Annotated in this window: 56 protein-coding genes (2 of these 56 cut by a window edge); 23 read left to right on the forward strand and 33 right to left on the reverse strand. The window is 62.7% G+C overall.

Annotation, left to right across the window (positions count from 1 at the left end):
* Positions 1-186 carry the 5' end (the start) of a hypothetical protein gene (locus KPG71_RS00280; protein ID WP_216335899.1) on the reverse strand. It extends 315 nt beyond the left edge of the window, so only the first 186 of its 501 coding nucleotides appear in the window; its start codon is at positions 184-186; the stop codon falls past the left edge of the window.
* Between the two features lie 198 nt (positions 187-384).
* Here KPG71_RS00280 and tkt point away from each other — a divergent pair, with 198 nt between their 5' ends.
* The gene (gene tkt / locus KPG71_RS00285; protein ID WP_216335901.1) at positions 385-2,400 is read left to right on the forward strand and encodes a transketolase; all 2,016 of its coding nucleotides are present in this window, start codon (positions 385-387) and stop codon (positions 2,398-2,400) included.
* A gap of 324 nt (positions 2,401-2,724) precedes the next feature.
* On the opposite strand, the gene KPG71_RS00290 is transcribed toward tkt, so the two are convergent.
* From KPG71_RS00290 to KPG71_RS00300, 3 genes are all read right to left on the reverse strand, one after another.
* The gene (locus KPG71_RS00290; protein ID WP_216335903.1) at positions 2,725-3,471 is read right to left on the reverse strand and encodes a hypothetical protein; all 747 of its coding nucleotides are present in this window, start codon (positions 3,469-3,471) and stop codon (positions 2,725-2,727) included.
* 423 nt (positions 3,472-3,894) lie between these two features.
* Positions 3,895-5,157, reverse strand: a complete 1,263-nt coding sequence (locus KPG71_RS00295) for a SulP family inorganic anion transporter (RefSeq protein WP_216335904.1) — start codon at positions 5,155-5,157, stop codon at positions 3,895-3,897.
* Between the two features lie 61 nt (positions 5,158-5,218).
* On the reverse strand, positions 5,219-6,040 hold the full coding sequence (locus tag KPG71_RS00300) for a hypothetical protein (RefSeq protein WP_216335905.1): 822 nt from the start codon (positions 6,038-6,040) through the stop codon (positions 5,219-5,221).
* A gap of 93 nt (positions 6,041-6,133) precedes the next feature.
* Between KPG71_RS00300 and KPG71_RS00305 the strand changes: the two genes are divergently transcribed.
* The gene (locus tag KPG71_RS00305) at positions 6,134-6,619 is read left to right on the forward strand and encodes a flavodoxin family protein (RefSeq protein WP_216335906.1); all 486 of its coding nucleotides are present in this window, start codon (positions 6,134-6,136) and stop codon (positions 6,617-6,619) included.
* Here the strand turns inward: KPG71_RS00305 and KPG71_RS00310 are convergent.
* Positions 6,616-7,308 carry a helix-turn-helix domain-containing protein gene (locus KPG71_RS00310; protein ID WP_216335907.1) on the reverse strand — a complete coding sequence of 231 codons (693 nt, stop codon included), beginning with the start codon at positions 7,306-7,308 and terminating at the stop codon, positions 6,616-6,618. The genes KPG71_RS00305 and KPG71_RS00310 overlap by 4 nt on opposite strands.
* A 92-nt stretch (positions 7,309-7,400) precedes the next feature.
* On the opposite strand from KPG71_RS00310, the gene KPG71_RS00315 reads away from it, so the two are divergent.
* Positions 7,401-8,204 (forward strand): class I SAM-dependent methyltransferase, encoded by an 804-nt coding sequence (locus KPG71_RS00315; protein WP_216335908.1) that lies wholly within the window; start codon positions 7,401-7,403, stop codon positions 8,202-8,204.
* A 132-nt stretch (positions 8,205-8,336) separates the two neighbouring features.
* On the forward strand, positions 8,337-9,239 hold the full coding sequence (locus tag KPG71_RS00320) for an AEC family transporter (protein WP_216336678.1): 903 nt from the start codon (positions 8,337-8,339) through the stop codon (positions 9,237-9,239).
* 357 nt (positions 9,240-9,596) lie between these two features.
* Here KPG71_RS00320 and KPG71_RS00325 read toward each other — a convergent pair whose 3' ends face one another.
* A complete protein-coding gene (locus KPG71_RS00325) occupies positions 9,597-10,226 on the reverse strand; it encodes a LysE family translocator (protein WP_216335909.1) in 630 nt (209 codons plus the stop codon).
* Between the two features lie 407 nt (positions 10,227-10,633).
* Positions 10,634-11,593: a DUF808 domain-containing protein gene (locus KPG71_RS00330; protein ID WP_216335910.1), complete on the reverse strand. Its 960-nt coding sequence runs from the start codon at positions 11,591-11,593 to the stop codon at positions 10,634-10,636.
* A 186-nt stretch (positions 11,594-11,779) separates the two neighbouring features.
* Here KPG71_RS00330 and gap (KPG71_RS00335) point away from each other — a divergent pair, with 186 nt between their 5' ends.
* The 6 genes from gap (KPG71_RS00335) to gap (KPG71_RS00360) all read left to right on the forward strand — a co-directional run bounded on the left by gap (KPG71_RS00335) (position 11,780) and on the right by gap (KPG71_RS00360) (position 15,730).
* Positions 11,780-12,781: a type I glyceraldehyde-3-phosphate dehydrogenase gene (gene gap / locus KPG71_RS00335; RefSeq protein ID WP_216335911.1), complete on the forward strand. Its 1,002-nt coding sequence runs from the start codon at positions 11,780-11,782 to the stop codon at positions 12,779-12,781.
* Between the two features lie 214 nt (positions 12,782-12,995).
* Complete coding sequence (locus KPG71_RS00340) at positions 12,996-13,247, forward strand: PepSY domain-containing protein (protein ID WP_216335912.1); 252 nt, start codon at positions 12,996-12,998, stop codon at positions 13,245-13,247.
* Positions 13,248-13,296: 49 nt separating this feature from the next.
* Positions 13,297-13,836, forward strand: a complete 540-nt coding sequence (locus KPG71_RS00345; protein ID WP_216335913.1) for a cytochrome b/b6 domain-containing protein — start codon at positions 13,297-13,299, stop codon at positions 13,834-13,836.
* Complete coding sequence (locus KPG71_RS00350; RefSeq protein WP_216335914.1) at positions 13,833-14,366, forward strand: helix-turn-helix transcriptional regulator; 534 nt, start codon at positions 13,833-13,835, stop codon at positions 14,364-14,366. The genes KPG71_RS00345 and KPG71_RS00350 overlap by 4 nt, the downstream gene beginning before the upstream one ends.
* Before the next feature lie 35 nt (positions 14,367-14,401).
* A complete protein-coding gene (locus tag KPG71_RS00355) occupies positions 14,402-14,569 on the forward strand; it encodes a hypothetical protein (protein WP_216336726.1) in 168 nt (55 codons plus the stop codon).
* Between the two features lie 108 nt (positions 14,570-14,677).
* Complete coding sequence (gene gap, locus KPG71_RS00360) at positions 14,678-15,730, forward strand: type I glyceraldehyde-3-phosphate dehydrogenase (RefSeq protein ID WP_216335915.1); 1,053 nt, start codon at positions 14,678-14,680, stop codon at positions 15,728-15,730.
* A 42-nt stretch (positions 15,731-15,772) separates the two neighbouring features.
* Here gap (KPG71_RS00360) and coaD read toward each other — a convergent pair whose 3' ends face one another.
* The 3 genes from coaD to KPG71_RS00375 all read right to left on the reverse strand — a co-directional run bounded on the left by coaD (position 15,773) and on the right by KPG71_RS00375 (position 17,768).
* Complete coding sequence (coaD, locus tag KPG71_RS00365) at positions 15,773-16,264, reverse strand: pantetheine-phosphate adenylyltransferase (RefSeq protein WP_216335916.1); 492 nt, start codon at positions 16,262-16,264, stop codon at positions 15,773-15,775.
* Positions 16,265-16,376: 112 nt separating this feature from the next.
* The gene (locus KPG71_RS00370; protein ID WP_216335917.1) at positions 16,377-16,811 is read right to left on the reverse strand and encodes a CBS domain-containing protein; all 435 of its coding nucleotides are present in this window, start codon (positions 16,809-16,811) and stop codon (positions 16,377-16,379) included.
* A 60-nt stretch (positions 16,812-16,871) separates the two neighbouring features.
* The gene (locus KPG71_RS00375; RefSeq protein WP_216336679.1) at positions 16,872-17,768 is read right to left on the reverse strand and encodes a LysR family transcriptional regulator; all 897 of its coding nucleotides are present in this window, start codon (positions 17,766-17,768) and stop codon (positions 16,872-16,874) included.
* A gap of 106 nt (positions 17,769-17,874) precedes the next feature.
* Here KPG71_RS00375 and KPG71_RS00380 point away from each other — a divergent pair, with 106 nt between their 5' ends.
* Positions 17,875-19,374, forward strand: a complete 1,500-nt coding sequence (locus KPG71_RS00380) for a CoA-acylating methylmalonate-semialdehyde dehydrogenase (protein WP_216335918.1) — start codon at positions 17,875-17,877, stop codon at positions 19,372-19,374.
* A gap of 72 nt (positions 19,375-19,446) precedes the next feature.
* Here the strand turns inward: KPG71_RS00380 and KPG71_RS00385 are convergent, their stop codons facing one another.
* On the reverse strand, positions 19,447-20,157 hold the full coding sequence (locus KPG71_RS00385; protein WP_216335919.1) for a VPLPA-CTERM sorting domain-containing protein: 711 nt from the start codon (positions 20,155-20,157) through the stop codon (positions 19,447-19,449).
* 289 nt (positions 20,158-20,446) lie between these two features.
* Between KPG71_RS00385 and KPG71_RS00390 the strand changes: the two genes are divergently transcribed.
* The 6 genes from KPG71_RS00390 (at position 20,447) to KPG71_RS00415 (ending at position 25,608) form a co-directional block, all read left to right on the forward strand.
* The gene (locus tag KPG71_RS00390; RefSeq protein WP_216335920.1) at positions 20,447-21,580 is read left to right on the forward strand and encodes a carboxylate-amine ligase; all 1,134 of its coding nucleotides are present in this window, start codon (positions 20,447-20,449) and stop codon (positions 21,578-21,580) included.
* 194 nt (positions 21,581-21,774) lie between these two features.
* Positions 21,775-22,917: an acyl-CoA dehydrogenase family protein gene (locus KPG71_RS00395; RefSeq protein ID WP_216335921.1), complete on the forward strand. Its 1,143-nt coding sequence runs from the start codon at positions 21,775-21,777 to the stop codon at positions 22,915-22,917.
* Entirely contained in the window at positions 22,914-23,963 is a 1,050-nt protein-coding gene (locus KPG71_RS00400; RefSeq protein WP_216335923.1) for an enoyl-CoA hydratase/isomerase family protein, read from the forward strand. The genes KPG71_RS00395 and KPG71_RS00400 overlap by 4 nt, the downstream gene beginning before the upstream one ends.
* Before the next feature lie 3 nt (positions 23,964-23,966).
* Positions 23,967-24,839: a 3-hydroxyisobutyrate dehydrogenase gene (gene mmsB, locus KPG71_RS00405; protein ID WP_216335925.1), complete on the forward strand. Its 873-nt coding sequence runs from the start codon at positions 23,967-23,969 to the stop codon at positions 24,837-24,839.
* A gap of 72 nt (positions 24,840-24,911) precedes the next feature.
* Complete coding sequence (locus tag KPG71_RS00410) at positions 24,912-25,118, forward strand: DUF2892 domain-containing protein (RefSeq protein WP_216335927.1); 207 nt, start codon at positions 24,912-24,914, stop codon at positions 25,116-25,118.
* A gap of 166 nt (positions 25,119-25,284) precedes the next feature.
* Positions 25,285-25,608 carry an excinuclease ABC subunit A gene (locus KPG71_RS00415; RefSeq protein ID WP_253195991.1) on the forward strand — a complete coding sequence of 108 codons (324 nt, stop codon included), beginning with the start codon at positions 25,285-25,287 and terminating at the stop codon, positions 25,606-25,608.
* Between the two features lies 1 nt (position 25,609).
* Here KPG71_RS00415 and KPG71_RS00420 read toward each other — a convergent pair whose 3' ends face one another.
* The 8 genes from KPG71_RS00420 to KPG71_RS00455 all read right to left on the reverse strand — a co-directional run bounded on the left by KPG71_RS00420 (position 25,610) and on the right by KPG71_RS00455 (position 37,759).
* Positions 25,610-25,981 (reverse strand): hypothetical protein, encoded by a 372-nt coding sequence (locus KPG71_RS00420; RefSeq protein WP_216335929.1) that lies wholly within the window; start codon positions 25,979-25,981, stop codon positions 25,610-25,612.
* A gap of 62 nt (positions 25,982-26,043) precedes the next feature.
* Complete coding sequence (uvrA, locus tag KPG71_RS00425) at positions 26,044-28,926, reverse strand: excinuclease ABC subunit UvrA (protein WP_216335931.1); 2,883 nt, start codon at positions 28,924-28,926, stop codon at positions 26,044-26,046.
* Positions 28,927-29,024: 98 nt separating this feature from the next.
* Complete coding sequence (locus KPG71_RS00430; RefSeq protein ID WP_216335933.1) at positions 29,025-29,558, reverse strand: class I SAM-dependent methyltransferase; 534 nt, start codon at positions 29,556-29,558, stop codon at positions 29,025-29,027.
* A 150-nt stretch (positions 29,559-29,708) separates the two neighbouring features.
* On the reverse strand, positions 29,709-31,103 hold the full coding sequence (lpdA, locus tag KPG71_RS00435; RefSeq protein WP_216335935.1) for a dihydrolipoyl dehydrogenase: 1,395 nt from the start codon (positions 31,101-31,103) through the stop codon (positions 29,709-29,711).
* 223 nt (positions 31,104-31,326) lie between these two features.
* Positions 31,327-31,911 (reverse strand): DUF924 family protein, encoded by a 585-nt coding sequence (locus KPG71_RS00440; protein ID WP_216335937.1) that lies wholly within the window; start codon positions 31,909-31,911, stop codon positions 31,327-31,329.
* A 117-nt stretch (positions 31,912-32,028) separates the two neighbouring features.
* On the reverse strand, positions 32,029-33,297 hold the full coding sequence (locus KPG71_RS00445) for an MFS transporter (protein ID WP_216335939.1): 1,269 nt from the start codon (positions 33,295-33,297) through the stop codon (positions 32,029-32,031).
* A gap of 77 nt (positions 33,298-33,374) precedes the next feature.
* Complete coding sequence (gene queA, locus KPG71_RS00450; RefSeq protein ID WP_216335941.1) at positions 33,375-34,427, reverse strand: tRNA preQ1(34) S-adenosylmethionine ribosyltransferase-isomerase QueA; 1,053 nt, start codon at positions 34,425-34,427, stop codon at positions 33,375-33,377.
* Positions 34,424-37,759 carry an AsmA-like C-terminal region-containing protein gene (locus tag KPG71_RS00455; protein WP_216335943.1) on the reverse strand — a complete coding sequence of 1,112 codons (3,336 nt, stop codon included), beginning with the start codon at positions 37,757-37,759 and terminating at the stop codon, positions 34,424-34,426. Before KPG71_RS00455 ends, queA begins: the two co-directional genes overlap by 4 nt.
* Before the next feature lie 107 nt (positions 37,760-37,866).
* On the opposite strand from KPG71_RS00455, the gene KPG71_RS00460 reads away from it, so the two are divergent.
* The 6 genes from KPG71_RS00460 to KPG71_RS00485 all read left to right on the forward strand — a co-directional run bounded on the left by KPG71_RS00460 (position 37,867) and on the right by KPG71_RS00485 (position 43,910).
* The gene (locus KPG71_RS00460) at positions 37,867-38,328 is read left to right on the forward strand and encodes a peroxiredoxin (RefSeq protein WP_216335945.1); all 462 of its coding nucleotides are present in this window, start codon (positions 37,867-37,869) and stop codon (positions 38,326-38,328) included.
* Between the two features lie 20 nt (positions 38,329-38,348).
* On the forward strand, positions 38,349-39,152 hold the full coding sequence (locus tag KPG71_RS00465) for a ferritin-like domain-containing protein (protein ID WP_216336681.1): 804 nt from the start codon (positions 38,349-38,351) through the stop codon (positions 39,150-39,152).
* 194 nt (positions 39,153-39,346) lie between these two features.
* The gene (locus tag KPG71_RS00470) at positions 39,347-40,663 is read left to right on the forward strand and encodes a M23 family metallopeptidase (RefSeq protein WP_216335947.1); all 1,317 of its coding nucleotides are present in this window, start codon (positions 39,347-39,349) and stop codon (positions 40,661-40,663) included.
* Complete coding sequence (locus KPG71_RS00475) at positions 40,653-41,192, forward strand: polymer-forming cytoskeletal protein (RefSeq protein WP_216335948.1); 540 nt, start codon at positions 40,653-40,655, stop codon at positions 41,190-41,192. The genes KPG71_RS00470 and KPG71_RS00475 overlap by 11 nt, the downstream gene beginning before the upstream one ends.
* A 107-nt stretch (positions 41,193-41,299) precedes the next feature.
* Positions 41,300-42,259 carry a glycosyltransferase family 2 protein gene (locus KPG71_RS00480; protein ID WP_216335950.1) on the forward strand — a complete coding sequence of 320 codons (960 nt, stop codon included), beginning with the start codon at positions 41,300-41,302 and terminating at the stop codon, positions 42,257-42,259.
* A gap of 196 nt (positions 42,260-42,455) precedes the next feature.
* Entirely contained in the window at positions 42,456-43,910 is a 1,455-nt protein-coding gene (locus tag KPG71_RS00485; RefSeq protein WP_216335952.1) for a DEAD/DEAH box helicase, read from the forward strand.
* Between the two features lie 159 nt (positions 43,911-44,069).
* Here KPG71_RS00485 and KPG71_RS00490 read toward each other — a convergent pair whose 3' ends face one another.
* From KPG71_RS00490 to nuoG, 14 genes are all read right to left on the reverse strand, one after another.
* Entirely contained in the window at positions 44,070-45,740 is a 1,671-nt protein-coding gene (locus KPG71_RS00490) for a ribonuclease J (RefSeq protein WP_216335954.1), read from the reverse strand.
* Entirely contained in the window at positions 45,737-46,516 is a 780-nt protein-coding gene (locus KPG71_RS00495; RefSeq protein WP_216335956.1) for a type III pantothenate kinase, read from the reverse strand. Before KPG71_RS00495 ends, KPG71_RS00490 begins: the two co-directional genes overlap by 4 nt.
* A 10-nt stretch (positions 46,517-46,526) precedes the next feature.
* On the reverse strand, positions 46,527-47,276 hold the full coding sequence (locus KPG71_RS00500) for a biotin--[acetyl-CoA-carboxylase] ligase (RefSeq protein ID WP_216335958.1): 750 nt from the start codon (positions 47,274-47,276) through the stop codon (positions 46,527-46,529).
* A 110-nt stretch (positions 47,277-47,386) separates the two neighbouring features.
* Positions 47,387-48,820, reverse strand: coding sequence for an NADH-quinone oxidoreductase subunit NuoN (gene nuoN / locus KPG71_RS00505; RefSeq protein WP_216335960.1), 1,434 nt, complete (start codon positions 48,818-48,820; stop codon positions 47,387-47,389).
* Between the two features lie 15 nt (positions 48,821-48,835).
* Positions 48,836-50,383, reverse strand: coding sequence for an NADH-quinone oxidoreductase subunit M (locus KPG71_RS00510; protein ID WP_216335962.1), 1,548 nt, complete (start codon positions 50,381-50,383; stop codon positions 48,836-48,838).
* Positions 50,383-52,497 (reverse strand): NADH-quinone oxidoreductase subunit L, encoded by a 2,115-nt coding sequence (nuoL, locus tag KPG71_RS00515; RefSeq protein WP_216335964.1) that lies wholly within the window; start codon positions 52,495-52,497, stop codon positions 50,383-50,385. The genes KPG71_RS00510 and nuoL overlap by 1 nt, the downstream gene beginning before the upstream one ends.
* A 4-nt stretch (positions 52,498-52,501) precedes the next feature.
* Entirely contained in the window at positions 52,502-52,807 is a 306-nt protein-coding gene (nuoK, locus tag KPG71_RS00520; RefSeq protein WP_073032336.1) for an NADH-quinone oxidoreductase subunit NuoK, read from the reverse strand.
* A 132-nt stretch (positions 52,808-52,939) separates the two neighbouring features.
* Complete coding sequence (locus KPG71_RS00525) at positions 52,940-53,548, reverse strand: NADH-quinone oxidoreductase subunit J (protein WP_216335966.1); 609 nt, start codon at positions 53,546-53,548, stop codon at positions 52,940-52,942.
* The gene (locus KPG71_RS00530; RefSeq protein ID WP_216335968.1) at positions 53,545-53,958 is read right to left on the reverse strand and encodes a carboxymuconolactone decarboxylase family protein; all 414 of its coding nucleotides are present in this window, start codon (positions 53,956-53,958) and stop codon (positions 53,545-53,547) included. Before KPG71_RS00530 ends, KPG71_RS00525 begins: the two co-directional genes overlap by 4 nt.
* The gene (gene nuoI / locus KPG71_RS00535; RefSeq protein WP_073032342.1) at positions 53,955-54,449 is read right to left on the reverse strand and encodes an NADH-quinone oxidoreductase subunit NuoI; all 495 of its coding nucleotides are present in this window, start codon (positions 54,447-54,449) and stop codon (positions 53,955-53,957) included. Before nuoI ends, KPG71_RS00530 begins: the two co-directional genes overlap by 4 nt.
* 3 nt (positions 54,450-54,452) lie before the next feature.
* A complete protein-coding gene (locus tag KPG71_RS00540) occupies positions 54,453-55,220 on the reverse strand; it encodes a methyltransferase domain-containing protein (protein ID WP_216335970.1) in 768 nt (255 codons plus the stop codon).
* Between the two features lie 6 nt (positions 55,221-55,226).
* Positions 55,227-56,264 (reverse strand): NADH-quinone oxidoreductase subunit NuoH, encoded by a 1,038-nt coding sequence (gene nuoH, locus KPG71_RS00545; protein WP_216335972.1) that lies wholly within the window; start codon positions 56,262-56,264, stop codon positions 55,227-55,229.
* 7 nt (positions 56,265-56,271) lie between these two features.
* On the reverse strand, positions 56,272-56,676 hold the full coding sequence (locus tag KPG71_RS00550; RefSeq protein ID WP_216336682.1) for a hypothetical protein: 405 nt from the start codon (positions 56,674-56,676) through the stop codon (positions 56,272-56,274).
* On the reverse strand, positions 56,676-56,756 hold the 3' portion of the coding sequence (gene nuoG, locus KPG71_RS00555; RefSeq protein ID WP_216335974.1) for an NADH-quinone oxidoreductase subunit NuoG. The gene runs 1,941 nt beyond the window's last position; 81 of the gene's 2,022 nt are visible here — the last part of the coding sequence; its start codon lies beyond the right edge, outside the window; its stop codon occupies positions 56,676-56,678. Before nuoG ends, KPG71_RS00550 begins: the two co-directional genes overlap by 1 nt.

The raw sequence follows: 56,756 nt of genomic DNA on the forward strand, positions 1-56,756 counted from the left end.
CTGCTTTTCGTGCAGCTTTTTCAGGCGCTCTTCCAACTGGGCGCAGGCCAGCCGCTCATCCTCCAGCTGCTGCCGGAGCGTTTCCACCTCCTGCACATCGGCCCCGGCCTGGCGGTCTTCCAGGCCCTGCCCGATGCGGTCCAGCGCGACAATGATCCGGCGCTGCAATTCGTCGATCTGGCTCATCTTGGCGATTCCCCTGCTTGCCTCGGGTCGCGGCCCTGCGAATCGCATTCGGGCCGCTTTGCAGGCAAGTCTATCGAATGGCGATGGGAAATGCGCCCCCCTATGCCAATCCGCCCCATGACGGGCCGCAGCGCGCTTGATCTTTGACCCCGGCCTGATATTGAGCGCCTCAGACGCTGCCAATCAAAGGATGACCCCGTGGATATCGCCGCTCTGCGCTCTGCCAATCCCGATCACTGGAACAAAGCCACCGCAATCCGCGCGCTGACGCTCGATGCCGTCGCCGCCGCCAATTCCGGCCATTCCGGCATGCCCATGGGCATGGCCGATGTCGCCACCGTGCTGTTCGAAAAGCACCTGAAATTCGACGCCGCCAATCCCGACTGGCCCGATCGCGACAGGTTCATCCTGTCCGCCGGGCACGGCTCGATGCTGCTTTACTCGCTGCTGCACCTGACCGGCTATCAGGACATGACCCTCGAACAGATCAAGAACTTCCGCCAATGGGGCGCGATCACGGCGGGCCATCCCGAATACGGCCACGCCAAGGGCATCGAAACCACCACCGGTCCGCTCGGTCAGGGGATTTCCAATTCGGTCGGATTCGCCATGGCCGAGGAAATGTTGCGCGCCCGCTTTGGCCGCAAACTGGTCGATCACTACACCTATGTCATCGCCGGGGACGGCTGCCTGATGGAGGGCGTCAGCCAGGAGGCCATCGGCCTCGCCGGTCGCCACAGCCTCGGCAAGCTGATCGTCTTCTGGGACAACAACAACATCACCATCGACGGCAAGGTCGACCTGGCCGACCGCACCGATCAGGTGAAACGCTTCCGCGCGGCGGGCTGGCAGGTTCTGGAAATCGACGGCCACGACCCGGCCGCGATTGACGAGGCCATCACCGCCGCCAGGAAATCGCGCAAGCCCACCATGATCGCCTGCGCCACGCATATCGCCCTTGGCCACGCGGCGCAGGACACCTCCAAGGGTCACGGCGCGCTGACCGACGCGGGCCAACTGGCCGCCGCGAAAGAGGCCTATGGCTGGCCCTACGGCCCGTTCGAAGTGCCCGCCGAGGTGAAATCCGCATGGGAAGCCATCGGATCGCGCGGCGCACAGGATCGCAAGGCGTGGGAAACCCGCCTCTCCGAGGCCTCCGAACGGCGGCAAAAGGACTTCGCCCGCATCTTCGCCCGCGAGGTGCCGAAAAACCTGTCGGCCCGCATCAAGGCCCTGAAAAAGCAGATCGCCGAAGAACAGCCCAAGGTCGCCACCCGCAAATCCAGCGAAATGGTGCTCGAGGTCGTCAACCCGATCATGCCCGAAACCGTGGGCGGCTCGGCCGACCTGTCGGGGTCGAACAACACCCAGACCGGCGACATGACGGTGTTCGACGTGGACAACCGCAAGGGCCGTTACGTCCATTGGGGCATCCGCGAACATGGCATGGCGGCGGCCATGAACGGCATGGCCCTGCATGGCGGCATCCGCCCCTATGGCGGCACCTTCATGTGCTTCACCGACTACGCCCGCCCCTCGATGCGCCTCGCCGCGCTGATGCGCATTCCCACCGTGTTCGTCATGACCCATGACAGCATCGGCCTTGGCGAAGACGGCCCGACCCACCAGCCGGTCGAGCATCTGGCGATCAGCCGCGCAACGCCCAACACCTGGGTGTTCCGCCCCTGCGATACGGTCGAAACCGCCGAAGCCTGGGAGATCGCCCTGCGTTCCACCGAAACGCCGTCGGTCCTGTCGCTCACCCGTCAGGGCGTGGCGACCCTGCGCACCGAGCACAGGAACAAGAACCTGACCGAACAGGGCGCCTATGTTCTGGCCGATGCCGAGGGCAAGCGTCAGGCAATCCTGATGGCCACCGGCTCCGAGGTCGAAATCGCCATGAAGGCGCGCGACCTGCTGCAGGCCGAAGGCATCGGCACCCGCGTGGTCTCCATGCCCTGCATGGAACTCTTCGCCGATCAGGACGAGGCCTATCGCAAACGCATCCTGCCCGGCGGCCCGGTGCGCGTTGCGGTCGAAGCGGCGGTGCAGCAAGGCTGGGATCGCTGGCTCTGCGGCGAACGTGGCCGCGAGGCCAAAGCCGGTTTCGTCGGCATGGACAGCTTCGGCGCCTCCGCCCCCGCCGGCACGCTCTACGAAAAATTCGGCATCACGGCCGAGGCCGTCGCCGACAAGGTCAAATCCCTGCTCTGAGCACGGCGCACTGACAGATAGAAAGCCCGGATGGTGCCCCGTCCGGGCTTTTTCGTTCGGTCTGTGGCACGAGGACGTGCCGCTATGCCAGCAACGTCACCATTCATGCAAGCCGCGCATCGCCGGGCCGCGGGGTGTCGATCAGACGGTCATTCTTTGCAGTTTATGCCAGCCAAATCCGAAAGAGGCTTGGACGGTGCGCCGTCCTCGCCGTTTTCAATCCGGACAATGGTGCCGATGGCAGCTATGCGGACAAAGCTGCCGTTCCGCTCACAAAAGGCGATGACCGCTTGAGACAATGAACTACCATTCTTCCATGTGTAATTAGGCCCCTGTTTCGCCGTTCTGAGAACCTTTCTCTTTCGTCCTAGGGGGGGCCCTGCGAATGATTATCATATGATCATCGGTATCTTTTGTAGGATATTTGGTCATTGGTTCGCCAAAATTAGTCATCCGTAGATCGGAATCGAAATAGTAGGCCAAAAAAATCAATGCGGAAAATCCTGGCAGCACGATTGTTAGCAACGAATTCGGCCCGAAAACAATAGCTACCGTGATTGCGCCAATTGATGTCCACATTAAAAGAGTGAACCCTGCCATAAGTTCATTGAGCTTAGAGACGCTATAGGGCGCTTCAAATCTAGCGACAGGGTACGTCTTATACAGGGCGCCTGAGATTTGATCCTCTAGGAAATCAACATGGCGTTCCCAGTTGTTTTGCCAAAATTTGGCTCCGCGAAGTAGAAGAAGCCAAATAAAGGCCGTAAATGTTCCAAAGCACCAAATTCCAACGATAACTACTATTGCAACCCATTCGCGCTGGCACGATTCAGTTTTTTCAAAAACCAATCCGAGACAGGTATCAGTCACTTTGATTGTCGATAAAATGAGCGCCAAACCTGCCAGCGCGGCTCCCTGAAGGGTCCACAGGTATGCGCTTCTGCGCCAATACATCTCTATTTCGAATTTTCGGATGTCGTGGGCCTTGTCATATGCCTCACGCCACTTATCAGCATTAGTTTCATCGTTGTTGAGCCGTATACCGAGCGCTTCAAAATAGCTTTTCTGCAATATTCTTCTCCAGATGCATGAAGGCGATCTATCATTGGCGAACTGTAGCAGAGCCTGAAAAATTCAACGCTCAAGGTAGGCACTCGGCCTCAAGTCCGCGTTAGATAACCTGAACACCTTTGCCTTGACCGTCAACGAATTCTATTGAGGCTAAGCCAGTTGAGGAAGATGGGCCGGCGACAGTTTGCAATTGCCTAAAAATTTGCGAGCAAATGTTCAGAACAGAGAACAACCAGACTCAGAGAACAGCGCTTTCTGCGCATTTCAAACGTCCATGAATAGTGCTGCATTCAACATTTCGGACTCGAACCAGACACTCCCCTCGCGACCCATAAATGCCCGGCTCACCCCCCAAAGGAACCACCTGTGCCCACGAAGGACGACCTCTCTGGCACGGGCCTCGGCGACGATGGCCACACCCCCTCACCTGTCCGGCGTTTCCCATTCCGAGGCGGGCACGTCGCGCCGCCGCAGGCGCAGCGCCAGCCCCAGGGCCACGCCCACGCCGATCGCCACCGTCAGGTCGGCCACCACCGTCAGGACCAGCGTCAGCACCAGCAGGAACTGATCCGACCGCCGCTCCCTGAAATATCCCGGCCAGCGGTGCGGCTCGCTCATGTTCCATGCCGTCAGGATCAGCAGCGCCGCCAGCGCGGGCATCGCCATGAACCCTGCCAGCGGCGCGGCCACCAGCATCACCAACAGGATCACCGCCGCATGCACCAGCCCCGCCACCGGCGTCTTGCCCCCGGCGCGCACATTGGTGGCGGTCCGGGCAATCGCCCCCGTCGCGGGAAGCCCGCCGAACAGCGCCGATCCCAGATTGGCCGCCCCCTGCGCCAGCAACTCGGCATTGGGCCGATGCCGCCCGCCGATCATCCGGTCGGCCACCATCGCCGACAACAACGACTCGACCCCGGCCAGAAAGGCGATCACCACCGCCGAGGGCAACAGCTCCCCGAGCCGCGCAAGGCTCATGTCGGGCCATGCCGGGGCGGGCAGCCCCCGCGGCAGATCGCCGAACCGCGACTGGATCGTGTCCACCGGCCAGCCCACCAGCGCCACCACCCCCGAGGTCAGCGCCACCGCCACGATCAGGCCGGGAAAGCGCGGAAAGGCCCGGCGCAGCGCCACGATCAGCCCCATCGTCACCAGCCCGACCCCCAAGGCCGGGACGGTCAGCGTCTCGCGCGCCGCCCACAGCGCCGACAGCTTTTCGAAAAACTCCGCCGGAACCTCGTGCATCGACAGGCCCAGCATGTCCTTGACCTGGCTGGTGGCGATCACCACCGCGATCCCGATGGTGAACCCGTTGATCACCGGCTCGGGCACCAGCTGGATCAACCGCCCGGCGCGGAAGAAACCGGCGATCAGCAGGATCACCCCCGCCATCAACGTCGCCAGCACCAGCCCGTCATAGCCGTGATCGGCGATCACCCCGAACACCACGACGATGAACGCCCCGGTCGGCCCGCCGATCTGCACCCGGCTTCCGCCCAGCGCCGAGATCAGCCCGCCCGCGACAATCGCCGTCACCAGCCCCTTTTCCGGCCCCGCCCCCGAGGCGATGGCGATGGCCAGGCTCAGCGGCAAGGCCACCATCGCCACGGTGATCCCCGCCAGCAGATCCGCGACAAACGTCTGACGGTCATAGGTTTTCAGCGTCGTAAGTATCTTGGGTATCATGCGCGCGACATTGCGCGCCCGGCCAGCCCTGTGCAAGGCGGAAAAACCCGACCTTCGCAGACTATTTCGTATATCCGCCCTCTCCGAACAGGTCCGGGTCGAGCACCGCCAGAATCATGTAGTCGCTCTGCACGACCCCCAGTTTGGTGCAGACATGTCGCGATACCGCGTTGTCCGACCGTATGCCGGTGTAAAACTCTGCGGCCCCGTAATGCTCATGCATATGCAAAACCGCCCGCGCCCCCAGATACAGCGACAGCCCCTGCCCCCGATCCGCCGCACGCGTGGCCAGCATGCCCCACCACGACGCACCGCCATGACGGCTTTCAACAGGATTACGCATCACCGCCCCGGCACAGGCCGCCACGCCGCCATCCGGTGCATCGAGGCAATAGCAAACGGCCCGCTGCGTCTGCGCGCTCAACACCGCCGTGACCGGCGGCAATACCCCACAGGCCAGCGCGGTATCTGACAGGCCGTCGAACCGCGCCTCCGGGGTATCCGTTTCGATGACATGCAACTCATACCCATCGGGCAGGCGAAAATCGTTCAGAACGCGCGCGCAGGTTTCGATGCAGGCCGCACCGCCCATGAACTGATCCCATCTGTCCGTTACCAGCCCGGCACCCGCAACATGGGCTGCCAGTTCCGCTTCCTGCGCCAGCGGCACATAGTGGCTGACGCTGGCCCCCTGAAGACGGGCAAGCGCCGCCAGCAACGGCACATCCGCGGGTTCTGCACCGTCAAGGCCAACCATGCGCCCCTCGTAGCCATAGCGCGGATCATTGCGCAGCAACGGCCACAGATGATGCGCCTTGCGTTGCATCTGCTGCTGCACATCGCTGCCGAAAACCCGCACATGGCCGGGATCGTCGGGGATCATGGCACACCTCCTGCCCCATCATAGCACAGATCCGGCCCAGTCGTGCGCCTCCCCTTATGGCCACCCTGCCCCGCAGCCGCTAAGGTCCGGCGCATGGCACAGCTTCTGATCGTTTACCATTCACGCACCGGCGGCAGCCGTCAGATGGCAGAGGCCGCCTTTGGCGCGGCCCGGAAAGAAACCGAAACCCGCCTGATCCCCGCCGACCGCGCCGGGCCGGACGATCTGTTGGCGGCGGATGGCTATATCTTCTGCGCGCCGGAAAACCTTGCCGCGATTTCAGGCGTGATGAAGGATTTCTTCGACCGCTGCTATTACCCCGTCCTCGGCCGGATCGAGGGCCGCCCCTATGCCCAGATGGTCTGTGCCGGGTCCGACGGTGAAAACGCCGTGCGCCAGATCGCCCGCATCGCGCAGGGCTGGCGGCTGCGCCCGGTGCAGGAGGCGCTGATCGTCTGCACCCACGCCCAGACCCCCGAACAGATCCTCGCCGAAAAAACCATCCCTGAATCCGACCTCGCCAAATGCCGCGAGATCGGCCAGGCCCTCGCCGCCGGTCTCGTCATGGGGATGTTCTAGGGGCTGGCCCTTCTCCGCGACGCAACCCGCGTCAGCGGCCCCAGAGCCAGCCAGCCGGTCAGCCCCGCGCAGGCCCATTTGTCGCCGATCGCCTCCAGCCGCATATCCCCGATTGCCGCAGCCGGGGAAAGATCGCCGCGAACGATATAGATCGCGTCGGGCAGCGTGCAGGCAAGGTACAGGTTCACCTCTCCCCCCGGGTCGTCCACGCACAACTCGCACCGCCCCGTCTGGTTCAGGAACCACCACAGGCGCTTGGCCTTTGGCTGGTCGGTCAACTCCAGCCGGATCAGGCACCGCCTGCCGCCGAAGGCATCCGGGTCGGCGGAACTCTCCAGGCTCCACACCAGAAGCCCCAGATCGATCTCGTGGTCCCTCAGGCTGCGCCGGGTCCAGCGTTGCCCCCAGATGCCAAGCGCCTCGACCAGTGGCACGAATTCGCGCCCCGGCTCTGTCAGGGCATAGCCCGAGCCGCGCCGGCCGTGTCCCTCGCGCGCCACGATCCCTTCGTCGATCAGCCATTTCAGACGCGCCGACAGCAACGAGGGCGACATCAGCGGAACACCGCGCTGCAACTGCGAAAATCGCCGCGGCCCGGCGGCCAGATCGCGGATGATAAGCGCAGTCCACCGTTCGCAGAAAATCTTTGCCGCCTTCGCCACCGGGCAGAACTGACCGTAAGACTTCATCCGCCTCACCCGTCGCTACAGATTTCGAACTATACCCGACACGGCTGCCCGAGTCACATTCGCCCCTCACCCCAAAGCAGGAGGAGCAAGAGATGACCACCACCGCCGCAACCGGACAGGTTTCAAGACCTGCCGCCGAAATCTACGACGAATTCTTCGTGCCCGCCCTGTTCGGCGCATGGGCCGGCCCGCTCTGCGACGCCGCCCGCCTGCGCCCGCAGGACAGCGTGCTGGACGTCGCCTGCGGAACGGGCGCCACCACGCGCGAGGCCCTTGCGCGCACCCGCCCCGACGGCCACGTCACCGGGCTCGATCGCAATGACGGGATGCTGGCCGTCGCATCATCACGCACACCCGGCATCGAATGGGTCCAGGGCACCGCCGAAGCCCTGCCCTTCGCCGATGCCAGCCAGGATGCCGTTCTGTGCCAGTTCGGGCTGATGTTCTTCGATGACCGCCCCGGCGCTCTGCAAGAAATGCGCCGCGTCCTGCGCCCCGGCGGGCGCATCGCGCTTTCGGTCTGGGACAGCGCCGATACCTCGCCGGGCTATGCCCGCATGATCGACCTGATCGACACCATGTTCGGCACAGACGCCGCCGATGCCCTGCGCGCGCCCTTCTGTCTGGGCGATACCGCAACCCTGCGCGCCCTGCTGAACACAGGCGGCCTCGGCGACGCCACCATAACCACGCCCACCGGCACCGCGCGGTTCGACTCGATCCGCGAATGGGTCCGCATGGACGTGCGCGGCTGGACCCTGGCCGAGATGATCGACGACACCGGGTTCCGGGCGCTTGTCACCGCAGCCGAAGAAACCCTTGCCGCCTTCGCCGCGCCCGATGGCACGGTCAGCTTCCCGGCCCCGGCCCATATCGTGGTCTGGCCACCCGCCTGACGGCCACATACCCCGGACGGTATCGCGCCCCCGAATGACGGCCATCGTCCCGCGGCATTTGACTGTGACGCAAAGCCATGCACATCTGTGCCCCGACCCCAAGGCGACAAGACAACAAGGCAAGGCGATACCGTGCTGATCTTTACCATCTGGCCCCTTTTCGCACTGATCTGCCTGGGCTTCGTCTTGGCGCGCGCGGGCTTTCCGTCGCCCGGCTTCTGGCCCGCTGCCGAACGGCTGAATTATTTCGTCCTGTTCCCCGCCCTGCTGTTTTCCAGCCTCGCCAAGGCACCGGTCCATGACCCCGAGGTTCTGCGCCTTGGCGGCGCGGCGGTGGCGATCCTGCTGATCGCCAGCCTTGCCCTGATACTGGCGCGCCGGCTCAGGCCCGCCCCCGCCGCCCGGTTCGGCCCCGGTGTGCAGGGCATGATTCGCTTCAACACCTACCTGGCCTTCGCCGTGATCGGCAGCATCGCCGGGTCCGGCGGCATGGCCCTTGCGGCGGTCTATGTCGCGGTGGCCGTTCCCGTGGTCAACATACTGGCCATCGTCGCCCTGACCGAGAAAAGCACGGGCCGGCACGCGCTGGTCCTGCTGAAAACCATCCTGCGCAATCCGCTCATCCTCGCCTGCTTCGCCGGGCTGGCGGTGGCGCTCGGCGGTCTGGGCCTGCCCTTTGGCACCGGAGCGTTCCTGTCCCTGCTCGCACAGGGCAGCCTGCCGCTCGGCCTGCTTTGCGTCGGGGCCGCGCTGCAACCGGCACAGATGCGGCGCGACGTGGCCGCACTCGGCACCATCGCCGCCCTGCGCCTGCTGGCCATGCCGGTCCTCGCCGCCGTCGTCACGCTCGCCCTCGGGCTCGACAGCACGGCAGCGCTGGTGCTTGTCGCCTTCTCGGCAGTCCCCACCGCCCCGACCTCCTATGTGCTGACCCGGCAACTGGGCGGCGACGGCCCCTTCATGGCCGGGATCATCACCAGCCAGACGCTCGCCTCGGTCCTGACCCTGCCCGTGGTGCTTGAGCTTCTGGTGTAAGCGGACCTGGACGAGACGCGCAGGCAAGAAGACCTCGCCGGTTTCAATCGAGATACCAGCCGGGCATGGTGCCGATGGCCGCTATGCAGGATGGAGCCGCCATCGCCTGAGCCGCGCATCGTCGGGCCGCGGTGCGGCGATCCCCCCTTTGGTCAATGGCACTTTATGGTGGCCAAATCCTGAAAAGATCTGAGCGTGGTCCTGGCATCAGCCAAATCGCCGTGCCGGGGGGCGGCCCGGCGATGCGCGGCGGCCTGCGGCCGCTGTTTCGCGCTTGGGAACAAAGGCAGCAAACCTAATCGACCAGCACCACACTTTGTGCCAAAGGCTACTATGCGGGACTAAGCCGACCGTGACTTATTGTGCCCGCTTGAATGCGGCCGTCGCAACGCCCATAGCAATGAGTGCGCTACCGCCCAGACGGGAAAACCAAGCCAACACGGCGGGGCTTGCTATTCTGGCACGCAATTTGTCCGCCAATAGCGCATATGCAAGTGCGTTGATCGCAGCCAAACCGACAAAGGTGACAACGAGTATTGCAAACTGTGGCAGGAGCGGCATGTCCACGACAACGAATTGCGGCACGAACGCGATAAAGAACACAATGGATTTAGGGTTGAGCGCGGTAACAGCCGCTGCATGCCCGAAAACGCTGGATGCGCTGGTTTCTGTCACCTTTTCCAGGTCACCAAGCGAAGCGGTCGATGCGCTCCGAAAGAGCTTAATGCCCAAATAGATGAGATAAACGGCCCCTGCCAATTTCAGAACGGTAAAGAGTGTGGCGGACGCCAGAACCAAAGCCCCAAGGCCAGCGAGAGAAGCTGACATTGCAATGAAGTCTCCAAGCGCCACACCGCCGACCGTCGCCAGAGCGACCCGCTTTCCCTGGCTGATCGCGTAGCTGAGAACGAGCAACACTGTCGGCCCCGGAATGAGCAAAAGAGCAATCGACGCCGCGACAAACGCCAACCAAATTTGAAAATCCATGAGAACACCTTTCAGATCTTTGCTTCAGCCAGCCACAGTCGTTTCAGACTGTAAAGCCGCAACATCAAATTAGTGTTCTGTGACGCAGCATTTGGTAATTTGGGATCAATCCGGTCATTCGCCATTCCAACGCCGCTAACACATCACCATTGCCCCCCTCGCCCGACCACACCCCGTAATTCCATATCCTTCACCTCGCTCGTTCACGGCCTTCACACCGCGCGCCAACATCCCCTTCATGACGCAAACTGATTAACCGGGCGTAACCCCAATGCGCGCCGGTCTCCGCAAGGCCCATGACCCGCCCGGTTTGCGCCCCTCATGGACACAAATTTCCACACAGCCCCCGATTTTCGTACAAAACCCGCGTACACATCGTACAAAACGTACGAAACGCCGCGCCAATCTCAGGCGGGCATCAGGCGGGTCCAGACGGGTTTGACGATCTTCACCCCGACAGGGATCAGGATCACCCCGAGGATCAGCCCGAACACCCCGTCCAGCCCCGCCGTGACCAGCCATTCCACCGCCCCGCGCCACTCGCCCGCGCCGTCTGCGGCGGCCACGGCCACATGGTGAATCCAGTCATAGGGCGCAGGCCACCCCATCTGGTCCAACCCGTGCAGGATGATCGACCCGCCCACCCACAGCATCGCCGCGGTGCCCACAATCATCAACAATTTCATGAAGGTAGGCATGGCATGCACGATCCCGCGCCCGATGGCGCGGGTCACGCCCAGACGGCCCCGCTCGGCCATGAACAACCCGACATCGTCGGCCTTCACGATCAGCCCCACCGCGCCATAGACCAACGCGGTGATGCCCACCGCCACCAGTGCCAGCGTCGCCGCTTCCATCCAGAAATTGCTCTCCGGGATGGCCGCGAGGGCTATCGTCATGATTTCAGCCGATAAAATGAAGTCCGTCTTGATCGCCCCGGCCACCTTGGTCTCTTCCAGATGGGTCGCGTCCACCTCGGTATGGCTCCCGTCCGGCCCCCCATGCCCTTTGCCGAATCCCAGGGCATGCGCGATCTTCTCGGCCCCCTCGAAACACAGATACGCGCCTCCCAGCATCAACAGCGGCGGGATCAGCCAGGGCGCAAAAGCCGACAAGGCCAGCCCGGCAGGCAACAGGAACACCAGCTTGTTGATCAGCGACCCGCGCGCAATGCGCCACACGATCGGCAATTCCCGTGCAGGCGCAAAGCCTTGCATGTATTTCGGGGTCACCGCAGCATCGTCGATCACGGCCCCCGCCGCCTTGGACCCGGCCTTGGCCGCCTGCCCGGCAACATCGTCCACCGAGGCCGCCGCCACCTTGGCCAGCCCCGCCACATCGTCCAGAAGCGCCATCAACCCGCTCATACTCGTCCCTTTCCTTGTCCCGCGCCTCTAAGTTCGTCGTTAGCGCCACCATGTCAAGCCCCGACGGGTTTGCGATAACAGTTATCGCTAACATGCTGGAAAACCGTCGAAAACGCCGTTTTTCACCTTTCAGCCAAACATTCCCCCGTCTATATCGCGGGCAACCCGAACCCGCAGGAGATACGCATGACCATCACCGTCGGCATCAATGGTTTCGGCCGCATCGGCCGCTGCACCCTCGCCCATATCGCCGCCAGCACCCGCAACGATATCAAGGTGGTCAAGGTCAACGCGACCGGCCCGCTCGACACGGCTGCGCATCTCATCAAGTACGACAGCGTGCATGGCCGCTTTCCGAACGAGGTCACTCTGGGCGACGGCACGATGGACCTGGGCCGCGGCCCGATGCAGATGTATTCCACCTACGACATGGACGAGCTGGACTGGTCCGGCGTCGATGTGGTTCTGGAATGCACCGGCAAGTTCAACGACGGTGAAAAGGCCAAAAAACACCTCGAGCGCGGCGCAGGCAAGGTTCTGCTCTCGGCTCCGGGCAAGAACGTGGATCGCACCGTGGTCTACGGCGTCAACCACGAAGACCTGCAGGCCGGTGAGCGCATGATCTCGAACGGCTCCTGCACCACCAACTGCCTGGCCCCGCTGGCCAAGGTGCTGCACGAGGCGATCGGCATCGAGTCCGGCATCATGACCACGATCCATGCCTACACCGGCGACCAGCCCACGCTGGACCGCCGCCACAAGGATCTCTACCGCGCCCGCGCTGCGGCGATGTCGATGATCCCCACCTCCACCGGCGCCGCCAAGGCATTGGGCGAGGTTCTGCCCGACCTCAAAGGCAAGCTCGACGGCTCGGCCATCCGTGTGCCTACCCCGAATGTCTCGGCGGTGGACCTGACCTTCATCGCCAAGAAAGACGTGACCGAGGCCGACGTGAACGCAGTCGTCGCCGAAGCCGCCGCCGGCCGCATGAAAGGCGTTCTGGGCTACGAGCCCGAGCCTCTGGTCAGCATCGACTTCAACCACACCGAAGAAAGCTCGATCTTCGCGCCCGACCAGACCAAGGTCACCGGCGGGCGACTGGTGCGCGTGCTGGCATGGTACGACAACGAATGGGGCTTTTCCTGCCGCATGGCCGATGTGGCCGTGGCCATGGGCAAGCTGTCCTGAAGCACGAACTCCTCCAAGGGAATCGAAACCCCGGCGCACCCGCGTCGGGGTTTTTCATTTGCGATACGCGAAAATACGCCATCAACCCCGGTTATACGCGCCACGAATGAACCCCAGATCAATGGCCAGATCCTCGATCCTGCCCCATTCCTTTCCTCATCGCAGGCCAGACCCGGCCCGTGACCGACCACATGACACAGGAAAGGACTTCACCATGACACGCATTATCGCACTGGCCCTCGCCATCACCGCAGGCACCATGGCCCAGGCCTCGGACGATTACATCAAGATCGACCCGGCCAAGACCCAGCAGATCGAGACGCTCCTCACCGAACAAGGCTACGATGTGCGCAAGATCGAAATGGATGACGGCCTGTACGAGGCCTACGCCCTCAAGGACGGGGCCCGCTACGAGATTTACCTCGACAGCAATCTGACCGTCGTAAAAACCGAGATTGATGACTGACCGGCCGGGGGCCGGCACACCCGGCCCCTTCCGCAACGGGAGAAACCCCATGCAGAATATCAAAATCTGGGACCCGTTCGTTCGCGTGTTCCACTGGTCGCTCGTAGTGGCATTCGCGGCCAACGCCCTGTTCGTCGACGACGACAGCAAACTACATGAATGGGTGGGGTATACCGTTATCGCACTGGTTCTTGCACGCATCCTTTGGGGCCTTGTCGGACCGCACAGCGCGCGCTTTGCCAGCTTCCTGCCCGGCCCCGCCGCTGTTGTCGACCAGATCACCGACATCGCCACCCGCCGCCGCCGCACCCATCTGGGGCACACACCGCTCGGCGCACTGATGATCGTCAATATTCTGGCCACGATGCTGGGGATCGGCGCGACGGGCTACATGATGACGACCAACGCCTTCTGGGGCGTCGACTGGGTCGAGGACGCCCACGAGGCACTGGTTGCTTGGGCCGAGATTTCCGTCGTGCTGCATATCGCTGCGGTGATCTGGGAAAGCTGGCGCACCGGCGTCAATTTGCCCCGTGCCATGGTGACAGGTACCAAACGCGTGCCCGATGACATAAATCTGGTCAAATGACACGCACCCCAACCGACCGGCCCGGCGCCCTGATCGCCCTGATTGCCATTCAGGCGCTCAGCGCCGGGTTCTTTCTGTGGGATGTTCTCGGGGATGCGATGCCCGAAGGGATGCGGGCGCTGGCCAACCTGCATATCGCGATCGAGGCCCTTGCCGCCTTCGGCCTGATCCTCGCCGTGATCTTCGAAACCCGCTACCTGATGCGCCTTCTGCGCCGCAAGGCCCATCTGGAACGGCAGGTCTCGATCGCCGCCGGGGCCTTTCACGACATCATGCAGGATCATTTTTCGACCTGGGGCCTGACCCCGGCCGAGGAAGACGTGGCCATGTTCACCATCAAGGGCTTTTCGATTGCCGAAATCGCGGACATGCGTGGATCGGCTCAGGGCACGGTCAAGTCGCAACTGAACGCGATCTACCGCAAGGCGGGCGTCAACGGGCGCGGCGGCTTGCTGGGGCTGCTGATCGACGGGCTGCTGGAGGCCCCGCTTGTTGTCCCGCGGGACGAGACCACGCAACAACCCGCGTGACTTGCGCTGCACGCTCTGGCATCTAGGACGCGAGAATGACCGCAAAGGACAGCCGCACCATGACGAACGCCACCTCTATCGGCCTTGGCCTCCTGATCGTGGCGGGGCTGACCGTGGACGCGACGATGTATGACTGGTCCGGCTCGCTGTTCCTGGCCCGCAAGCTGGCCGACCTGATTGAATGGCTGGCGTTCTGGCGCTGATCCCGCCACCTGCCCGACGCTTCTGTTGACCCATGCCTCGCTTTCCTCCTATACACGCGCCATGTGATTCATGTTAGCGCTAACAGGAATATTCAAGGGAGGGTCACCATGCCGATCAGACTGGCCATCAACGGATTTGGACGGATCGGGCGCAACGTTCTGCGCGCCATTGTGGAATCGGGACGCACCGACATCGAGGTGATCGCGATCAACGATCTGGCCCCGGTCGAAACCAACGCCCATCTCCTGGAATTCGACAGCGTACACGGGCGCTTTCCCGCGACGATCACGACCACCCCGGACAGTATCGACGTGGGCCGCGGCCCGATCCGGGTGACCGCCCTGCGCGATCCGGCCACCCTGCCCTGGGACGACGTGGATATCGCGCTGGAATGCACCGGCATCTTCACCGACCGCGACACCGCCGCCGCGCATCTGGAAAACGGGTCCAGCCGGGTTCTGGTATCCGCCCCCTCCAAGGGCGCGGATCGCACGGTGGTCTATGGCGTCAATCACGACACACTCACCGGCAACGACCTGATCGTCTCCAACGCCTCCTGCACCACCAACTGCCTCGCCCCGGTGGCCAAGGCCCTGCATGACGCCATCGGCATCACGCGCGGCTTCATGACCACGGTTCACAGTTACACGGGCGATCAGCCGACGCTGGATACCGCGCACAAGGATCTGTATCGCGCCCGCGCGGCGGCCCTCAACATGATCCCCACCTCCACCGGCGCGGCGCGCGCCGTGGGTCTGGTACTGCCCGAACTGGCAGGCAGGCTGGACGGCACCGCCATTCGGGTGCCCACCCCCAATGTCAGCGCCGTGGACCTGACATTCGAGGCCGCGCGCGAAACGAGCGCCGAGGAAATCAACACCGTCATCGCCCGCGCTGCCGCCGGGCCGCTGGCCGGCGTGCTGGACCTGACAGGCCGCGAGCTGGTGTCGTCGGATTTCAACCACAACCCGGCCAGTTCGATCTTTGCCACCGATCAGACCCGCGTGATGGACGGCACCATGTGCCGCGTTCTCAGCTGGTATGACAACGAATGGGGGTTTTCCAACCGCATGGCCGACACCGCCGCCGTTATGGGCACGCTATTGGCCAATGGCGGATCGGGCGGCGCCAAAACCTCGCGCGCCCCGGAATACGCCTGATCCGGCGCAGGACGGGCGGCACAGGCCGCCCAACCGCTTCGATTACCTGAATTTCGCCATCAACTGCGTTTGTACGGCGGGGGTTACGAACTTGCTGGAATCGCCCCCCAGACGGGCGATTTCCTTGACCAGCTTACTGGCAATCGCCTGATGGCTGGCATCGGCCATCAGGAACACCGTCTCGACGGAACTGTCCAGCGTCCGGTTCATCCCGACCATCTGGAATTCGTATTCGAAATCCGCCACCGCGCGCAGCCCGCGCAGGATCACCTGCGCGCCCACGTCATGAGCACAGTTGATCAACAGGTTCTCGAACGGATGAGCGACGATCTCGGTGCCGGTTTCCTCGGACAGTTTGGTGCATTCCGCCTCGATCATGGCGACGCGCTCTTCCAGCGAAAACAACGGCCCCTTGTCGCGGTTGATCGCCACCCCGATCACCAGCCGGTCCACCAGAGCGGCGGCCCGCCGAATAATGTCGATATGTCCCAGGGTGATCGGGTCGAAGGTGCCGGGGTACAATCCTATGCGCATGAGGCGGCTCCGTTATGTCGAACTGAAGGCACGCAACAATATTGCGCCCCGGATTGCAAGCCGTAGAAATACGTGGACGGTATTGCAAGCGCCTATGTCGCAGATCGCCGGGTCAGTGCCCCATGATCATGCCTTCCAGCGCGTCCTTTTCCATCGCCAGTTCCTGAAGCCGCGACTTGACCACGTCGCCGATGGTCACGATCCCGACCAGCTTGCCGTCCTCGACCACCGGCATGTGGCGAAAGCGCCCCTCGGTCATGCGCGTCAGCACCTGATCCGAACTGTCCTGCCGGGTGCAGCAGACCGGGTTGCGGGTCATCATCGCGTCCACGGTTTCCATCAGGCACCCGGTGCCCTTCAGCGCGAGGGCGCGCACGATGTCGCGCTCGGACAGGATGCCATCGGCGGTATCGCCTTCGCGCGACACGATCACCCCCCCGATCCGGCGCTCGGCCAGAATCTGCGCCGCGTCGGAAACCGATGTGCCGGGCTTGACCGTGATCACCCCATCGTCGCCCTTGGATTTCAGGATTTGCTGAACCAGCATACTCGGATCCTCCGCAAGAAAATGCCCATATCCTCAGCGTTTACGATCTGCGGCATTCTGTCAAGTCAGCGCCTCCAGTCGGGCCACCTCTGCGCGGGTCTCCTCGACCAGTGCGGCGGCAAAACGATTGAGCCGCTCCAGCCGCCGGTCATCGGCATGGCGCACAAGGTAGAAACTGCGCGTCAGGCTGAAATCGTCGGCCAATACCTTGCGCACCCCGCGAAACCACGGGATCGAAAAATCATGCACCACGCCGATCCCGCCCCCCTGCCGCACCCAGTTCACCTGCACGGAAACCGAATTGGACGCCAGATTGACCCGCTCCACCCCCGCTTCGCGCATGTAGTCCAGCTCCTTGTCGAAAATCATGTCCTGAATATAGCCCACCATGCGGTGACCATGCAGGTCTTCCCGCCGCTCGATGGGCGGATGCTGGCGCAGATAGGACCGGTGCGCCGCCAGATGCAGGTGATAATCGGTGATCTTCTGCACGCTCAGCCGCCCGGCGGTGGGCGGGCTGACCGCCACCACCATGTCGGCCTCGCGCCGGGTCAGGCTGAACAGGCGCGGCAGCGCCACGATCTGCACCTCGAGGTCCGGGTTAGAGCGCGCGATGCGCGCGCACACCTGCGGCAACACGAAATTCGCCGCCCCGTCCGGCGCGCCGATGCGGATTTGCCCCGTCAACCCGCCAGAGCGCCCGGCCATCTCTTCGGACACGCCCTCCACCGCCTGTTCCACCCGCACCGCATGGGTCATCAGGCGCTGGCCCGCATCGCTCAGCGCATAGCCGGTGGGCGATTTGGCGAACAGCGGCGCGCCCAGGTCGGTTTCCAGCCGGGCAATGCGCCGCCCCACCGTCGCCGGGTCGATCCGCAACACCCGCCCCGCGCCCGACAGGCTTTCGGCGCGGGCCACGGCCAGAAACACCCGAAGATCGTCCCACTGCATATCCATCGCCGCACCTTTGCATTTTTGCATGACCCTTTTGAAATATTGCCCCTTTTACAGCAATATTTGCAAGACTACACTCCGCCCGAACCTGAATGGAGGGAGGATTCTCATGAAAGAACTCACGCATTACATCGGCGGCGAACACGTCAAAGGCACGTCTGGCCGTTTCGCGGATGTCTTCAACCCCGCAACCGGCGAAGTGCAGGCGAAATGCCCGCTGGCCTCGACCGAAGAACTGAACAAGGCCGTCGAAGTGGCCGCCGCCGCGCAACCCGCGTGGGCCGCCACCAACCCTCAGCGTCGCGCACGGGTGATGATGAAGTTCGTCGCCCTTCTGAACCGCGACATGGACAAGCTGGCCGAAGCCCTGTCCGCCGAACACGGCAAGACCTTCCCCGACGCCAAGGGCGACGTTCAGCGCGGCCTGGAAGTGGTGGAATACTGCATCGGCGCGCCGCAACTGCTGAAAGGTGAATTCACCGACGGCGCAGGCCCGGGCATCGACATGTATTCGATGAAACAGCCGCTCGGCGTGTCGGCGGGCATCACGCCCTTCAACTTCCCGGCCATGATCCCGATGTGGATGTTCGCCCCGGCGCTGGCCTGCGGCAACGCCTTCATCCTCAAGCCGTCCGAGCGCGACCCCTCGGTGCCGCTGATGCTGGCCGAGCTGATGGAAGAGGCCGGTCTGCCCAAGGGCCTGCTGCAAGTCGTCAACGGTGACAAGGAAGCGGTGGACGCCATCCTCGACAACCCGGTGATCCAGTCCGTCGGCTTCGTCGGCTCGACCCCGATCGCCGAATATATCTATGGCCGCGGCTGCTCGAACGGCAAGCGCGTTCAGTGCTTCGGCGGGGCCAAGAACCACATGATCATCATGCCCGATGCCGACATGGATCAGGCCGCCGACGCGCTGGTCGGGGCCGGTTACGGCGCGGCGGGCGAACGCTGCATGGCGATCTCCGTGGCCGTGCCGGTGGGCGACGAAACCGCCGACCGCCTGATCGAGAAACTCGTGCCGCGCATCGAAAAGCTCAAGGTCGGCCCCTACACCGCGGGCGATGATGTGGATTACGGCCCTGTCGTGACCGGCGCCGCCAAGGAGAAAATCCTCGGGCTGGTGCAGTCGGGCATAGATCAGGGCGCGGAACTGGTCGTGGATGGCCGTGATTTCAAACTTCAGGGGTACGAAGACGGCTTCTTTGTCGGTCCCCACCTGTTCGACAAGGTGACCCCCGACATGGACATCTACAAACAGGAAATCTTCGGCCCGGTCCTTAGCACCGTGCGCGCGGCCTCCTACGAAGAGGCGGTCAGCCTGGCCATGAATCACGAGATGGGCAACGGCACCGCGATCTTCACCCGCGACGGCGACGCCGCCCGCGATTTCGCCAGCCGGATCAACATCGGCATGATCGGTGTCAACGTGCCGATCCCGGTGCCGCTGGCCTATCACACCTTCGGCGGCTGGAAGAAATCCATGTTCGGCGACCTGAACCAGCACGGCCCCGACGCCTTCAAATTCTACACCCGCACGAAAACGGTCACCTCGCGCTGGCCCTCGGGGATCAAGGAAGGCGGCGAATTCAACTTCAAGGCCATGGACTGATTTCAGCCCGCCCGGCAACAGAAAAGGCCCCGGAAATATCCGGGGCCTTTTTCAATGGTTATGCAACTAAGCTCAGGCCTTCTTGCGGCGGCGCAGCAAGGCCAGCGCGCCAAGACCGCCAAGCAGAAGCGGCGCCCCCGCAGGCAGCGGAACCACGCTGGGCTGGTATTGAACAGTGATCGACGTGATCTTGATGCCACTTTCGTGACGCACGGTTTTGTTCCTCCAGCCAAAGATTGTCCATTTCCGCACGGTTTCCTCGAACGTCCGCGTACCGATCGCATAAACGTTGTCCGGACCAGCCGGCGTAACGGCGCCATCACGGGTGTTGCCCAGCAGTTGGCCACCGGCGAACAGGTCGTAGTCGCCTGTACCGTCAGACCAGCCGATAGTTATATCGGTCAGGGTCACATCCCCATCGAAGGTGAACTTCATCGATTCGTCGTCACCTTTACTATCGATGGCATGATCATCAGAGGATCCGCATCCCCAAAACCAACCGCAAGACGTGGAGTTGTCGCTGATCAGCCCATAGCTGTTGGTATCCACATCGATGGCACTCCCCTGCACATATGAACTGCCGTTCAGGGAATAGTGAAATCCTTCGACCAACACACCAAAACCGGGATTTTCGTTCGAAGTGAAATACTGGGAGGTCTGGTTGTCTTCCCTGTCATCGAACGTAAACGTATAGGTCGCCGCCGATGCGACCGTACCGGAGACCGTCAACACAGTCGCGGCGATCAAAGCACTGGCGGCTTTCGTCACTCGCGTCTTCATCATTATCCGTTCCTCAAAATCAACGTTTCCAAAATCGCAAGGGACACAGAGAATCAACCTCCAAAACCCATTGCTCTACATTTTAGGCTACGGCAATTGAGGTGCGATTGCCAAGTTTTGAACACGATTGCGCCACACTTTTTCCAATTATTATCAACCTCTTCAATAACAGTTGCCCGTTTACAGCACTACTGTCGTCAGTTCGAGAACAATGCAAACGATCACCGCGTGCTTGTCAGCCACGGACTTGCCATGCTGAAGTGACGGCGTTGCAACCAAAACGGTGTGTCTCATGGCCCTGATCCATCCCGATTTCACCATCGGCATCGAGGAAGAATACCTTCTGGTCGACCGCGACAGCCTTGCGCTGGCCGACGCCCCCGAAGCCCTGATGGAGGACTGCAAGACGCAACTGCAGGATCAGGTCAGCCCCGAATTCCTCAACTGTCAGATCGAAATCGGCACCAAGGTCTGCCGCACCGTGGCCGAGGCCCGCGACGATCTCAAACGCCTGCGCTCCTGCGTGGCGGCCTGCGCGGCCCGGCACAACCTCGCCCCCATCGCCGCCTCGTGCCACCCGTTTGCCGACTGGCGCAACCAGACCCACACCAACAAGGATCGCTACAACATGCTGGCCGGGGATCTGGCGGGCGTGGTGCGGCGCATGCTGATCTGCGGCATGCATGTGCATGTGGGCATCGACCCGCCCGACCGGCGCGTCGATCTGATGAACCAGTTGTCCTATTTCCTGCCGCATCTTCTGGCGCTCAGCTGCTCCTCGCCCTTCTGGCAGGGGCAGGACACCGGGCTCAGCAGTTACCGGCTGACCGTGTTCGACAACCTGCCGCGCACCGGCCTGCCCCCGCGCATGGAAAGTTTCGGGGAATTCGAGCGCTCGGTTCAGGCGCTGGTTGATCTGGGCGTGATCGAGGACAGCTCGAAAATCTGGTGGGATCTGCGCCCCAGCCACCAGTTCCCCACGCTTGAATCGCGCATCTGCGATGTGCAGCCCCGGCTGGAACATGCCCTGACCCTGGCCGCGATCACGCAGGCCTTGGCCCGGATGCTGTGGCGGCTGGCGGTCAGAAACCAGCGCTGGCGCATCTATGATCGCTTCCTTCTGGCCGAAAACCGCTGGCGGGCGCAGCGCTATGGCGTGCGCGAAGGCCTGATCGACTTCGGCCTTGGCGAAATCACCCCGATGGGCGATCTGGTCGAGGAACTGATCGAATTGCTGACCGAGGACGCCGCGTTTTTCGAATCCGTCGCCGAAATCGAAGGCGCGCGCGACATGCTGCGCTCGGGCACCAGTTCGGGGCGTCAGCGTCAGGTCTATTCCGACGCCCTGCACGCCCAGGACGATCACGACCACGCGCTTCAGGCCGTGGTGCGCCATCTGATCGAGGAATTCCACGCCGATCTGTAGCGCGAACACGCAAAACTGCCGCTCCTCGCCCGGTGCAAAAGACCGACGCAAAACCGACAGGTTACCGACACGACACCGAGGCCGGTTTTCCCTGTTAAAAAAGGCCTCCAAGTCTTGCGATTGCCTGCAATACTCCTGTAAGGATTGGTAATTAAACACGCGTTCAATTCAATTCGGGAGGAGGAGGCCGCGTCATGGATTTTGCCCTGACAGAGGAACAAACCGCCATATTCGACATGGCTCATGCCTTCGGGCAGGACAACATCGCACCCCATGCCAAACAATGGGAAAGCGACGGCACCATCCCGAAAGAGCTGTGGCCGCAAATCGCCGAACTCGGGTTCGGCGGGCTCTATGTCAGCGAAGAGGGCGGCGGGTCCGGCCTGACACGTCTGGATGCGACGCTTGTTTTCGAAGCCCTGTCAATGGCTTGCCCCTCGGTTGCCGCCTTCCTGTCGATCCACAACATGTGCGCCAAGATGATCGACACCTTCGCCAGCGACGACATGAAGGCGCGCGTCATGCCCGGCGTCCTGTCGATGGACACGGTTCTGTCCTACTGCCTGACCGAACCCGGTTCAGGCTCGGACGCCGCCGCGCTGAAAACCCGCGCCGAACGCACCAACGAAGGCTACACCCTGAACGGCACCAAGGCGTTCATCTCGGGCGGCGGATATTCCGATGCCTACGTGGTCATGGTCCGCACTGGCGAAGATGGCCCCAAAGGCATCTCGACCGTCTATGTCGAAGACGGCACCGAGGGCCTCAGCTTTGGCGCTCTCGAGGATAAAATGGGCTGGCGCAGCCAACCCACGGCGCAGGTGCAGTTCGACAATTGCAACATTTCTGCCGACAACCTCGTGGGCGAAGAGAGCAAAGGGTTCACATATGCCATGGCCGGTCTCGATGGCGGGCGGCTGAACATCTCCGCCTGCTCGCTCGGTGCGGCGCAACAGGCGCTGAACCTGACCCTGCAATACATGTCCGAGCGCAAGGCCTTCGGCAAGTCCATCGACCAGTTCCAGGCGCTGCAATTCCGCCTCGCCGATCTGGAGATCGAACTTCAGGCCGCGCGCACCTTCCTGCGGCAGGCCGCGTGGAAACTGGACACCGGCGCCCCCGACGCCACCAAGTTCTGCGCCATGGCCAAGAAGTTCGTCACCGAAACCGGCAGCCATGTCGTCAATCAATGCCTTCAACTTCACGGCGGCTATGGCTACCTTGCCGATTACGGGATCGAGAAATTGGTGCGTGACCTGCGCGTGCACGAGATCCTTGAAGGGACCAACGAAATCATGCGCCTGATCGTGGCGCGTCAAATGCTGGCCGACAGATGAGCGACGAAATCAATATCCGCAAAGAGCGGCGCGCGGGCCGGATCACCCTGACCCGCCCCAAGGCCCTGAACGCGCTCAGCTATGACATGTGCCTCGCGATGGAGGACGCTCTGGATGCCTGGGCGGCAGATGACAGCGTCAATCTGGTCATTGTCGATGCCGAAGGTGACAAGGCGTTCTGCGCGGGTGGCGACATCCAGAAACTCTATGACACGGGCCGCGCGGGCGATTTCGCCTTTGGCCGCAGGTTCTGGCGCGACGAATACCGCCTGAACGCGAAGATCGCCGAATATCCCAAGCCCTACATCGCCTTCATGCAGGGCTTCACCATGGGTGGCGGTGTGGGCATTGCCTGCCACGGCAGTCACCGCATTGTCTGCGACAGCAGCCAGATCGCCATGCCCGAATGCGGTATCGGTCTGGTGCCGGATGTGGGCGGGTCGCTTTTGCTGGCAAATGCACCGGGCCGGTTGGGCGAATACCTTGGCATGACCGGCACCCGCATGGGCCCCGGCGATGCAATCCATGCAGGGTTTGCCGATCATTACCTGCCGGCATCCGGGTGGGACGCCCTCAAGGCCGAACTCATCGAAACCGGCGACGCCACGTTGATCGAACGCGCCGCCTCGCCCGCGCCCGCCAGCCCGCTTGCGGCAACGCAGGCCGAGGTCGACACGCTGTTCACTGCCGAGACCCTGCCAGACCTCCTCGAGGCGCTCGAATCCGACGACACAGAGATCGCGCAAAGCACGCTGAAGAAACTGTCGCGCAATTCGCCCCTGTCGCTGGCCTGCACTCTCGACATGATCCACCGCCTGCGCGCAACGCCCTCCGCCGATATCCGGCACGCGCTGGACCTCGAATACCGTTTCACGCACCGCGCAATGGAACACAGCGACATTCTGGAAGGCATCCGCGCCCAGATCATCGACAAGGACCGTCAGCCGAACTGGCAGCACGATCCGACCACCCTGCCCGACACGGCGGTCAGCGACATGCTGGCCCCTCTGGGACAAGACGCTCTGACATTCGACAAGGAAGGATAGGCCATGAAAATCGGATTTATCGGACTGGGCAACATGGGCGGGCCGATGGCCGCCAATCTGGCCAAGGCCGGCCATGACGTTACCGGGTTCGACGCCGCCGGCGTCACCATCGAGGGCGTCACCCCCGCCGCCAGCGCCGAAGAGGCCGTCAAAGGCGCGCAGGTGGCGATCACCATGCTGCCCAACGGCAAGATCCTGCGCAGCGTGGCCGATCAGATCATCCCGGCGATGGACAAGGGCGCGGTGTTTCTGGACTGCTCGACCGTCGATGTCGACAGCGCCCGCGCCGTGGCCGAACAGGCGCAGGCGGCTGGTCTTTCGGCGCTGGACGCCCCCGTTTCGGGCGGTGTCGGCGGCGCACAGGGCGGCACGCTGACCTTCATGGTCGGTGGCGACGAAGACGGGTTCAACACCGCAAAGGAACTCTTTGATATCATGGGACAAAAGGCCGTCCACTGTGGCCCTTCGGGCAACGGCCAGGCCGCCAAGATCTGCAACAACATGATCCTCGGCGCCACGATGATCGTCACCTGCGAGGCCTTCGCCCTGGCCGACAAGCTGGGTCTGGACCGGCAGGCGATGTTCGACGTGGTCAGCACCTCGTCGGGGCAATCCTGGTCGATGAACACCTATTGCCCCGCCCCCGGTGTCGGCCCAAGCAGCCCCTCCGACAACGATTACAAGCCCGGTTTCGCCGCCGAACTGATGCTCAAGGACCTGCGTCTCGCACAAGAGGCCGCAAGCTCGGCAGATGCGGATACCCCCATCGGCGAAGCGGCGATGAAGCTCTATGCGCAGTTCGTCGAAGACGAAGACGGGCTTGGTCGCGACTTCAGCGCCATGTTGCCCCGCTTCGAGAAGCGCACGCGAAATTGATCTGAATCATATTCTCAAATCCCGATTTATCGTTAAGCTGTCCGGCAGATAAACCTTTTCGGGAGTAAACCGATGTTTACAAAGAATATGGGCAAAACAGATCGCACAATTCGCGCGATCGTGGGCGTTGTCTTGCTGTTCCTCGCCCTGGCCTCGATGTCGGGGGGCTGGGCTTGGGTTGCCGGGATCGTCGGCGCGGTCCTTCTGGCCACCGCCGCAATGGGCACCTGCCCGCCCTATGCGCTTCTGGGGATCAACACCTGCAAGAAAGAGTCCTGAGACTCGTCAACTCACGAACCGACCTCACAAGGCCGCCCCATCCGGGCGGCCTTGATCGTTTCACCCCCCAAGAGGGAAAACAGCAGAACTCCGCCCAACTCCTGCGCCTGCCCTTGAATACCCTGCGCCACCAGCCCATTCTTTAACCCAAGAACAGGAGGCAACCATGCGCAAAACAACGCTTTTTCTGGCCATGATGGCAACCGGCCTGACCGTGACCACCGCACAGGCCGATCAGCCGGGGCGCAACGGCTGCCCGCCGGGGCTCGCCAAGAAACACAATGGCTGCCTGCCACCCGGCATCGCCAAGAAACGCTATGGCCGCGGCGATTACATCAACGATGGGTATGTGGTGGTCCGCCATCCGGGCCGCTACGGGCTGGACCCCGACCAGACATATTACCGCGTGGGCGATTACATCTATCGCGTCGATCGCGACACGCGCGAGGTGCTGGACCTGATCGGCGCCGTCGCACGGGTTCTGGACTGATTCAATCCGTCAGTTCCAGACCAAGGTGGTCGATCAGTGACGCGCAATAGCCGATCCAGTCACGGTAGTCCTGTGTCATGATATAGCGCGCGCCCTTCGCATCCCATTTTTCCGCCTTGGCACCCGCCAGATCGGCGACATACCGTTCCGCGTCATCCCGCCCTTCCTGATGCGCGCGGGACTGCGCGGCGATCAGCAACTTGTCCTTCGCCCGATCCAGCGCATAGCCCTTGCCGTGGTTCGCCCTCGCCGGCTCGGCCCGGTTCGTGATCATGAACAGCATGGCACAATCGACCAGACTTTCACTGATCGGCTGCCCCGCCTGCAAAGGCGTTGCGGCCAAAGCCAGGGCCAGCACCACAGGTAAACGCATGAGACCCTCCTGACGGTCGATCCCGATACGCTTACCCGGTCATTTCGGCCATTTCAGGGCGGTTATTCGGCAGCCACCCTGCGCGCGGTCAGCATCTCTTTCAGATAACGCCCGGTATGGCTGCGCTCGACCCCGGCCACCTCTTCGGGCGTGCCTTCGGCCACGATCTCGCCACCGCCATCGCCCCCCTCGGGGCCGATGTCGATGATATGATCGGCGGTTTTCACCACATCCAGATTGTGCTCGATCACCACCACCGTGTTCCCGGCGTCGACCAGCTCGTGCAGCACCTCCAGCAGCTTCTTCACATCCTCGAAATGCAGCCCCGTCGTCGGCTCGTCGAGAATATAGAGCGTCCGCCCCGTGGATCGTTTCGCCAGTTCCTTGGACAGTTTCACGCGCTGCGCCTCGCCGCCCGAAAGCGTGGTCGCCTGCTGGCCCACCTTGATATATCCCAGACCGACACGCGCCAGCGCATCCATCTTGTCGCGGATACTGGGCACCGCCTTGAAGAACTCCTGCGCATCTTCCACCGTCATGTCCAGCACATCGGCGATGCTCTTGCCCTTCCACCGGATTTCCAGCGTCTCGCGGTTGTAGCGCGCGCCGTTGCAGGTTTCGCAGGTGACATAGACATCGGGCAGGAAATGCATCTCGATCTTGATCACCCCGTCGCCCTGACAGGCCTCACAGCGCCCGCCCTTGACGTTGAAGGAGAACCGCCCCGGCTTGTAGCCCCGCGCCTGTGCCTCGGGCAGCCCGGCAAACCAGTCGCGGATCGGGGTGAACGCCCCGGTATAGGTGGCCGGGTTCGAGCGCGGCGTGCGCCCGATGGGCCGCTGGTCGATGTCGATCACCTTGTCCAGATGTTCCAGCCCCTTGATCGTCTCGCAAGGCGCGGGTGTCTGGCGCGCCCCGTTCAGGCGCATACTGGCGGTCTTGAACAGGGTTTCGATGGTCAGCGTGGATTTCCCCCCACCCGACACGCCGGTGACACAGACGAATTTGCCCAAGGGAAATTTCGCCGTCACGTTTTTCAGGTTGTTGCCCGTCGCCTTGACCACACTCAGCATTTTGCCATTGCCCTTGCGCCGCTCAAGCGGAATGGCGATCTCACGCGCCCCCGACAGGTACTGCCCGGTGATCGAGGCCGCATCGGCCGTGATCTCCTCGGGCGTGCCGCGGCTTACCACCTGCCCGCCATGCACACCGGCACCGGGGCCGATGTCATAGACATAATCGGCGGTGCGGATCGCCTCCTCGTCATGTTCGACCACGATCACCGTATTGCCCTGATCCCGCAGGTTTTGCAGCGTCTGCAACAGGCGGCCATTGTCGCGCTGATGCAGCCCGATGCTTGGCTCGTCCAGCACATAGAGAACCCCGGTCAGCCCGCTGCCGATCTGGCTGGCCAGCCGGATACGCTGGCTCTCCCCGCCCGACAACGTCCCGGCGTTGCGGCTCAGCGTCAGGTATTCCAGCCCAACATTGTTCAGAAAGCCCAACCGTTCGCGGATTTCCTTGAGGATCGCGCGGGCGATCTCGTTCTTCTGCGCCGTCAATACCTCGGGCACCCCCGCGCACCAATCATATGCCTCGCGGATCGACATCTGCACCACCTGCCCGATATGCAGACGCTCGTCCTGCCCGCCTCCGGCAGGACCGATCTTGACCGCCAACGCCTCCTGCCGCAGGCGATACCCCTCGCAACTGCCGCAAGACCGGTTGTTCTGATAGCGTTCGAACTCCTCGCGAATCCAGTTGCTGTCCGTCTCGCGATAGCGCCGCTCCATGTTGGGGATCACCCCCTCGAAGCTGCGCGTCACCTGATAGACGCGCCCGCCCTCGTCATAGCGAAACGGGATTTCCTCGTCGCCCGACCCGTACAGGAACACCTGCTGCACATGTTTCGGCAGGTCCTTCCACGGGGCGTTCCGGTCGAACTCGTAATGTTTGGCCAGCGCCTCGATGGTTTGCAGGAAATAAGGGGATTTGCCCTTGCGCCACGGGGCAATCGCCCCGTCACTGATCTTCAGGGTCGCATCCGGCACCACCAGCCGTTCGTCGAAAAACAGCTCGGCCCCCAACCCGTCGCAATCCGGGCAGGCCCCGAACGGCGCGTTGAAGGAAAACAGCCGCGGCTCGATCTCGGGGATGGTGAACCCGCTGACCGGGCAGGCGAAATTCTCGGAAAAGGTGATCCGCTCCGGCTCACCCTCCTTCGGCGCGGTTTCCAGAACGGCAATCCCATCGGCCAGATCCAGCGCCGTGCGGAAACTGTCCGCCAGCCGTGTCTCGATCCCCTCTTTCACCACGAGGCGATCCACCACCACGTCGATGTCATGGCGGTATTTCTTGTCCAGCTTGGGCGGATCGTCCAGATCGTGAAACGCCCCGTCCACCTTGACCCGCTGGAACCCCTGCTTGCGAAGCTCCAGCATCTCCTTGCGGTATTCGCCCTTGCGGTCGCGCACGATGGGCGCCAGCAGATAGGCGCGCGTGCCCTCATCCATGGCCATCACCCGGTCGGCCATGTCCTGCACCTGCTGCGCCTCGATGGGCAGGCCGGTGGCGGGCGAATAGGGCGTGCCGACACGGGCAAAGAGCAGCCGCATATAGTCGTAAATCTCGGTCACCGTGCCGACGGTCGAACGCGGGTTCTTGCTGGTGGTTTTCTGCTCGATGGAAATCGCCGGACTCAACCCGCTGATATGGTCCACATCCGGCTTTTCCATCATGTCCAGAAACTGGCGCGCATAGGCCGACAGGCTCTCGACATAGCGCCGCTGCCCCTCGGCATAGATCGTATCGAAAGCCAGCGACGACTTCCCCGAGCCGCTCAGCCCGGTGATCACCACCAGCTCGTTGCGCGGAATATCCACGTCAATGTTCTTGAGATTATGCTCGCGCGCGCCGCGCACCTCGATATGCTTCAGCTCAGCCATCAGGACCCCCGTCAACGGTGGTTAACAGATAGTGGACGAAGCGCCGGGTTCCAAGAAAATTCTGCGAACATTGCGCGAACATTCGCCGGGCCGACCCGCTATTTCCGCGCCAGGGCCCAGGAACAGATCGGAAAATCCGGCTCGTCCGTCAGATCGTCGCGCCCCCGCTCATAGGCGGGCGGCCAAGGCGTTTCGAAATTGCGCAGCGCGGCGGCCCGGTTGCCCCATTGCCGGGCCATGATCCTGTCCTCGTCAAACCCCGCTTCGATCAACAGGTTCTTCAGGCCCCGCGCGCTCCAGCGCGAACAATCCACCGGATCGCCGTGATAGGGAATGAAGAACGGCACCGCGACCCAGAAATACCCGCCGGGGCGCAGCATCTCCAACACATTGCGCGTGGCGGCATAGGGCCGGTCCAGATGCTCCCACACCTGATTGGCAAGGATCAGATCGAAACTCAGAACCTCGCCATCGCGCCCGCGATAAGGGCCCGCACAAACATCGTATTTCGGATAGCGAAACCGCTGATAGCTGCGGAACGTAAACCGCCGTCCGAACTTGCCCGACACTTCGGCGGCGTCCATATCGGCCAGCGGCAACTCTTCCAGCCAGTTACGCGTGGTGCGCTGCATCACGACCCTGTTCACACTCGGCACAATTCACCTCTGACCGACACGGAAAGGGGCGGTGCCCCTCCCTTTCTTCTTGCCCGAAATATCCCGGGGGAGTCCGGGAAAATCCGCGATTTTTCCGGGCGGGGGGCAGCGCCCCCGAGACCCGGTTCAGATATGGATCACCCGGTCATAGGCGTCCAGCACTGATTCATGCATCATTTCGCTCAGCGTCGGGTGCGGGAACACCGCATGCATCAGGTCTTCCTCGGTGGTCTCCAACTGGCGGCCCACCACATATCCCTGGATCAGCTCGGTCACTTCCGCGCCGATCATATGCGCGCCCAGCAACTCGCCGGTCTTCTCGTCGAACACCGTCTTGATCATGCCTTCTGGCTCGCCAAGCGCAATCGCCTTGCCGTTGCCGATGAACGGGAAGCGCCCCACCCTGATCTTGTATCCGGCCTCTTTCGCCTGCGCCTCGGTCAGGCCGACGCTGGCCACCTGCGGCTGGCAATAGGTGCAGCCCGCGATGCTGTCGGGTTTGACCGGATGCACCTTCTGCCCGGCGATCATCTCGGCCACCATCACGCCTTCGTGGCTCGCCTTGTGCGCCAGCCACGGCGCGCCGGCCAGATCGCCGATGGCATAGAGCCCCTCGACACCGGTGCGGCAGTATTCGTCGGTCACCACATGGGTGCGATCCACCTTGACGCCCAGCTCCTCCAGGCCCAGCCCCTCGGTATTGCCGACGATCCCGACAGCGGAAATCACCGTGTCGAAATCGTGCTTTTCCACCTTGCTGCCCGCCTCGATATGGGCGGTCACCTTGCCCTTGGCGCGGTCCAACTGCTTGACCATGGCCTTTTCCATGATCTTCATGCCCTGTTTCTGGAAGGATTTCTTCGCCATGCCGGAAATCTCGGCATCTTCCACCGGCAGGATACGCTCCATCACCTCGACAACGGTCGTCTCGGCGCCGAGCGTGTTGTAAAAACTTGCGAATTCGATGCCGATGGCGCCCGATCCGATGACCAGCAGTTTCTTGGGCATATGCGGCGGCATCAGCGCGTGCTTGTAGGTCCAGACCTGTTCGCCATCTGCCTCCAGCCCCGGCAATTCACGGGCGCGCGCTCCGGTGGCCAGCACGATATGCTTGGCCTCCAGTTCCTCGGCCCCCTTGTCGGTCTTGACGCTGACCTTGCCTTTGGCGGGCAGGCTCGCCTCGCCCATGATGGTCGTGACCTTGTTCTTCTTCAGCAGGTGCCCGACGCCCGAGTTCAACTGCTTGGCCACCCCGCGCGAGCGTTTGACCACCGCGTCCAGATCGTATCCGATCTTGTCGGCCTTCAGCCCGAACTCCCCGGCGCGGTGCATCAGGTGAAACACCTCCGAGCTACGCAGCAGCGCCTTGGTCGGGATGCAGCCCCAGTTCAGGCAGATACCGCCCATATGTTCGCGTTCCACGACGGCCACATTCAGGCCCAGTTGCGCCCCCCGGATCGCGGCGACATAGCCGCCGGGGCCCGCACCGATCACGATCAAATCAAAACTTTTCGCGGCCATGACCATCTCCGTTTTCAAATTTAGTTTGATATTAAACTATCTCTGCAACGATCACAACGCAGGCCGCACCCGGCCACGTCCGATCCCGGCTTGCAGGATGGCAAACCGTTGGCGCAGGGCAAGATTTTTTTGCATGTCACAGCAAAACACCGCCTGCCGTCGGGCGCAAAGGCGGCATTTTCAGGGGATTCACACCCTCTTTCCAGATAAAATGGCGGGAGGCTCAGGCTGCGGCCTTGGCCTGCAATTCGCGCAGCGTGGCGGCATAGCCCCCATCGGCGACATAGGCCCGCTCCGGCGAGGTCGATGCGCGCTCCAGCGCCTCGTTGCGATAGGGGAAGCGGCCGAACTTGCGGATCACCTCGCGATGCGCACGGGCATGCAACAGGTTGCTCTCCCCGGTCTCGGGCATCCGCTGGCAGATCAGGCGCACGCAATGCTCCTGGTCGCACAGGTTCTCCGAATGCATCAGCGGCAGGTAAAAGAACTGGCGCGCGGGTTCGTCGATGCGTAAATCCCACTTGCGTTCAATCGCCGATTTGGCAGCGGCCAGTGAGGCCCGGTCGCTGGCAAAGGCGCTCCCCTGCCCCCGGAACATGTTGCGCGGAAACTGGTCCATCAGGATGATATAGGCCAGCGTCCCGCTGGGATAGGTCAGCCACAGCGAGTACGCGCCCTCGCAAGCCTTGCGCCATGCCTCCTCGAACCGGTCACGAATTCTGGCGTCCAGTTCTTCGGACACCTCGTACCAGCCCTTGGGGCCAACGTCATCCAACCAGAAACTCAATACGTCTTCGGGCGCGATCATCGGCTTTCCTCCCCGCCATGGGCGCACTGCACTGTTACAAAAATGTTAACTGAAGATTCGCGTTCAGGGACAGTCACTTATTACTACAGTCACGACAATACCGTGACGTTAGCGCAATCAACTGCCCGCTTCCGTGCTCTCCTCGTCCTCCTGGGCGGTTTCGATGGCATATTCCTGCGCAAATTCCACCGCCACCGGCGTGGCCGAGGCGACAACCGGCGCGTAGCTTTCGGTCTCGGCCACCGAAGGCGCGGCGCGCTGCGTCATCCGATAGGCGGCATAGCCCGCCATCGTCAGCATCAGCACCGCGATGAATAGGAAAAAACCCTGCGGCCCCACAACCTCCATGATCCAGCCGGTGATCAGCGGCCCGGCCACGGCGCCAAGCCCGTTGATGAACACCATGCCACCGGCGGCGGCGGCCATGTCGTCATGCTCCAGAAAATCGTTGGTATAGGCGATCAGCAGCGAATAGAGCGGATTCGACATCCCCCCGATGGCGAAGGCCGACACCAGAAGCATCGGGTAAAAGCCCCCCAGCAGAAACCCGAGCACCCCGCCCAGGCCACAGATCAGCGCCGCGGAAAAGATCAGGACGCGCCGGTCCATGCGGTCCGACAACCAGCCGATGGGATACTGCAACAGCATCGAGCCGACAAAGAACGCCGAAACGAAGGTCGAAATCTGCACCACGCTCAGCCCTGCCTCGGCGCCGAACACCGCGGCCATGCCGAACTGCGCCGAAAACACGCCCCCCAACAGGAACATGCCCACGCAGCCCAGGGGCGAGGTTTCCAGAATTTGCCGCAATGTCATGGGCTTGGCCGTTCCAAACGCCGGGGTCGGGCTGACCGACAGCAAAATCGGCGCAAACGACAAGGACACCAGAACCGACGAGATGATGAACAGGATAAAGCCCCCCGGATCGCCCACCAGCATCATCGCCTGCGCGCTGACGATCCCGACCATCTGCATGATCATGTAAAGCGACAGAGCCTGCCCGCGCGTCTCGTTGGTCGAGGAATTGTTCAGCCAGCTTTCGGCGGTCACGTACACGCCGGAAAAGCAGAAGCCGATCACGATGCGCCCTGCCCCCCATGCGATGGGATGGGTCAGCGCCGGATACAGGATCATCACCGCCGAGATCATCGAGGCCAGCGCCGCGAACACCCGCACATGCCCCACCCGGCGGATCATCTCGGGCGCCATGCGCGACCCGAACAGGAAACCGACGAAATAGCCCGCCATGACCAGCGACATGTGAAAGGTCGAAAACCCTTCCATCGCGCCGCGAATCCCCAACAGCGTCCCCTGCATGCCATTGCCCACCTGCAACAGCATCATGCCCAGCAACAGCGCCCATGCACCCGACAGAACCTGAATCATCGCGTTTCCCCTTCCACAAGATCGCTCCCACCATATCCGGGAACTCCCTGTTCGCTCGCGCCCGCCGTGCCAGCAAATCAGCCGGGGATCAACAACGAAGCATCCCCATAGGAAAAGAAGCGGTAATCCCCGCGCACCGCATGATCGTAGATCGCCCTGATCCGCTCGGGGCCCATCAGGGCCGAGACCAGCATCATAAGCGTCGATCTGGGCAGGTGGAAATTGGTCATCAGCGCATCGGTGACGCGAAACTCGAATCCCGGATAGATGAAAATATCCGTCTCGCCCTGCCACGGGGCGATCTGCCCGGTGGCGCGCGCCGCGCTTTCGATCAGGCGCAAGGCCGTGGTGCCCACCGGGATCACCCGCCCGCCGGCGGCTTTCGTCGCGGCGATCTCGGCGGCGGCGCTCTCGCTGACCTCGCCCCATTCGGCATGCATCTTGTGGGTCGTCACATCCTCCACCTTCACCGGCAAAAACGTGCCCGCCCCCACATGCAGCGTCACATGGCTGAACGCCACGCCCATCTCGCGCAGTTCCGCCAGCAGCGCATCGTCGAAATGCAACGAGGCCGTCGGCGCGGCCACCGCGCCGGGATTGCGCGCCCAGACGGTCTGATAATCGGTCTTGTCCTGCTCGTCCGCTGCACGGCGCGCCGCGATATAGGGCGGCAGCGGCATCGCCCCCGCCTCTGCCAATGCCGTGTCGAACGCCGCGCCCTCAAGGTTGAAACGCAGCCGCGCCTGCCCATCCTCTTTGGCCAGCAGTTCCGCCTGCAGCCCGGCGGCAAACTCCACCACTTCGCCCTCACGCAGCTTTTTCAGCGGCTTGACCATCGCGCTCCAGGTGCCGTCGCCCCCCGGCTCCAGCAGCGTGACCTCGATCTTCGCGCGGGTCTCTCCCTCGGGGCCGAGACGGCGGCGCGCCCCGCTCAGCCGCGCGGGAATGACGGCGGTATCGTTCAGGATCAGCCGATCACCGGGGTGCAGCCACTGCCCCAGATCGCGCACCACCGCATCGGTGATCGCATCGCCCTGGGCCACCAGCAGGCGCGCCGATGTGCGGGGCCGCGCGGGCCGTGTCGCGATCAGCGCCTCGGGCAGGTCGAAATCGAAATCGCTCAACTTCACCGGTCGTTCTCCTGCAACGCGGGGGTTCCGGGGCCGTCCTCGCCCGGCGGCGGGCGGCGGAACAACTGCCGGAACACGCCCGGCGTCAGCACCGACAGCGGGTTCACCTCGACATCGGGGTTTGCGGCGGTTCCGCGCAGGGCATAGTTCATGCCCACCAACCCCTCGCCCCGCCGGGTAAACAGCCCGCCCATCCCGTTCAGCATGAAAAACGGCGACACGACGCCCTGCATGTCCATGCGTCCGCTGTTCAGGTCGTAATATCCGTCCATCGAAATCCCCATCGACGCGCCCACCGCGCTGCCCGACAAAAGCGTCAGGTGATCCGGTGTCAACTTGAAACGCGCGATCACCTCGCTGAAATGGATGCCTTCGCCCGACAACTGCTCCAACAGGCCGATCACGCTGATCGTGTTCAGCAGTTCGGCCATCGCCGGGGCATCCTTCAGCCGCACGTTGCGGATCGTCAACTGCCCGTCATAAACCCCGGTTTCCCCGGTCGGGACCAGCGCAAGGTTCATCCCCCCGTCACGCGCCTGTTTCAGCAGCCCCGCCGCCGCCATGACGCCCCCGGCATCTTCGGACAGGATGCGAATGGCGCTGTCCCCCGCCTTGGGCGAAATCGCGCCCTGCACCGCCGGACCGCCATTGACCCGGCCGGTAAAGCTGCCGCTGGTGCCCTTGCTCATGTCGAAATCCGCGCGGAAATCCGTCAGGGCGATCCCGTCTGAAATCTGCAACCGATCCAGCACCAGCGAGACCGGCCCCGCCCTCTGGGCCTCGCTCGGCGCCGAACCAGAGCCACCGCCACCCGCCCGCGGCCCGAAACTGCTCTTGCGCAGATCCAGCGTGCCGCCGCTGACCAGAACCTGCGGCACGCGCGCCGCGCCCCGGCCCACCAGTTCGACCGGCGCGCTGAACCATTCTTGCAGCCGCACGCGGTTGAATCGGGCGCGCTCCAGCGTGCCATCGGCATTCAGCACCACGTCGCCCTGCGCCTGCAACCCGCCCGCATCCAGTGCGATCAGGTCGATCCGGGGCGGCTGGCCCAACTGCCCCGTTACCTCAAGACTGCCGCGCGCACCCTGCGCGAAACTCCAGCCAAGCGCCGGCAGCGCCAGCCCCACGCCCGCAAGGTCCGAGCGCAACTCGAACGCGCCGGGCGCTCCCCGCTGCAATGTGATGTCGATATCCGCCCACCCCGCTCCGCTCAGGCTGCCGGGCGGCAGGCCGATGCCGAACTCGTCGGCAAAGCGTTCCGACAATTCGATGTCCCCGGTCAGGTGGCTTTCGCCACCGGCTTCGGGGCCAAACGCGCTGCTCCAGTGCGCCGTCACCGGCACCCGGCCGATCCGGCCCTCGCCTTCGATGCTCAGCCCGTCATTGGCGGCCCTCAGCGTCAACTCCGGCGCGGCCAGCACCCGCCCCTCGACCAGCGTTTCGCTGCGCACATCGCGCAGCGTCCCGGCCACGTCAAAGGCCACCTCGTCGGGCTGCAAATCGGGCTTGAGCAGGAAATCCAGCCGCCCCGCCACCTGTGCCCGCCCGTCGGCCAGCGTGACCGGCATGCCCGCCTTGCTCATGAAGCGGAACGGCTCTTCGTCCAGCAAGGACAGCGCGGCGGTGATCGTGCTGTCCGTCCTGATCCGCGCCCGCGCCGGGCCGCGCTTGATATGCACGTCGGGGATGATGAAACTGGTGCCCGCAATGTCGATCCGCCCGCCCTGCGCGGCACCGATATGCCCCTGATCGGCGGTGATCACGAAACGATCCGCAAACAATGACGCATGCCCCGACGCCCCGACGATATGCGGCACCTCCTTGATGAACCGGGTTTCCAGCCCCTCGTAATCAAATCCCAGAAACAGGTCCGGGCGCTGTCCCGGCTCGATCCGCAAGGCGAATTGCGCATTGCTCACCGTCGCACGGCGCACGTTCTCCACAACCCAGTCGCGCGCCTTGGGGGCCACGTCACGCAGAGGCCACAACTCCAGCAACCGCTCCAGCCCCAGACGATCGCGCCGCCCGTCCAGCGCCACGCGCCAGCCCTCGGGCCCGGCCGACAACTCGCCCTCGAACAACAGCCGCTCCTCGCCATCGCTCAGCGCAAGCTGCCCGATACTCAACTGAAACGGGTTCATCCGCAGCCGCAGATCCATCATCGCCGCGTCCAGCGTAACGGGCTGCGCATAATACGCGTCCGGGCTGGCGGTCAGGTCCGACACCCTGAACTGGCCCAGCAATTCGCTTGGCCAGCCCTCCTCCATCCCCACCAGATAGGCCTGCCCGTCGATCCGCGCCTTGACCCACTGGCTGTCCACCGTCACCTCGTCAAAGCGCAGAACCTGCTGCGCGGGATCGTAGGTGAAATAGGTCCGCGCCTCGCTGAAGGCCACGGGCTTGGCCCCGGCATGGGGCTGAACCGCGCCCGCCCCGATATCCAGCGTGGCCGACAGCCGCGACAGCGCGCCGCTGTCGTTCACCGAAGCCCGCATCGACCCCGAAATCGGCGCATCCAGCGCCCCCAGCCAGCTCAGCGCCGGGTTCTGCCCGGCAATGTCGCGCGCCGGCATGTCCTCGAAACTGACGCCCAGTTCTCCCGCAACCTGCCCGATCCGGCCCTGGTAATTCATCTCCAGCGTCGTCGCATAAGCCCGCGCCCCCAACAGGGCGAAATCTCCGCGCAGGGTCAGGTTCTCGCCGTCGCGCGTCACCGTCACACGTCCGCCATCTACGCTCCAGGCCCGCCCGGCGCGGGCATCTTCGTAGCGCAGGCTCAGATTGTCGGCGTCGATCACCCTCAATTCGGCAAAATGCGGGCGCTGCAACAGATCGTCCACATGCCCGACCAGCGCGGCCATGTTCGGCGCGCCCTCGACAGTCGGGACGGCCTCGCCCACGGTCAGCCCCACCGCCCCGTCCGCGGATCGGCGCAGCGTCAGCCGCGCCCCCGACAGGGCGATTTCGGCGGGTTGCAGCTTGCCCTGCAACAACGGCCCGAGCGCCACCCGGCTGCGCGCATTCGACAGGCTGGCCAGTGTCACACCGCTCGCATCGCGCAGATCGACCCCGCGCAGGCTCAGGCGCGGCACCCAATCGCTGTCCACCAGAATGGCCATGTCGGCAAAGTGCAACGACATCCCGTCCATATCCCGGTTGATCTTGTCCGTGATCCTGCTGCGCAACCAGTCCGGCGCGGCGATCTCGCGGCCCACGGCGAAATTCAACGCCAGCCCGGTCGCCAGCATCACCACCAGCAGCACGCCAAGCAGCCACGGACCGGCCCGCCGGGCCCGGCTCTTGCGCTCGGTTCTGTTCAAGGGGTCGTTCATCTGTTTCAGAAATTCAGGCCGTGTCGCCTGCTGCCTGCTTGTTGCCTTTTCTCCGGCGCGTCCTGCTCTAATATGACGGCGACGGCAACGCATAACAAGGAGAGCCCATGCCCGACACCGGCCAGACCGCCCCCGATTTCACGCTGCCTCGCGATGGCGGCAACCAGATCACCCTGTCCGCGCTGCGCCCCGCGCCCGTGGTCCTGTTCTTTTATCCCCGCGACGACACGTCCGGCTGCACCAAAGAGGCCATCGCCTTTACCGCCCTGCAAGGGGAATTCGAGGCCGCCGGGGCCTGCATCCTGGGGATTTCCAAAGACACCGTCGCCAAGCACGACAAGTTCCGCGACAAGCACGATCTGGGGGTTCCGCTATTGTCGGACGCCGAGGCCGACATTTGCGAACAATACGGCGTCTGGAAGGAAAAAAGCATGTATGGCAAGAAATTCTGGGGGATTGAACGCTCGACCTTCCTGATCGACGGGTCCGGCCAGATCGCCGGCGTCTGGCGCAAGGTCAAGGTGCCCGGCCACGCCGAAGAGGTCCTCGAGGCGGTGAAATCGCTGTGACAGGTCAAACGCTGACGCAAATGGCGGTCGAGGTTCTGACCACCGCCGACGGGCGTGAGAAAACCGCGCTGTCGCGCCGTCATGCCGCCGCGTGGTTCGCGGCGCGCGAGGCGGGCCAAGATATCCCCGTCGGCACGGCCACCCCGCCCTTGCGCCCCGCCCGGCCCGAGCGCCCCGAATTGCTCGATCCGCGCGACGTGCCGCGCCGCCGCCCCGGCAGCCCGCAAGGACGGTTGGCGATCCTGCACGCCGTCGCGCATATCGAACTCAACGCCGTCGATCTGCACTGGGACATCATCGCGCGCTTCGGCCATGTGCCCATGCCCATCGGATTCCATGACGACTGGGTAAAATCCGCCGATGAGGAATCCAAGCATTTCAACCTGATATGCGACTGTCTTGAAGCGAACGGCAGCCATTACGGCGCCCTGCCGGCCCATGCCGGCATGTGGCGTGCCGCCGAGGACACCGCCCAGGACCTGATGGGCCGCCTAGCCGTGGTGCCGATGGTGCTCGAGGCCCGAGGGCTCGACGTGACCCCCGGCATGATCGAGATTTTCGACAAGGCCGGCGACACCCGCGCGGTCGAGGCGATGCAGGTCATCTACGCCGAAGAGGTTCACCATGTCGCTTATGGCTCCAAATGGTTCCACTTCCTGTGCGGGCGCCACGATCTCGACCCCAAAGAGGTGTTTCACGATCTGGTCCGGCGCTATTTCCACGGCCCGCTGAAACCGCCCTTCAACGAGGAAAAGCGCGCCGAGGCCGGATTGCCGCCGGATTTCTACTGGCCGCTGGCCGATCGGACCCCGGCAAAAAGCTAGTCAACCCCTTGCGGATCGGCGGTTTTTTGCCGGGACAGCAACATTTGGCCCAAATCCGCGAATCGGCGGGGCAAAAACCTTGCTCAAACGAGAAGCACTCGGTAATCCATCCTGCGAAGGCGCGTGGTCACAGAAGATGACCAATCACACAGAACAGCGCCGCGCGTGAGAAGGGTTGAATAGGGACTGGGAACTTGCGGACACGAATGGCGATCAGGGTGCACACCCTGCTTGAGAAATATTTCCCCGAACGCCGGGTTTTCCTGAAATCCGATACAGACACCCGCTTCATCCGGCTCCGGCCCCTTCCGCAACTTCTGGCGTCCCTCGGTGCATCCGCCATTGTCGCCTGGGCGATCATCGCCACCGCCGTCCTGATGATGGACAGTATCGGCTCTGGCAATTTCCGCGAACAGGCCAAGCGCGATCAGCGCACCTATGAAAACCGCCTGAACGCGCTGGCCTCCGAACGCGACATGCGCGCCTCCGAGGCGCTGGCCGCACAGGATCGCTTCAACTCGGCGCTGGAACAGATTTCGGTCATGCAGTCCGAGCTTCTGGCCTCCGAAACCCGCCGCCGCGAACTGGAAACCGGGATCGACGTGATCCAGAAAACCCTGCGCCGGACGATGAAGGAACGCGAAACCGCGCGGGACGAGGCCGAGCAACTGGCCCTCGCACTCGAAGATCAGGGCGCAACCCCCGGCGATCAGGGCGAAACCGCCGCCGACGGCACGCTCGATTTCCTCGCCGCCGCGCTGGCCGATACCGCCACCGAGCGCGACATGATCACCGAAAACGCGCAGACCGCCCTGCTGCAAGCCGATGAAATGGCCGCGCAGATCAAGTTCCTCGAAGACCGCAACGAGCAGATCTTCCGCCAGCTCGAAGAGGCGATGACCATCTCGGTCGAACCGCTGGACAAGATGTTCCGCGCCGCGGGCCTCAACACCGACAGCCTGCTCGACACCGTGCGCCGGGGCTATTCGGGCCAGGGCGGGCCGCTCATGCCGCTCAGTTTCTCGACACGCGGCGAAGACCCCTCGCCCGACGCCATGCGCGCCAACCGCATCCTCAACCAGATGGACCGGCTGAACCTCTATCGCATCGCCGCGCAAAAGGCGCCCTTCTCGGTCCCGCTCAAGGATTCGTTCCGCTACACCTCGGGATACGGCATGCGGTGGGGCCGGATGCACAACGGCACCGATTTCGCCGCCCCGCACGGCACCCCGATCTATGCCACCGCCGATGGCGTCGTGACGCATGCGGGCTGGCTTTCGGGCTATGGCCGGCTGGTGAAAATCCAGCATGAATTCGGTATTGAAACGCGCTATGCTCACAATTCACAGATCTTCGTGAAAAAAGGGCAAAGAGTTTCCCGCGGGCAGAAGATTTCTGCTATGGGCAATACTGGACGTTCCACGGGCACGCATCTACACTACGAGGTCCGTGTCGGCGGCAAGGCCGTCAACCCCATGATCTATATCAAGGCTGCTAAAGATGTTTTCTAAGAGCAAAATCAACGACCCCGGCCCCAAGGCTGACGACAGCGCCCGCAAAGCGCCCGGCGCCGAAGCCTCGCAGGCCGCACGCCCCGAAAGCGCCGGCACCGAATTCAAGGCCTCGGCCCCCAAGGCCAAGCCCCCCGCATCGGTCCTCTCCTCGGACCTGCATGTGACCGGCAATCTCAAGACCACCGGCGACATCCAGGTCGAAGGCACCGTCGAGGGCGATATCCGCGCGCACCTGCTGACGGTCGGCGAAACCGCCACAGTCAAAGGCGAAGTGATCGCCGATGACGTGGTGATCAACGGCCGCATCGTCGGTCGTGTGCGTGGCCTCAAGGTCCGCCTGACCTCGACCGCCCGCGTCGAAGGCGACATCATCCACAAGACCATCGCCATCGAATCCGGCGCCCATTTCGAAGGCTCGGTTCAGCGTCAGGACGATCCGCTCAACGCCAACAAGTCCGGCCAGAAGCCCGCCCATGCTCAGGCGCAGGCGCAACCGAAACCCGCAGGCGAAGCCGCCAAAGGCTGACGCCCGCCGCGATACGCGCATCAAAGGCGCCCTGCCCCGGCAGCGGCGCCTTTTTCATGTCCGCTTGCCCCTTGCGCCGCCCCGCCGCAGCCCGCATTCTGCCGCCCATGAACCAGCCCACCTGGGGCCTTGTCGCCACGATCAAGGCCGAGACCGCCGATATCCTGAACTTCGCCGCGCACCATCTCGATCTGGGCGCGCACCGCCTGCATATCTATCTGGATGCCGACAACCCCGAGGCCTTCGCCGCGCTCAAGGCGCATCCCAAATGCCGCGTCACCCTGTGCGACCACGGCTATTGGAAACGCCGGGGCAAACGCCCCGAAGCGCACCAGCCCCGGCAATCCATGAACGCCACCCATTGCCTCAACAAGCGCCCGCAGGTCGATTGGCTGGCCCATATCGACGTGGACGAGTTCCTCTGGCCCGCCACGCCCCTGCCCGATCAACTCGCCGCCCTGCCTCCCGGCACCCGCAGCGCCCGCATCCGCCCGATCGAGGCCCTGGCCCCCGATCCCGCCGATCCCCCCGCGCCAGGGCATACATGGTTCAAAGGCTGCTCCCGCTATCAGGGCGAGCGCCGCGACCAGACGGCACAGATCTACCCCACCTACGGCCCGCACCTGCATGGCGGGTTTCTCAGCCATGTGGCGGGCAAGGTGTTCATCCGCACCGATCAGCCCGACGCCGCCCTGCGCATCCACAACGCGTTTTTCGACGGCGCCAGGGATTCGGACCCAGCCACCCTGACCGATACGCTCCTGTGTCATCTGCACGCGCCCAACTGGGACCGCTGGCGCACGGCCTACCGGTTCCGGCTGGAACAGGGCTCGTATCGCGACGGGCTGAAACCGCCGCCGTCTCCCACTGGCGACGGGCTCAGCATGAACGCCCTTTTCACCCTGCTCGAATCCGATAACGGCGAAGCGGCGCTCGAATCCTTCTTCACCGAGGTCTGCACCGCCACGCCGGACCTGCGCGACCGGCTGGCCCGGTTCGGCCATCTGCACGACATCGCGCTCGATCTCGATGCCAAACGCGCGCATCATTTCCCGAAATACGGGTAAACTGTTGCCTTTTTCGCAACAATACCTACATCCTGCGCAGGATCGTATCCTTGATCCGAGGTCGCATTGACCCACCCCCCTGCTTTCCGGTAAACGCAAGGCCAAGGGTCACAGATGTGACAAACCACAGGGCCACACGGGCCCGACCCTGAACAGACGTGCGGGCCAGGAAAGTGTCCGCAAACCACGGACACACATGACAAAATTTTCCGATCTGAACCTGAACCCCAAGGTCCTCAAAGCCATTGAAGAAGCCGGTTACGAAGAACCGACTCCCATTCAGGCCGGCGCGATTCCCCCGGCCCTCGAAGGGCGCGACGTTCTGGGCATCGCCCAGACCGGCACCGGCAAAACCGCCAGCTTCACCCTGCCCATGTTGTCGCTTCTGGCCCGTGGCCGCGCCCGCGCCCGGATGCCGCGCAGCCTCGTGCTCTGCCCCACGCGGGAACTGGCCGCACAGGTGGCCGAGAATTTCGATACCTATTCCAAACACCTGAAACTGACCAAGGCGCTGTTGATCGGCGGCGTCAGCTTCAAGGAACAGGACAAGCTGATCGACAAGGGCGTCGATGTGCTGATCGCCACACCGGGCCGCCTGCTGGACCATTTCGAACGTGGCAAGCTGTTGCTGACCGGCGTGCAGATCATGGTGGTGGACGAAGCCGACCGCATGCTCGACATGGGCTTCATCCCCGACATCGAACGCATCTTCTCGCTCACGCCCTTCACCCGGCAGACATTCTTCTTCTCGGCCACCATGGCCCCCGAGATCGAACGCATCACCAACACCTTCCTGCAAGCGCCCGAACGTATCGAAGTGGCCCGTCAGGCCACGGCGAGCGAGACCATCGAACAGGGCGTTGTCATGTTCAAACCCTCGCGCCGGGATCGCGCCGACAGTGAAAAGCGCAAGGTGCTGCGCGCCCTGATCGACGCCGAGGGCGAAAAATGCACCAACGCCATCGTCTTCTGCAACCGCAAGGTCGATGTCGATATCTGCGCCAAGTCGCTCAAGAAATACGGCTATGACGCCGCCCCGATCCACGGCGACCTCGACCAGTCGCAGCGCACCAGAACGCTCGATTCCTTCCGCAACGGCGAATTGAAGATCCTCGTCGCCTCGGACGTGGCCGCGCGCGGGCTCGATGTGCCCTCGGTCAGCCATGTGTTCAACTACGATGTTCCCGGCCATGCCGAGGATTACGTTCACCGTATCGGCCGCACCGGCCGCGCCGGACGTGACGGCAAGGCGATGATGATCTGTGCGCCCCGTGACGAAAAGAACCTCGAAGACATCGAGCGCCTGATCCAGAAAGAGGTGCCGCGCCTCGACAATCCGGTCAAAGGGGCCGCGCCCCAACCCGACACCACAGACGAGGCCAGGGGCGACGACAAACCGCCGCGCAAAACGCGCAGCCGCCGGAAACCCAAAACCGACGAGGCCGCGCCCCAGACGGTCGAAGCGACAGACAATGACGCCCCGCCCCCCGACACCAAACCCGCAGACGACAATTCGTCCTCCAAACCGCGCTCGCGCCGCAGCAGCGGCAGTCGCGGCAGGTCGGATGGTGGCGGCAAGCCGGTCGTCGGGATGGGCGATCACATGCCCAGCTTCATCGCCCTCAGCTTCGACGAACGCCGCACCGGCTGAGCCTGCGCATCGCAGCTCAGCCCAAGCGCATCGCGATTTTAAAAAACCAGCCGCAATAACGGCTGGTTTCTTGTTTTGCGTCCATGATGGATGCACGTTACCCGATGAGCGTCGAGTTTCGTACAAAACCGGCGTACACTTTGTACGTTTCGTACGAAACTACGCGCTCAACCGGCTGATGATCACCGTCACCTCGGGGCGCTTGCCGATCTCGGTCTGCGCCGACTGCCGCGTGATCTTGCGCAGCCCCTCTTCCAGCTTGTCATCGTCGGTCATGGTCTTGCGCCCGGCCCGGCCCATGAACTGGCTCAGGTCCTCTTCCAGCACGTCCACCAGCGGCGCGCGGCTGCGCCCTTCTTCCGGTAAGCCCTTGATTTCACACCAGGGCTCGCCAAGAGGTTCGTCATCCTCATCGAGAATGACATTGACCATCACATGCCCGTTCAACGCCATGCGAATGCGGTCGCGCACGATCCCGTCAAGCGCACCGATCTTGATACTGCCATCCAGATAGACGCGCCCGGTCTCGACATAATCGCAAATCTCGGCCCGTTTACCCGTCAGGTCCACCATCGTCCCATTGACAGCCAGAACCCCCTGACGGCGTTTCGACTTGGCCAGTTTGACATGCTCACGCAAGTGACGGTGTTCGCCATGCATCGGAACCACAACATCTGGTTTCAGAAGGTCTTGTAACGCCTCCAGATCGGGGCGGTTGGCGTGCCCGGACACGTGGTATTTCCCGCCCGAGTCATCCACGACATCAACGCCCATCTCACTGAATTGATTGATGATTCTGATGACACCGCGCTCATTTCCGGGGATCGTCTTTGACGAGAACAAAAACGTATCCCCCTCTTTCAACGTGATCCCCTGATACTTGCCCTGCGCCAGTTGCGCGCTCGCCGCGCGCCTTTCGCCCTGACTGCCGGTGACGATCAGCATCACGTTCTCGCGCGGAATTTCCTTTGCTTCTTCGGGGCTTACGGTTTTCGGGAAACTGGTCAGAACGCCCGTTTCCACGGCCGCTTCGATCATCCGCCGCATAGCGCGCCCCAACAGGCACACCGACCGCCCGGCCCGGTCCGCCGCCTCCGCCAGCGTCCTGACCCGCGCCACGTTGCTGGCAAAGGTCGTGGCCACCACCATCCCCTTGGCGCCAGCGACCAGGGCCTCGATATCCGGCCCAAGGGTACTTTCAGAACGCCCCTCATGTGCATTGAAAACATTGGTAGAATCGCACATCAGCGCCTTGACGCCCGGCGCGGCCAGACTGCCCCAAAGCTCGGGATCGAAGGCCTCGCCGACGACCGGATTCGCGTCGATCTTGAAATCCCCTGAATGCACCACACGGCCCGCAGGCGTGTCGATCACCAACCCGGAACTCTCTGGGATCGAATGGGAAATCGGCACGAACCCCACGCTGAACGGCCCCGCCTGAGTCACCTCGGGCCAGGCCGAAACCGTGCGCACGGATTTTTCGGAGTACCCGAACTCCTCCATCTTGCGCCGCGCAATATTGGCCGTAAACGCCCGCGCATAGACCGGCGCGCCAAGATCTTCGTAAAACTGCGCCACGGCGCCAACATGATCTTCATGGGCATGGGTGATGAACACCGCCTCCAACTGGTCGCGCCGCTCGGCCAGCCATGTCATGTCGGGAAAAATCAGGTCGACACCGGGGCTTGTGTCCATATCGGAAAAGGCCACCCCCAGATCGACAAGGATCAACCGTTCCTGTCCCGGTTGGCCATATCCGTAGACATAGGCATTCATGCCGATTTCGCCCGCCCCACCGAGGGGCAGGTAGATCAGTCTGTCACTGCTCATAAAGTCTCTGCTTTCTTGTTATAGTCGTGAATCACGGTCAGGCCGTGCATCGTCAGGTCGTCTTCGATGAAATCGAACAGCATCTCGCCCTGCGCAAACAGCGGCGCCAGCCCGCCAGTGCCGATGATGCGCATCGGCTTCTCATATTCGGCGCGGATACGGTCGCAAATGCCGTTCACAAGGCCCACATAGCCCCAGAACACACCGGATTGCATGCAATCGACGGTGTTGGTGCCGATCACCTTTTGCGGTTTGGTCACGTCCACATGCGGCAGCGCCGCCGCCGCCATGTGCAAGGCTTCAAGGCTCAGATTCACGCCCGGCGCGATCACCCCGCCCACATAGGCCCCGTCATGCGCCACCACGTCAAAGGTCGTTGCAGTGCCGAAATCCACAACGATCAGATCCCCGCCATGCCGGTCGAACGCCCCGGCAGAGTTCACCAACCGGTCAGGCCCCACCTGCGTGCCCGGATCGACGCGCGGCGCATGCGGCAACAGGCATTCGGGTTTGCCCACTACCAACGGGCGGCACCCAAAAAACCGATCGGCGAACACCCGCAGGTTGAACACCACGCGCGGCACCGTCGAGGAAATGATCACCTCGGTAATATCCGCTTCGATCCCGTAATGCTTCACCAAGGTAGAATACCAGGTGAAATAGGCATCCGCGGTGCGGGCATGGTGCGTCGAGGTGCGCAAGGTGCACAGAAATTTCTCTCCATCCCAGATCGAGAAAACAGTGTTCGTGTTGCCGCAGTCGATGGCCAGAAGCATGGCACGTTCCTCAGAAAAAGACCTCGGCCGCCGGGATGGCATGCCGGGATTTCGCTGTTGTTAGAACAAGATTACCGGTCGCGTCCACCGTCTCGAACGTACCGGTGAATTCGTCCCGCGCCGTGCGCGCGGTAATGACCTCGCCCAGTTTTGCGGCGCGATCCAGCCACGCGGTGCGAATGGGGGCAAAGCCGTAGGTGGTGAATTGCGCCTCGTAACGGGCATAGGCCGGGGCCAGCAGGTCGAGGAATTCCTCGGGGGTTACCTCTGCCCCGGTCTCGGACAGTAACGAGACGGGCCGCAACGCCTGCGGCTCGACCTGATCCGGAGATGGGGCCTGCGCTAGGTTCACGCCGATCCCGATCGCGAAATACGACAGGCCCGCCGCACTGCCCGCGCTTTCCAACAGGATACCAGCCAGCTTGCCGCCGTTCAGCAAAACGTCATTCGGCCATTTCAGGGTAAACCCTTCGGCACGGCCCGTGGCGGCGACAAAAGCGTCATAGAGCGCCAGCGAGGCCACGAAAGACCGCAGCGCCACCTGATCGGGGCTCTCGGTAGGACGCATCACCAAAGTCGCGGCAAAGTTGCCCTGTGGGTTCGTCCATGCGCGCCCACGCCGCCCGCGTGCCGCCGTCTGGCGCAGGGCCAGTATCCACTCCGGGCCGGTCAGATTCGGGGCGATACGCGCGGCTTCGGCATTGGTGCTGTCCACTTCGGCCAGCACCCTGCGGCCCACCCCATGCGGCCAGGCAGCCATATCACGCCCCATCTTCATCATACTCCCAAAACCGGCACCCCAAAGGCACGCCCACAAACAAAGCGACGCGCCAGAGGCGCGTCACCTGTTCAATCCATCCAGTGCAAGCGTCAGTTGACAAGGGTCGCTGCCGCAGCCTGAGCCATGCCTTCGACACCGAACATGTTGATGATCCCCAACAGCATCAGCGCCGCCGACGCCATCAGAAAACTCCACTGCACGGGCGACCGGGAGGTTTCCAGTGGCTCACGCTCTTCGCCGAAATACATGTAGTAGACGATGCGCAGGTAGTAGAAGGCACCGATCACCGAGGCGATCACGCCGGCCACCGCCAGCCATGCCAGCCCGCCCTCATAGGCGGCCCGCAGCACGTAGAGCTTGCCGAAGAACCCCAGAAGCGGCGGCACACCGGCCAGGCTGAACAGCAGGATCAGCATGGCGAATGCACGGGCCGGATGGGCGCGCGAGTACATGTTCAGGCTTGCGATCTCGGTGATCGGCTGGCCGTCACGCTCCATCGACAGGATAAAGGCGAAGGTGCCGATATTCATGGTCACATAGATCGCCATGTAGATCAGCATAGCCTGAACGCCAAAGGCGTCGCCAGCCGCCAGCCCCATCAGCGCATAGCCCATATGCGCGATCGAGGAATAGGCCATCAGGCGTTTGATATCGGTCTGCCCGATTGCCGCCACGGCTCCCAGGAACATCGACAGAAGGCTGAGCAGCGCAAGCACCTGCTGCCAATCACCCACGACGCCGCCAAAGGCATCGTGCACCACTCGGGCGAACAGCCCCATGGCCGCAACCTTGGGCGCGGTCGCAAAAAAGGCCGTGATCGGCGTGGGCGAGCCTTCGTAGACATCCGGCGTCCACATATGGAAGGGAACCGCCGATACCTTGAAGGCCAGACCGGCGATCACGAAGACCAGCCCGAACAGCAAGCCGACCGGTGCCTGCCCGTCGGCCGCTTCGATGATGCCCGAGAACAGCGTCGTTCCGGCATAGCCATAGGTTAGCGATGCACCGTAAAGCAGCAGCCCCGAGCTGAGCGCGCCAAGCACAAAGTACTTCAGGCCCGCCTCGGTGGATTTGGCACTGTCGCGGCGCAGCGAGGCGACGACGTAAAGCGCCAGGGATTGCAGTTCCAGCCCCATGTAAAGCGCCATCAGGTCTCCGGCACTGACCATCAGCATCATGCCGACGGCAGAGAGCGCGATCAGGATCGGATACTCGAAGCGCAGGATTTTCCGGCGCATCATGTATTCCTGCCCCAGCACCATGACCGCAGCGGCCGACAACAGGATCGTCACCTTGGCGAAGCGGGCGAAACCGTCATCGTTGAACATGCCGCCGAATGCAGTGCGCGAACCATCGCCCGTCGCCCCGATCCAGATCGCCATGGCGCCCAGCAAACCGGCGGTCAGCCACAGCAGCATCCCTGCCATCCGGTCCTTGCCGGTATAGGCCGTGAACAACAGCGCGGCGAGCGCGTAGACCGAGATCACGATCTCGGGCAGGATAATATTCAGATCAGCCTGCATGTCTCAGGGCCTCCGTTAATGCGACACTTCGGCGATCTGGCTGGCGGTGTGCGCCTCGGCCAGGGCCGTATCGTAGTTGGAAATCAGGGCTTCTACCGAGGGCCCGATGATGTCGGTGACAAGGCTCGGATAAACGCCGAGCAGCAGCGTCATGACAACCAGCGGCACAAAGATCGCACGCTCGCGGGTGGTCATGTCGGTGATCGAGCGCAGGCTCTCCTTGATCAGGTCGCCCAACACGACACGGCGATAGAGCCACAGCGCATAGGCCGCCGACAGGATCACGCCCGAGGCCGCCACCAGTGCCACCCAGGTATTGACCTGGAAGACGCCGATCAGCGTCAGGAATTCACCGATGAACCCGGACGTGCCCGGCAGGCCGACATTGGCCATGGTGAACAGCATGAAGATCAGCGCATAGGCCGGCATCCGGTTGACCAGACCGCCATAGGCGTCGATCTCGCGGGTGTGCATCCGGTCATAGATGACACCAACGCACAGGAACAGCGCGCCCGAGATGAACCCGTGGCTGATCATCTGGAAAATCGCTCCGTCGATCCCCTGCTGGTTCGCCGCGAAAATACCCATCGTGACATAACCCATATGCGCGACCGACGAATAGGCGATCAGCTTTTTCATGTCTTCCTGCGCCAAGGCGACCAGCGAGGTGTAAACGATGGCAATGGCCGACATCCACAGGATCAGCGGTGTCATGACCTCGGCCCCGACCGGGAACATCGGCAGGCTGAACCGCAGGAAGCCATAGCCCCCCATCTTCAGCAGGATCGCCGCCAGAACGACCGAGCCTGCCGTGGGCGCCTGAACGTGCGCGTCCGGAAGCCATGTATGCACCGGCCACATCGGCATCTTGACCGCGAAACTGGCGAAGAAGGCGATGAACATCAGCGTCTGCATGCCGCCCACGACATGCACGCCGAGGATGCTGAAGCTTTCCGAGCCGAACTGGTGGTTCAGCAAGGTCACGATATCGGTGGTCCCCGCGTCCGAGAACATCGCCACCATCGCCACCAGCATCAGCACCGAGCCAAGGAAGGTATAGAGGAAGAACTTGAAGGACGCATAAATGCGTTCCTTGCCGCCCCAGATGCCGATGATCAGGAACATCGGGATCAGGCCCGCCTCGAAGAACAGGTAGAACAGCACCAGATCGAGCGCCATGAACACGCCCAGCATCAGCGTTTCGAGGATCAGGAACGCGATCATGTATTCCTTGACCCGCTTGGTCACGTTCCACGACGCGGCGATGGTCAGCGGCATCATGAAGGTGGTCAGCAGCACGAACAGAACGCTGATCCCGTCCACACCCATCTTGTATTTGAGGCCCAGAAGCCACTGATGCTCTTCCACGAACTGGAAGCCTGTATCGTTCGGATCGAACCCGGCCAGAATGAACAGCGACACGACAAAGGTCAGCGTCGTGGCGATCAGCGCGACCCACTTGGCGTTGCGCTGTGCCGCTGCATCCTCGCCGCGCAGGAAGATCGCGAGGATCGCTGCCGCGATGGCGGGGATGAACGTGGTGATGGAAAGAAGGTTGTCCATTATTCAGCCCCTCCGATGAAAGTCATCCAGGTTACCAGGACCGCGATCCCGATCACCATCGCGAAGGCATATGTGAAGATGTAGCCCGATTGTGCCCGCCCTGCGAGACGGGTGAAGAAGGGAATGATCCCCATGGCCACGCCATTGATCGTTCCGTCGACGACGTCCCCGTCGCCGCGTTTCCACAGGAACCGGCCAAGCGCCTTGGCGGGACGAACGAACAGGAAGTCGTAGATTTCGTCGAAATACCACTTGTTCAGCAGGAACTGATAAAGCGGTCGTTGGTTCTCGGCCAGTTTGCGCGGCATCGACGGATCCCAGATATAGAACCAGAGCGCGACCACGAAGCCGATCACCATGGCGATGAACGGGCTGACCTTGACCCAGGTCGGTGCGTGGTGCGCATCGTCCATTACATGATTGTCGGGCCCCATGAAAATCGCGCCTTCCGGGGCCATTGCATGGATCGCGGCGGCGGGTTCACCGCCCTCTTGCGTGGCCGCCTCATCATGCGTGGCGTCTGCAGCAGCCTGATCCTCGGCGGAGGTCTCTTCGCCATGCCCCGCGTCGGCCTCTGCATGCTGAGCCGGGATGCCGAAGAACTTGTTCACCTGGGCATGGTCCCCGAAGAAGCTGTTGTACCACACCATCCCCGAGAACACCGCGCCAAGCGCCAGAACGCCAAGCGGCACCAGCATGACCATCGGGCTTTCATGCGCATGATCGTGCGTGTGCTTGTCGCCGCGCGGTTTGCCCCAGAAAGTCAGGAACATCAGCCGCCAGCTGTAGAAACTGGTGAACAGTGCCGCGATGACCAGCATCCAGAAGGCATAGCCTCCTGCCGTGCCCGCATAAGCGGATTCGATGACCGCGTCCTTGGACAGGAACCCGGCAAAGCCGAAATGGGTCAGCGGGATACCGACGCCGGTAATGGCCAGTGTCCCGATCAGCATTGCCCAGAACGTATAGGGCAGCTTCTTGCGCAAGCCGCCATAGTTGCGCATGTCCTGCTCGTGATGCATCCCGTGGATGACCGACCCGGCGCCAAGGAACAGCATCGCCTTGAAGAAGGCGTGCGTGAACAGGTGGAACATCGCCACCGAATAGACACCCACACCGGCCGCCACGAACATGTAGCCAAGCTGCGAACAGGTGGAATAGGCGATCACGCGCTTGATGTCGTTCTGAACCAGACCCACCGTGGCGGCGAAAAACGCCGTGGTGGCCCCGATGAAGGTGACAAAGCCCATGGCCTCGGGTGCGTATTCCATGATCGGCGACATGCGGCAGACAAGGAACACGCCCGCCGTCACCATCGTGGCGGCGTGGATCAGCGCCGACACCGGGGTCGGGCCTTCCATCGCGTCGGGCAACCAGGTGTGCAGGAACAACTGCGCCGACTTGCCCATGGCCCCCACGAACAGCAGGAAGGCGATCAGGTTGGCCGCGTTCCACTCGGTCCACAAAAAGCTGAGCTGCGTTTCGGCCAGTTCGGGACCGGCGGCGAAAATATTCTCGAACCGGATCGAGTCGGTCAGGAAATAAAGCGCCATGATGCCGAGGACGAAGCCAAAATCGCCGACGCGGTTGACCACAAAAGCCTTGATCGACGCGGCGTTGGCGCTCGGCTTGCGGAAATAGAACCCGATCAGCAGATAGGATGCGAGGCCCACGCCCTCCCAGCCGAAGAACATCTGCGCAAGGTTGTCGGCCGTGACCAGCATCAGCATCGCGAAGGTGAAAAGCGACAGGTAGGCAAAGAAGCGCGGCTTGTAGCTTTCGCCGTCGCGGAAATTCTCGTCATGGGCCATGTAGCCCATGGAATATAGATGCACGAGCGCCGAAACCGAAGTCACGACGATCAGCATGATCGCGGTCAGGCGGTCCAGCCGGATTGCCCAGGACGTGTTCAGCGTACCGGATTCGATCCAGTCCAGAATATGGACAATATGGGTTTGCCCGTCATGGCCCAGAAACACGATCCACGACAGAACGCAGGACAGGAACAGCAAGCCGGTGGTCAGCCACTGCGCCCCGGTCTCTCCGATGATGCGCCAGCCGAAACCGGCGATGATGGCCCCGATGAGAGGCGCGAAAAGAATGGTCAACTCCATCGGATCAGCCTTTCATCACGTTGACGTCTTCCACGGCGATGGTGCCGCGGTTGCGGAAGAAACAGACAAGAATGGCCAGCCCGATCGCCGCCTCGGCTGCGGCGACGGTCAGGACGAACAGCGTGAAAATCTGCCCCACCAGATCGCCCAGATGGGCGGAAAAGGCCACGAGGTTGATGTTGACCGAGAGCAGCATCAGTTCGATCGACATCAGCAGGATGATGACGTTCTTCCGGTTCAGGAAGAGGCCGAAAATCCCGATGACGAACAGCGCCGCCGCCACGGTCAGGTAATGTTCAAGTCCAATCATGCGTGTCCCTCCGGGCTCTGCCCGTCCGTCTTTCTTTTCAACGCGCCCCGGGCCTGGCCCGGAACCTCTTCCTGTTTGCCCCGGCGCTTTTGGCCGGGAGGCCCCGGATCGGGTCCGGGGCGGGTCAAAAGCTCAGAGCCCCTGCCCCGGCTTCACGTCCTTCAGTTCCATCGCCTTGGCCGGATCGCGATACATCTGCGCCAGAACATTCTGGCGTTTGATATCCGTGCGATGGCGCAGCGTCAGGACGATCGCCCCGATCATCGCCACCAGCAGGATCAGGCCCGCCGTCTGGAACAGGAGGAAATACTTGTCGTAGATCAGCAGCCCCAGGGCCGCGGTGTTTTCGACGCCTTCGGGCGCAACCGCGCCACGCGCCGCTTCGGCAGTTTCGGCCATATGCCAGTTGCCGTAAGCCAGCCCGAACTGCATCAGCAGGATCACCCCGATCAACAGCGCCAAAGGCATGTATTTCGCCATCTCGGCCTTCAACTCGGCGAAATCCACATCCAGCATCATCACGACGAACAGGAACAGCACGGCGACCGCCCCGACATAGACGATGATCAGCAGCATCGCCACGAACTCGGCCCCCAGCAAAACGAACAGCCCCGCCGAACTGATGAAGGCCAGGATCAGCCACAGCACCGAATGCACGGGGTTGCGGCTGATCACGGTGAACAGCCCCCCGGCCAGCGCCGAGACCGCAAACAGATAGAATGACAGTACTGTCAGGGTCATGTCTCGTTATCCTTTCCCTCGTTCTCGTCCATGACTTCGCGGGCGAAATCCATCGCCCGGTTCATGGACGGAATGCCGGCGAACATCGCCATCTGAGCGATGGTTTCGGCAATCTCTTCCTTGGTGGCGCCCGCCTCCAATGCGTGGCGCACCGTCATGCGGATCTGTGTATCGCTTTGCGCGCCCAGCATGGTCAGCCCCGCCAGCGTCAGCAAAAGCCGCGTCTTGGCATCGAGCCCGTCCTTGCTGATGCCCTTTCCAAAGGTCATCTCCATGATGTCCTTGGGCATGGTGGGCCACAGTTTTTCCATTCCTTTGGGCGAAAACGACTCGAGCGCAGGATTCATGGCCTTCGCCATTTCCTGTGCCTGGGCCATCAAGGCCGCAAAGGGATTGCTGTGATCACTCATCGGTACGGCGCGTCCAGTTCCAGATTGCGGGCGATCTCGGCTTCCCACCGTTCGCCGTTCTCAAGCAGTTTTTGCTTGTCATAGAACAGCTCTTCGCGGGTTTCCGTTGCGAATTCGAAATTCGGCCCCTCGACGATGGCATCCACCGGGCATGCCTCCTGGCAGAAGCCGCAATAGATGCATTTCGTCATGTCGATGTCGTAACGCGTGGTGCGGCGGCTGCCGTCATCACGCGGTTCGGCGTCGATGGTGATGGCCTGCGCCGGGCAGATCGCCTCGCACAGCTTGCAGGCGATGCAACGCTCTTCGCCGTTCGGATAACGTCGCAGCGCGTGTTCGCCACGGAACCGAGGGCTGAGCGGCCCTTTTTCGTGCGGGTAGTTCAAGGTCGCCTTGGGGGCGAAGAAGTACTTCAGACCCAGCCGGAAGCCTTTGAAGAAATCCTTGAGCAGGAAATAGCCTGCGGCGCGTCCATAGTCGATTTGCGTCATGGGTCAGCTCCTGGCGTCTTCGAACCGGGTTTGCCCGGCGGTATCGTGGCCCTGCCACTTGGTTTCATAGTCGCTTTGCAGCGCGATCTTCGGCAGGCGGGATTTCGATGTCTTTTCGATCTCGTAATAAAGATAAGTCCGTCCCGGCCCGATCTTCTTCTTCAACCGCAAGCGGCGGCCCGTGTCGGCAGGATCGCCGAAAACGACCTGCTCGTAGGGCTCTGTCGGATCCTCGGGGATGGCACGGCAGTCGATGACTTCGCAATTGCACGCGCGTTTCCAGAAGGTCCAGACCAATTCGGGATTGAACTGGTACATGCCGTGCCCATACCAGCCGTTCAGCCCATTCAACGACACCAGGCGCCCACCTGGCTTCAACATCCGATAAAGCCCTTCAAGCGCCACCGGCACGTTGAAGACATGTTCGACCGTACCACCGTCAAAGATGAAGTCGAACTGGTTCTCCAGCTCTTTCGGCGGTCTTTTGTTGAGATCGTGCAAGATGCTGGCGCCCTCGTAATCCGAGAAGTCCATCGTTTCCATCTCGCCAAAGCCCAGTTTGCGCATCAGGGTTTCGGCATAGCCGTCTTCCTGAAGGAAATCGAAACGTCGTGCCTCAACCCCGTTCTTGTTCAGACTTGCCTCATAGCGTTTGGCATCGCGACGCTTGATCTTGAACCCCTGACGGCCAAGCATGAGCGTACGGCCCTCCGGCTTGAACCGGGTGGACAGATCGACCAGCCTGTCAAATGTGACGTAGTCGACGCCCATAGCTCATCAGCCTCCGATTGCCCAACGGGCCCACATACCACCAAGCACTTCGAACTTGGCAAGGAACGACACGATCACCACCCAGGCCAGCGATAGCGGCAGGAACACTTTCCAGCCAATGCGCATCAACTGATCATAGCGGTACCGCGGGGTGATCGCCTTGACCATCGCGAAGATGAAGAAGAAGAACGCCATCTTGGCCACCATCCACAGGACGCCATCGGGCAGCCCCGGAATGGGCGACAGCCATCCTCCGAAAAACAGCAGCGAGGTCAGCGCGCACATCAGGAAGATGGCGATGTATTCACCGGCCATGAACAACAGGAAAGGCGTTGCGGAATATTCCACCTGATATCCGGCAACCAATTCCGATTCAGCCTCGGGCAGATCGAAGGGCGGGCGGTTGGTTTCAGCCAGGGCCGAGATGAAGAACAGGAAAACCATCGGCAAATGCGGCAACCAGTACCAGCCGAAGAAGCCATATCCCGTATCCTGCGCAGCAACGATCGCACCGAAATTCATCGAACCGGTCGAGATGATAACCCCGATGATGATCAGGCCGATGCTGACCTCATAGGAAATCATCTGCGCCGCCGAACGCAACGATCCGAGGAACGGGTATTTCGAGTTCGAGGCCCACCCGCCCATGATCACGCCGTAAACCTCCAGTGAGGACACGGCAAAGACGAACAGGATCGCGACGTTGATATCGCTCAGCACCCATCCGTCATTGAACGGGATCACCGCCCAGGCAAGGATCGCCAGTACGAAACTGGTCATCGGCGCCAGCATGAACACCGCCTTGTCGGCCCCCGCGGGAACGACGACCTCCTTGACGACATATTTCAGCGCGTCGGCCACCGATTGCAGAATGCCGAATGTCCCCACCACGTTCGGCCCGCGGCGCATCTGGACAGCGGCCCAGATCTTGCGGTCGCCATAGACCAGAAACAGAAGCGAAATCATGACAAAGCCGACCACCGCAAGGCATTGCGCCACGATAATCACCGCGATCCCAAGCGGGGTTGTAAAGAATTCAGCCATCAGGTCCTCACACCATCGGTATTCCGTTTTCCGCGCAATCGGCGGCGACGACTTCTGCGTCGATTGTCTTCAATCCCTGGGGCAGCGCCGGCGAGATCGTATAAACCGCATCGCCACTCCAGATACCACCCGCTTCCTCGACATTTGTGCGCAAATGCCGGGCAAATCCGTATCCCCGGATCAGGGTATATTGCGCCGCCGCGCATTCTGCGTAACGGCTGACATCTTCGGCGTTGCGCGCACCGCTCATCGAGACCTGAAAGCTGACCAGATCATTGTCCAGCAAACGCGTCTCGACCCCCCTGTAATCGGGAGAGAAACCGGCGCTTCCGTCCGGGTCGGGCATTTCACAGCCCGACACCGCCCCGGCAAAGGCCAGCGTCATCGGCGATATGACCGCCACGCGCCGCATCACTCGGCGGCCACCGGCGCGTTGCGGCGGGCCTTGGCGTTGGAACTGAGTTCCGCCATCAATTCGCTGGCCCGTGCGAT

It is taken from the genome of Roseovarius sp. PS-C2 (assembly GCF_018862045.1).
GTDB lineage: Bacteria > Pseudomonadota > Alphaproteobacteria > Rhodobacterales > Rhodobacteraceae > Roseovarius.

Coding starts and splice junctions, on each gene's coding strand:
- KPG71_RS00295 (WP_216335904.1), bottom strand. CDS start 5,157: ATGATACCCAAGATACTTACGACGCTGAAAACCTATGACCGTCAGACG.
- KPG71_RS00300 (WP_216335905.1), bottom strand. CDS start 6,040: ATGATCCCCGACGATCCCGGCCATGTGCGGGTTTTCGGCAGCGATGTG.
- KPG71_RS00305 (WP_216335906.1), top strand. CDS start 6,134: ATGGCACAGCTTCTGATCGTTTACCATTCACGCACCGGCGGCAGCCGT.
- KPG71_RS00310 (WP_216335907.1), bottom strand. CDS start 7,308: ATGAAGTCTTACGGTCAGTTCTGCCCGGTGGCGAAGGCGGCAAAGATT.
- KPG71_RS00315 (WP_216335908.1), top strand. CDS start 7,401: ATGACCACCACCGCCGCAACCGGACAGGTTTCAAGACCTGCCGCCGAA.
- KPG71_RS00325 (WP_216335909.1), bottom strand. CDS start 10,226: ATGGATTTTCAAATTTGGTTGGCGTTTGTCGCGGCGTCGATTGCTCTT.
- KPG71_RS00330 (WP_216335910.1), bottom strand. CDS start 11,593: ATGAGCGGGTTGATGGCGCTTCTGGACGATGTGGCGGGGCTGGCCAAG.
- gap (WP_216335911.1), top strand. CDS start 11,780: ATGACCATCACCGTCGGCATCAATGGTTTCGGCCGCATCGGCCGCTGC.
- KPG71_RS00340 (WP_216335912.1), top strand. CDS start 12,996: ATGACACGCATTATCGCACTGGCCCTCGCCATCACCGCAGGCACCATG.
- KPG71_RS00345 (WP_216335913.1), top strand. CDS start 13,297: ATGCAGAATATCAAAATCTGGGACCCGTTCGTTCGCGTGTTCCACTGG.
- KPG71_RS00350 (WP_216335914.1), top strand. CDS start 13,833: ATGACACGCACCCCAACCGACCGGCCCGGCGCCCTGATCGCCCTGATT.
- KPG71_RS00355 (WP_216336726.1), top strand. CDS start 14,402: ATGACCGCAAAGGACAGCCGCACCATGACGAACGCCACCTCTATCGGC.
- gap (WP_216335915.1), top strand. CDS start 14,678: ATGCCGATCAGACTGGCCATCAACGGATTTGGACGGATCGGGCGCAAC.
- coaD (WP_216335916.1), bottom strand. CDS start 16,264: ATGCGCATAGGATTGTACCCCGGCACCTTCGACCCGATCACCCTGGGA.
- KPG71_RS00370 (WP_216335917.1), bottom strand. CDS start 16,811: ATGCTGGTTCAGCAAATCCTGAAATCCAAGGGCGACGATGGGGTGATC.
- KPG71_RS00375 (WP_216336679.1), bottom strand. CDS start 17,768: ATGGATATGCAGTGGGACGATCTTCGGGTGTTTCTGGCCGTGGCCCGC.
- KPG71_RS00380 (WP_216335918.1), top strand. CDS start 17,875: ATGAAAGAACTCACGCATTACATCGGCGGCGAACACGTCAAAGGCACG.
- KPG71_RS00385 (WP_216335919.1), bottom strand. CDS start 20,157: ATGATGAAGACGCGAGTGACGAAAGCCGCCAGTGCTTTGATCGCCGCG.
- KPG71_RS00390 (WP_216335920.1), top strand. CDS start 20,447: ATGGCCCTGATCCATCCCGATTTCACCATCGGCATCGAGGAAGAATAC.
- KPG71_RS00395 (WP_216335921.1), top strand. CDS start 21,775: ATGGATTTTGCCCTGACAGAGGAACAAACCGCCATATTCGACATGGCT.
- KPG71_RS00400 (WP_216335923.1), top strand. CDS start 22,914: ATGAGCGACGAAATCAATATCCGCAAAGAGCGGCGCGCGGGCCGGATC.
- mmsB (WP_216335925.1), top strand. CDS start 23,967: ATGAAAATCGGATTTATCGGACTGGGCAACATGGGCGGGCCGATGGCC.
- KPG71_RS00410 (WP_216335927.1), top strand. CDS start 24,912: ATGTTTACAAAGAATATGGGCAAAACAGATCGCACAATTCGCGCGATC.
- KPG71_RS00415 (WP_253195991.1), top strand. CDS start 25,285: ATGCGCAAAACAACGCTTTTTCTGGCCATGATGGCAACCGGCCTGACC.
- KPG71_RS00420 (WP_216335929.1), bottom strand. CDS start 25,981: ATGCGTTTACCTGTGGTGCTGGCCCTGGCTTTGGCCGCAACGCCTTTG.
- uvrA (WP_216335931.1), bottom strand. CDS start 28,926: ATGGCTGAGCTGAAGCATATCGAGGTGCGCGGCGCGCGCGAGCATAAT.
- KPG71_RS00430 (WP_216335933.1), bottom strand. CDS start 29,558: ATGCAGCGCACCACGCGTAACTGGCTGGAAGAGTTGCCGCTGGCCGAT.
- lpdA (WP_216335935.1), bottom strand. CDS start 31,103: ATGGCCGCGAAAAGTTTTGATTTGATCGTGATCGGTGCGGGCCCCGGC.
- KPG71_RS00440 (WP_216335937.1), bottom strand. CDS start 31,911: ATGATCGCGCCCGAAGACGTATTGAGTTTCTGGTTGGATGACGTTGGC.
- KPG71_RS00445 (WP_216335939.1), bottom strand. CDS start 33,297: ATGATTCAGGTTCTGTCGGGTGCATGGGCGCTGTTGCTGGGCATGATG.
- KPG71_RS00455 (WP_216335943.1), bottom strand. CDS start 37,759: ATGAACGACCCCTTGAACAGAACCGAGCGCAAGAGCCGGGCCCGGCGG.
- KPG71_RS00460 (WP_216335945.1), top strand. CDS start 37,867: ATGCCCGACACCGGCCAGACCGCCCCCGATTTCACGCTGCCTCGCGAT.
- KPG71_RS00465 (WP_216336681.1), top strand. CDS start 38,349: ATGGCGGTCGAGGTTCTGACCACCGCCGACGGGCGTGAGAAAACCGCG.
- KPG71_RS00475 (WP_216335948.1), top strand. CDS start 40,653: ATGTTTTCTAAGAGCAAAATCAACGACCCCGGCCCCAAGGCTGACGAC.
- KPG71_RS00480 (WP_216335950.1), top strand. CDS start 41,300: ATGAACCAGCCCACCTGGGGCCTTGTCGCCACGATCAAGGCCGAGACC.
- KPG71_RS00485 (WP_216335952.1), top strand. CDS start 42,456: ATGACAAAATTTTCCGATCTGAACCTGAACCCCAAGGTCCTCAAAGCC.
- KPG71_RS00490 (WP_216335954.1), bottom strand. CDS start 45,740: ATGAGCAGTGACAGACTGATCTACCTGCCCCTCGGTGGGGCGGGCGAA.
- KPG71_RS00495 (WP_216335956.1), bottom strand. CDS start 46,516: ATGCTTCTGGCCATCGACTGCGGCAACACGAACACTGTTTTCTCGATC.
- KPG71_RS00500 (WP_216335958.1), bottom strand. CDS start 47,276: ATGGCTGCCTGGCCGCATGGGGTGGGCCGCAGGGTGCTGGCCGAAGTG.
- nuoN (WP_216335960.1), bottom strand. CDS start 48,820: ATGCAGGCTGATCTGAATATTATCCTGCCCGAGATCGTGATCTCGGTC.
- KPG71_RS00510 (WP_216335962.1), bottom strand. CDS start 50,383: ATGGACAACCTTCTTTCCATCACCACGTTCATCCCCGCCATCGCGGCA.
- nuoL (WP_216335964.1), bottom strand. CDS start 52,497: ATGGAGTTGACCATTCTTTTCGCGCCTCTCATCGGGGCCATCATCGCC.
- nuoK (WP_073032336.1), bottom strand. CDS start 52,807: ATGATTGGACTTGAACATTACCTGACCGTGGCGGCGGCGCTGTTCGTC.
- KPG71_RS00525 (WP_216335966.1), bottom strand. CDS start 53,548: ATGACCCTGACAGTACTGTCATTCTATCTGTTTGCGGTCTCGGCGCTG.
- KPG71_RS00530 (WP_216335968.1), bottom strand. CDS start 53,958: ATGAGTGATCACAGCAATCCCTTTGCGGCCTTGATGGCCCAGGCACAG.
- nuoI (WP_073032342.1), bottom strand. CDS start 54,449: ATGACGCAAATCGACTATGGACGCGCCGCAGGCTATTTCCTGCTCAAG.
- KPG71_RS00540 (WP_216335970.1), bottom strand. CDS start 55,220: ATGGGCGTCGACTACGTCACATTTGACAGGCTGGTCGATCTGTCCACC.
- nuoH (WP_216335972.1), bottom strand. CDS start 56,264: ATGGCTGAATTCTTTACAACCCCGCTTGGGATCGCGGTGATTATCGTG.
- KPG71_RS00550 (WP_216336682.1), bottom strand. CDS start 56,676: ATGCGGCGCGTGGCGGTCATATCGCCGATGACGCTGGCCTTTGCCGGG.